The sequence below is a fragment of the Cohnella laeviribosi DSM 21336 genome (genome assembly GCF_000378425.1).
Classification (GTDB): Bacteria; Bacillota; Bacilli; order Paenibacillales; family Paenibacillaceae; genus Cohnella; species Cohnella laeviribosi.
Window position 1 is genome coordinate 1 of the sequence record NZ_KB899839.1, and the last position, 48265, is coordinate 48265.

46 protein-coding genes, 2 pseudogenes and 1 other annotated feature are annotated in these 48265 nt (G+C 59.3%); of the genes and pseudogenes, 10 read left to right on the top strand and 38 right to left on the bottom strand.

All coding sequences use genetic code 11. From position 1 onward, the window contains the following. On the top strand, nt 1-243 hold a 243-nt coding region (locus F560_RS0117045; RefSeq protein WP_019006972.1), incomplete at its 5' end, for an IS3 family transposase. Nucleotides 244-335: 92 nt separating this feature from the next. Here F560_RS0117045 and gpr read toward each other — a convergent pair. Next, on the bottom strand, nt 336-1346 hold the full coding sequence (gpr, locus tag F560_RS0117050; protein ID WP_019006973.1) for a GPR endopeptidase: 1011 nt from the start codon (nt 1344-1346) through the stop codon (nt 336-338). 169 nt (nt 1347-1515) lie between these two features. Between gpr and rpsT the strand changes: the two genes are divergently transcribed. After that, nucleotides 1516-1788 carry a 30S ribosomal protein S20 gene (gene rpsT / locus F560_RS0117055; RefSeq protein ID WP_019006974.1) on the top strand — a complete coding sequence of 91 codons (273 nt, stop codon included), beginning with the start codon at nt 1516-1518 and terminating at the stop codon, nt 1786-1788. Between the two features lie 99 nt (nt 1789-1887). Here the strand turns inward: rpsT and holA are convergent, their stop codons facing one another. The 6 genes from holA to F560_RS25655 form a co-directional block, all read right to left on the bottom strand. Next, nucleotides 1888-2919 (bottom strand): DNA polymerase III subunit delta, encoded by a 1032-nt coding sequence (gene holA / locus F560_RS0117060; protein WP_019006975.1) that lies wholly within the window; start codon nt 2917-2919, stop codon nt 1888-1890. A gap of 243 nt (nt 2920-3162) precedes the next feature. Continuing rightward, nucleotides 3163-4398: an anti-sigma factor family protein gene (locus F560_RS0117065; RefSeq protein ID WP_019006976.1), complete on the bottom strand. Its 1236-nt coding sequence runs from the start codon at nt 4396-4398 to the stop codon at nt 3163-3165. Then, a complete protein-coding gene (locus tag F560_RS0117070) occupies nt 4395-4943 on the bottom strand; it encodes an RNA polymerase sigma factor (protein WP_019006977.1) in 549 nt (182 codons plus the stop codon). Before F560_RS0117070 ends, F560_RS0117065 begins: the two co-directional genes overlap by 4 nt. 769 nt (nt 4944-5712) lie before the next feature. Continuing rightward, nucleotides 5713-8454 (bottom strand): ComEC/Rec2 family competence protein, encoded by a 2742-nt coding sequence (locus F560_RS0117075; RefSeq protein WP_019006978.1) that lies wholly within the window; start codon nt 8452-8454, stop codon nt 5713-5715. Nucleotides 8455-8553: 99 nt separating this feature from the next. Next, nucleotides 8554-9072 carry a deoxycytidylate deaminase gene (locus F560_RS0117080; RefSeq protein WP_019006979.1) on the bottom strand — a complete coding sequence of 173 codons (519 nt, stop codon included), beginning with the start codon at nt 9070-9072 and terminating at the stop codon, nt 8554-8556. A 257-nt stretch (nt 9073-9329) separates the two neighbouring features. After that, nucleotides 9330-10028: a ComEA family DNA-binding protein gene (locus F560_RS25655; RefSeq protein WP_019006980.1), complete on the bottom strand. Its 699-nt coding sequence runs from the start codon at nt 10026-10028 to the stop codon at nt 9330-9332. A 102-nt stretch (nt 10029-10130) separates the two neighbouring features. Here F560_RS25655 and comER point away from each other — a divergent pair, with 102 nt between their 5' ends. Next, nucleotides 10131-10982: a late competence protein ComER gene (comER, locus tag F560_RS0117090; protein WP_019006981.1), complete on the top strand. Its 852-nt coding sequence runs from the start codon at nt 10131-10133 to the stop codon at nt 10980-10982. Nucleotides 10983-11044: 62 nt separating this feature from the next. Here comER and leuS read toward each other — a convergent pair whose 3' ends face one another. Both leuS and F560_RS0117100 read right to left on the bottom strand, forming a co-directional pair. Beyond that, on the bottom strand, nt 11045-13483 hold the full coding sequence (leuS, locus tag F560_RS0117095; RefSeq protein WP_019006982.1) for a leucine--tRNA ligase: 2439 nt from the start codon (nt 13481-13483) through the stop codon (nt 11045-11047). An 86-nt stretch (nt 13484-13569) separates the two neighbouring features. Then, nucleotides 13570-13821: a binding site (T-box leader), on the bottom strand. Nucleotides 13822-13911: 90 nt separating this feature from the next. Beyond that, on the bottom strand, nt 13912-14691 hold the full coding sequence (locus F560_RS0117100) for a DUF1836 domain-containing protein (RefSeq protein WP_019006983.1): 780 nt from the start codon (nt 14689-14691) through the stop codon (nt 13912-13914). A 230-nt stretch (nt 14692-14921) separates the two neighbouring features. Between F560_RS0117100 and F560_RS0117105 the strand changes: the two genes are divergently transcribed. Then, nucleotides 14922-16229: a hemolysin family protein gene (locus tag F560_RS0117105; protein ID WP_019006984.1), complete on the top strand. Its 1308-nt coding sequence runs from the start codon at nt 14922-14924 to the stop codon at nt 16227-16229. Between the two features lie 865 nt (nt 16230-17094). On the opposite strand, the gene F560_RS0117110 is transcribed toward F560_RS0117105, so the two are convergent. The 15 genes from F560_RS0117110 to spoVAC all read right to left on the bottom strand — a co-directional run bounded on the left by F560_RS0117110 (nt 17095) and on the right by spoVAC (nt 30064). Continuing rightward, nucleotides 17095-17901: a class I SAM-dependent DNA methyltransferase gene (locus F560_RS0117110; protein WP_019006985.1), complete on the bottom strand. Its 807-nt coding sequence runs from the start codon at nt 17899-17901 to the stop codon at nt 17095-17097. A 14-nt stretch (nt 17902-17915) separates the two neighbouring features. Further along, the gene (locus F560_RS0117115; RefSeq protein WP_019006986.1) at nt 17916-18845 is read right to left on the bottom strand and encodes a CvfB family protein; all 930 of its coding nucleotides are present in this window, start codon (nt 18843-18845) and stop codon (nt 17916-17918) included. Continuing rightward, nucleotides 18842-19183, bottom strand: coding sequence for a ribosome silencing factor (gene rsfS / locus F560_RS0117120; RefSeq protein WP_019006987.1), 342 nt, complete (start codon nt 19181-19183; stop codon nt 18842-18844). Before rsfS ends, F560_RS0117115 begins: the two co-directional genes overlap by 4 nt. A 14-nt stretch (nt 19184-19197) precedes the next feature. After that, a complete protein-coding gene (gene yqeK / locus F560_RS0117125) occupies nt 19198-19779 on the bottom strand; it encodes a bis(5'-nucleosyl)-tetraphosphatase (symmetrical) YqeK (protein ID WP_019006988.1) in 582 nt (193 codons plus the stop codon). Then, nucleotides 19769-20356 (bottom strand): nicotinate (nicotinamide) nucleotide adenylyltransferase, encoded by a 588-nt coding sequence (nadD, locus tag F560_RS0117130; RefSeq protein WP_019006989.1) that lies wholly within the window; start codon nt 20354-20356, stop codon nt 19769-19771. Before nadD ends, yqeK begins: the two co-directional genes overlap by 11 nt. A gap of 16 nt (nt 20357-20372) precedes the next feature. Next, the gene (gene yhbY, locus F560_RS0117135) at nt 20373-20666 is read right to left on the bottom strand and encodes a ribosome assembly RNA-binding protein YhbY (RefSeq protein ID WP_019006990.1); all 294 of its coding nucleotides are present in this window, start codon (nt 20664-20666) and stop codon (nt 20373-20375) included. Nucleotides 20667-20755: 89 nt separating this feature from the next. Then, entirely contained in the window at nt 20756-21646 is an 891-nt protein-coding gene (locus F560_RS0117140) for a shikimate dehydrogenase (RefSeq protein WP_019006991.1), read from the bottom strand. An 18-nt stretch (nt 21647-21664) separates the two neighbouring features. Next, nucleotides 21665-22777, bottom strand: a complete 1113-nt coding sequence (gene yqeH, locus F560_RS0117145; protein ID WP_019006992.1) for a ribosome biogenesis GTPase YqeH — start codon at nt 22775-22777, stop codon at nt 21665-21667. A gap of 11 nt (nt 22778-22788) precedes the next feature. Then, the gene (locus tag F560_RS0117150) at nt 22789-23313 is read right to left on the bottom strand and encodes a YqeG family HAD IIIA-type phosphatase (RefSeq protein ID WP_019006993.1); all 525 of its coding nucleotides are present in this window, start codon (nt 23311-23313) and stop codon (nt 22789-22791) included. A gap of 108 nt (nt 23314-23421) precedes the next feature. Further along, nucleotides 23422-25671, bottom strand: a complete 2250-nt coding sequence (locus F560_RS23545) for a DUF4129 domain-containing transglutaminase family protein (protein WP_019006994.1) — start codon at nt 25669-25671, stop codon at nt 23422-23424. After that, the gene (locus tag F560_RS0117160; RefSeq protein ID WP_019006995.1) at nt 25668-26909 is read right to left on the bottom strand and encodes a DUF58 domain-containing protein; all 1242 of its coding nucleotides are present in this window, start codon (nt 26907-26909) and stop codon (nt 25668-25670) included. The genes F560_RS23545 and F560_RS0117160 overlap by 4 nt, the downstream gene beginning before the upstream one ends. Nucleotides 26910-26911: 2 nt before the next feature. Then, the gene (locus F560_RS0117165) at nt 26912-27865 is read right to left on the bottom strand and encodes an AAA family ATPase (protein ID WP_019006996.1); all 954 of its coding nucleotides are present in this window, start codon (nt 27863-27865) and stop codon (nt 26912-26914) included. 265 nt (nt 27866-28130) lie between these two features. Further along, nucleotides 28131-28481 (bottom strand): stage V sporulation protein AE, encoded by a 351-nt coding sequence (gene spoVAE, locus F560_RS0117170; protein ID WP_019006997.1) that lies wholly within the window; start codon nt 28479-28481, stop codon nt 28131-28133. A 78-nt stretch (nt 28482-28559) separates the two neighbouring features. Next, on the bottom strand, nt 28560-29564 hold the full coding sequence (spoVAD, locus tag F560_RS0117175) for a stage V sporulation protein AD (RefSeq protein WP_019006998.1): 1005 nt from the start codon (nt 29562-29564) through the stop codon (nt 28560-28562). A 5-nt stretch (nt 29565-29569) separates the two neighbouring features. Then, nucleotides 29570-30064: a stage V sporulation protein AC gene (gene spoVAC, locus F560_RS0117180; RefSeq protein WP_019006999.1), complete on the bottom strand. Its 495-nt coding sequence runs from the start codon at nt 30062-30064 to the stop codon at nt 29570-29572. Between the two features lie 458 nt (nt 30065-30522). Between spoVAC and F560_RS0117190 the strand changes: the two genes are divergently transcribed. Both F560_RS0117190 and sigK read left to right on the top strand, forming a co-directional pair. Then, nucleotides 30523-31251: an NAD-dependent protein deacylase gene (locus F560_RS0117190; protein ID WP_019007002.1), complete on the top strand. Its 729-nt coding sequence runs from the start codon at nt 30523-30525 to the stop codon at nt 31249-31251. A gap of 159 nt (nt 31252-31410) precedes the next feature. Beyond that, nucleotides 31411-32112 carry an RNA polymerase sporulation sigma factor SigK gene (gene sigK / locus F560_RS0117195; protein ID WP_019007003.1) on the top strand — a complete coding sequence of 234 codons (702 nt, stop codon included), beginning with the start codon at nt 31411-31413 and terminating at the stop codon, nt 32110-32112. 162 nt (nt 32113-32274) lie between these two features. Here sigK and F560_RS25150 read toward each other — a convergent pair. Together F560_RS25150 and F560_RS25985 are read right to left on the bottom strand one after the other, a co-directional pair. Then, a pseudogene (locus F560_RS25150) lies at nt 32275-32768 on the bottom strand (ATPase). Then, on the bottom strand, nt 32761-32937 hold the full coding sequence (locus F560_RS25985; RefSeq protein WP_019007004.1) for a hypothetical protein: 177 nt from the start codon (nt 32935-32937) through the stop codon (nt 32761-32763). Before F560_RS25985 ends, F560_RS25150 begins: the two are co-directional and overlap by 8 nt. A gap of 188 nt (nt 32938-33125) precedes the next feature. On the opposite strand from F560_RS25985, the pseudogene F560_RS26630 reads away from it, so the two are divergent. After that, nucleotides 33126-33194, top strand: a pseudogene (locus F560_RS26630) (flagellar biosynthesis protein FliA); the annotation flags it as partial. 4 nt (nt 33195-33198) lie between these two features. Here the strand turns inward: F560_RS26630 and F560_RS0117210 are convergent. The 5 genes from F560_RS0117210 to F560_RS0117230 all read right to left on the bottom strand — a co-directional run bounded on the left by F560_RS0117210 (nt 33199) and on the right by F560_RS0117230 (nt 37714). After that, the gene (locus F560_RS0117210) at nt 33199-33942 is read right to left on the bottom strand and encodes an ABC transporter permease (RefSeq protein ID WP_019007006.1); all 744 of its coding nucleotides are present in this window, start codon (nt 33940-33942) and stop codon (nt 33199-33201) included. A gap of 2 nt (nt 33943-33944) precedes the next feature. Next, nucleotides 33945-34661, bottom strand: a complete 717-nt coding sequence (locus F560_RS0117215; protein ID WP_026298355.1) for an ABC transporter permease — start codon at nt 34659-34661, stop codon at nt 33945-33947. Next, nucleotides 34658-35572, bottom strand: a complete 915-nt coding sequence (locus F560_RS0117220; protein WP_019007008.1) for an ABC transporter ATP-binding protein — start codon at nt 35570-35572, stop codon at nt 34658-34660. The genes F560_RS0117215 and F560_RS0117220 overlap by 4 nt, the downstream gene beginning before the upstream one ends. An 85-nt stretch (nt 35573-35657) precedes the next feature. Beyond that, nucleotides 35658-37040: a sensor histidine kinase gene (locus F560_RS0117225; protein ID WP_019007009.1), complete on the bottom strand. Its 1383-nt coding sequence runs from the start codon at nt 37038-37040 to the stop codon at nt 35658-35660. After that, nucleotides 37037-37714 carry a response regulator transcription factor gene (locus tag F560_RS0117230; RefSeq protein ID WP_019007010.1) on the bottom strand — a complete coding sequence of 226 codons (678 nt, stop codon included), beginning with the start codon at nt 37712-37714 and terminating at the stop codon, nt 37037-37039. The genes F560_RS0117225 and F560_RS0117230 overlap by 4 nt, the downstream gene beginning before the upstream one ends. A gap of 95 nt (nt 37715-37809) precedes the next feature. On the opposite strand from F560_RS0117230, the gene F560_RS0117235 reads away from it, so the two are divergent. After that, nucleotides 37810-38487: a 3'-5' exonuclease gene (locus F560_RS0117235; protein WP_425393288.1), complete on the top strand. Its 678-nt coding sequence runs from the start codon at nt 37810-37812 to the stop codon at nt 38485-38487. Between the two features lie 127 nt (nt 38488-38614). On the opposite strand, the gene F560_RS0117240 is transcribed toward F560_RS0117235, so the two are convergent. Genes F560_RS0117240 through F560_RS0117255 form a run of 4 tightly spaced genes read right to left on the bottom strand, consistent with a single transcriptional unit; the run spans nt 38615 to nt 40238 of the window. Next, nucleotides 38615-38959, bottom strand: a complete 345-nt coding sequence (locus F560_RS0117240; protein WP_019007012.1) for a LytTR family transcriptional regulator DNA-binding domain-containing protein — start codon at nt 38957-38959, stop codon at nt 38615-38617. 19 nt (nt 38960-38978) lie between these two features. Beyond that, a complete protein-coding gene (locus F560_RS25155) occupies nt 38979-39104 on the bottom strand; it encodes an AgrD family cyclic lactone autoinducer peptide (protein ID WP_083932116.1) in 126 nt (41 codons plus the stop codon). A 2-nt stretch (nt 39105-39106) separates the two neighbouring features. Next, nucleotides 39107-39622 (bottom strand): accessory gene regulator B family protein, encoded by a 516-nt coding sequence (locus F560_RS0117250; RefSeq protein WP_019007014.1) that lies wholly within the window; start codon nt 39620-39622, stop codon nt 39107-39109. Beyond that, on the bottom strand, nt 39615-40238 hold the full coding sequence (locus F560_RS0117255; protein ID WP_019007015.1) for a hypothetical protein: 624 nt from the start codon (nt 40236-40238) through the stop codon (nt 39615-39617). The genes F560_RS0117250 and F560_RS0117255 overlap by 8 nt, the downstream gene beginning before the upstream one ends. A gap of 253 nt (nt 40239-40491) precedes the next feature. Between F560_RS0117255 and ilvD the strand changes: the two genes are divergently transcribed. Next, entirely contained in the window at nt 40492-42177 is a 1686-nt protein-coding gene (ilvD, locus tag F560_RS0117260; RefSeq protein ID WP_026298356.1) for a dihydroxy-acid dehydratase, read from the top strand. A 122-nt stretch (nt 42178-42299) separates the two neighbouring features. Here the strand turns inward: ilvD and F560_RS0117265 are convergent, their stop codons facing one another. Then, complete coding sequence (locus F560_RS0117265; RefSeq protein ID WP_019007017.1) at nt 42300-43763, bottom strand: polysaccharide deacetylase family protein; 1464 nt, start codon at nt 43761-43763, stop codon at nt 42300-42302. A gap of 169 nt (nt 43764-43932) precedes the next feature. On the opposite strand from F560_RS0117265, the gene F560_RS0117270 reads away from it, so the two are divergent. Beyond that, nucleotides 43933-45051: an AI-2E family transporter gene (locus F560_RS0117270; RefSeq protein ID WP_019007018.1), complete on the top strand. Its 1119-nt coding sequence runs from the start codon at nt 43933-43935 to the stop codon at nt 45049-45051. Between the two features lie 46 nt (nt 45052-45097). On the opposite strand, the gene F560_RS0117275 is transcribed toward F560_RS0117270, so the two are convergent. Together F560_RS0117275 and F560_RS25990 are read right to left on the bottom strand one after the other, a co-directional pair. Continuing rightward, nucleotides 45098-46921, bottom strand: a complete 1824-nt coding sequence (locus F560_RS0117275) for a peptidoglycan D,D-transpeptidase FtsI family protein (RefSeq protein WP_083932117.1) — start codon at nt 46919-46921, stop codon at nt 45098-45100. A 1188-nt stretch (nt 46922-48109) separates the two neighbouring features. Beyond that, nucleotides 48110-48256, bottom strand: coding sequence for a DUF5348 domain-containing protein (locus F560_RS25990; protein WP_245554830.1), 147 nt, complete (start codon nt 48254-48256; stop codon nt 48110-48112). Nucleotides 48257-48265 lie beyond the last annotated feature (9 nt).

A 48265-nucleotide genomic window follows, 5' to 3' on the forward strand; every position in this document is an offset into this window, starting at 1 on the left:
AAGGAGCTCTTTGCCGACAAACTAACCCAGAGCATGTCCCGAGTTGGCAGGTGTATTGATAATGGTCCAATGGAAGCCTTCTGGGGAACCCTGAAATGTGAGAGGTATTATTTGCATACATACAGTACCTTTGAGGAACTCAAAAAAGACATAGATGACTACATCCGTTTTTACAATAACGAGCGATTACAGGCAAAACTAAACGGCCTCAGTCCCATGGAATTCAGGACCAAGGCCGCTTAACCGATTTTTATTTTTTTGTACTGTCTACTTGACGGGGGTCAGTTCAAGGTTTGGTCAGGCTTCTTTGTCGTCTTTTTCTCCGGACTTCCCGCTTAATGGGTGTAAGCCGAAACATTGCCGGTATCGACGGCCTCGTGCAGCGCCGCGTTTAATCCGCTGGCGATAATATTGGCGATGTCTTCCATGAACTGGTCGATTTCCTTGGGCGTAACGAGCAGGTTATGGCCGAGCGGATCGAGCACTTCCTTGACAAGCTGCAGACGGTCCTGTTCCGACATCGATCCGAACACGCCGAACAGCGGCTCGGTGTTGTCCGTATGCTTTTTCATATGGTCGAACACCATATCCATCGTATTGTTGACGATGGTGGAAGCGTACACGACCGTCGGCACCCCGATCGCGATGCACGGCACGCCGAGAATGTCCTTGGTCAGCCCTTTGCGCTTGTTGCCGATGCCCGACCCGGGATGAATGCCCGTATCCGCAATCTGAATCGTCGTATTGACACGATCCAGCGAGCGGGCGGCGAGCGCATCGACGGCGATCACCAATTCCGGTTTGGATTGGTTCACGATGCCCCGCACAATATCGCTCGACTCGATCCCGGTCGTGCCCAGCACCCCCGGCGCCACCGCGCTTACCGAACGGTAGCCCGGGTTCACCTGATCGGCCATCAGTTCGAAAAACTGCCGGGTCACCATCGTGTTCTCCACGACAAGCGGGCCGAGCGCGTCGGGCGTCACGTTCCAGTTGCCCAGCCCGACAATCAGCACGCTCGCGTCCTTGCCGATTCCGACCCGCTGCAGAAACGCCTCGAATTCGCGCGCAAACGTCGTCGCCACCTTATCCTGCAGGCTGGAATCGCCGCGCCTTAGCTCCGGAACCTCCAGCGTGACGTAGTGGCCGATCATTTTGCCGATCCGCCGCGCGCCTTCCTCGTTCTGAATGTGCATCCGCGTTACGGTAATGCCGGATTCCTTGTTCGTCTCGCTCAGCACACCGGGGATGTCGCCGTTTCCGTCGGCCTGCGCCGCTTCTCTGGCCTCGAGCGCCAGATCCGTTCTCACACCGTATTGGCTTAAATCCAGACGTTCATCCGCCACTTTGGGCCTTCCCCCTTCGACAACAGGATGGACGGCAAAAGCTTGCCGCCGCGGGAAAAATCGCCGCAATCCCTTAACCGGTTCTGCTTGCGTTTTGCCCCCCTGCATGATAGAATGTTACAAGTTGTGTGGAGAAATACTTCTTGTTTTGCAGTGGGAGGTGAAATCAATGCCGAATATCAAATCCGCCATCAAACGGACGAAGACGAGCGAAAAGCGCCGTCTGCGTAACGCTTCCCAAAAATCCGCGCTCCGCACGGCCGTCAAGCAAGCCGATCTGGCTATTGCCAGCGCCGACGTGAACGCTGCCAAAGAAGCACTTCAACTGGCTCAGAAGAAGCTGGACAAAGCGGTAACCAAAGGCCTCATCCATAAGAATGCGGCTGCCCGCAAAAAATCCCGCCTGGCCAAAAAATTGAACGCTCTGTCCCAGCAAGCGTAAGCTTGCTCCTGACATAAGCAGCGCAAGAGCCGTACCGTGCGGTCGATCCCGCACGGTACGGCTCTTTTTCCGTCCGGCTGTGCCGAAAAGCCAGGGGCGTCAGCCTCCCCGCGCTCCCGTCTCCATCAGAAACAGCTCCAGCCCGAGCGTCTTTTCCACCCGTCCCGTCTTCATCGCGTAATCGAGCTCGGCAAGCCGCTCCAGAATTCGCGCAAGCCGGTCCGTGCTGAAGCTGCGGATATGCTCGCCCATCATCTTTACCGCATACGGGTGCAAGCCGGTCTGGCCGGCGATCTGCTGGGGCGTGTAGCCTTGCCTGGACAACTCCTTAATAAACAGCATATTGCGAAATTGCCGGACAAGCAGCGCGGTCAGCTTGATCGGCTCTTCCCGCTGTTTGAGCAGATCGTAGTAAATCGCGAGCGCCCGGTCCGTGCGCAGCGCCGCGATTTCTTCCGTAAGCTTGAACACGCTTTGCTCCGTGCTCGCGGGCACGAGGTCGGCCACCGATTGGGCGGTCACCGTTCCGTTCTCTCCCGCGTGCAGGCACAGCTTGTCCGTTTCGGCCGCGAGCGCCGCCATATCCGTGCCGACGCGGCGAAGCAGCTCCGTAAGGGCCGCCGGTTCGATGGTCCGCCGCTGCTTCTCGGCGCGCCTTGCCACCCACTGCATCAGCTCTTCCGCCGACAGGGGCGAGAAGTTTACCACCGCGTCGCTTTGCTTGGCGGCTTTGGACACTTTCTTGCGCTCGTCCAGTTTTTCGTGGGGAACGATAAAGACGAGAACGGTCGTTTCCATCGGAGACCGCATATATTCCAGCAGCCTTTCGGGACGGTGCTCGATCTTGGCCGCTTCCTTCCCGGAAGAAGCGAACACGACGCTGTCGCGTACGATCACCAGCTTATGCGGCACAAGAAACGGAAGCGTCTCCGCCTCGTCGATAATTTCGTCGATCGAATGCTCGGACGTATTGTACCGCATGATCGCCATCTCCCGGTGTTCCGGCTCGACAAGCCGCGAGACCAATTGCTCCGTAAATTCGTTCATCCGATAAGCTTCCATGCCGCAGCAAACGTATACCGGCCTTATTTTGCCTTCCCGCAGCTCGCGAAATGCTTGTCCGGACTCCATCACATGCCCTCCGTCCCGTTGTCGCTCTCTCGCTCATTCAGAAAATTATACGTTCAGATCGGCAAAAAAACAACAAAGAGACCGCGCCTGGCTTGGGACGCGATCCCTTTGTCGTAGGACATCTATGTCAACGTTCGCCGGCCGGCCCATGGTACCGAGCGCGAACGACCGCGACCTTCGTCCTTCTGGCGGTTTCCGCCGTTCCGTACACTATACGCAGGAAGGAGCCGAATGGTGCAGCCTTCAGCCGCCCTTCCGTTCTCCCGATTCCAGGCTCCAGGAATAAACCGATTCCGTGCCGTCTTCCGCCGTCCATGCGTAGTAAACCGTCTTGCCGTCTTCGCTCCACTGAAGGCGGGAAAGCGTCCCCGGCCGCTCCTCGCTCTCAAACAGAAGCTTGCCGTCCGCATCGCAAACCTTCAGGCGTCCGCCTTCGGCGAACGCGTAGCGCGTCCCGTCGGGGGAGCTCACCGACCCGAAAGCAAGAGATGCCGGCCCGTCCGCCGACGGCGAAGCCGAAGGGAGGGCAAGCGCTTCATGCGGCGGCTCCGCACCCGGCGAGGGAGGCGTTAGGCTGGGAGGCGAGGTGGCGTCGAGCGCCTTCGCGCCGTCTTCTTCGGGCGTTTCGCCGGCGGCTGCCGCAGGTGCTTGGGCGGCGTCTTCCGCAGGCGCTTGGCCGCCTTTTTCGAACGTTTTGTTGCCGCTTCCCGCAGGCGCTTGGCCTGTTCCGGCAGCTTTGTCTTCCAACCGGCTTGCGCCGGTTTTCGCCTCCCCATCGCCGCTTTTGCCGATCGACCGCGTCTCCTCATACGTCTCGTCCTTCCCGGAGCCGCGATCTTCCGCCATTGCCGGTCCGGGAGAGGGAGCCGGATTTTCCGAGGGATTCTTCGGGAGAGCCTCATCCGCATTTGCTCCCGCGGAGGACGGACTTGCCGCAGGGGCGGAGTCCGCCGATGCCGCGCTCAAATTCATGACGGCATTCCCGCCGGCCTCCGACGCTTGGTCTTTCTTGGCCGTATTCGACAGCCACGGCGACGGGTGGATGGCCATGACCGCAGCGATGACGGCGGCCGCAGCCGCCGTCGCGGCTGCCCCGAACCGCCGCATCCACGACCGGGCCGGCCGTTTTGCCGGACCGTCCGCTTCGGTCCGGGAGAGCTCCGCCGCCGGGAACGAAGCGGCGTCTGCCGCGCCCGAGCTGCCGGAATCGCCGTCCGTTCCGGTTGGGCCGGCGGCCAAGACGCCCGCCGATTCGGCGTCGATTTGCTCCAACTGCGGCAATATGGCGTCCACAAGGCTGTACCGGGGCTCCACCCGCGGCAGCTCCGCAAGGTTTTGCGACAGGCGGGTGAGGCGGTCGAACATCGCAGCGCATTCCGGGCACTGCCGAATGTGCTCCATCATGCTGGCATGTTCCTGAGAGCTCAAATCTTCATCAAGCGAACGCTGCACGAGTTCCATCACCTCTTCGCACTTCATCCCCGGACACCACCTTTCCGATAATCATGCAGCAGCACCTGTAGCTGTTGCCGGGCTCGAAACAAATAAGACTTGACCGTGTTGAGCGGCAAATTCAAAGAATCCGCGATTTCGTTATACGAAAAATCCTGCAAATACCGGAGCACGACCACCGTCCGGTGGTGCTCCGGCAATTTGCCGATCGCTTGGCGTATGTCTTCGGCCGCATACTGCGACATCACTTCCCCTTCCACATCGTCCGCCGCATGAAAAACAAGCTCATGCTCGTCGATGGAAACCGAAGGGCGGTTGCGGCGGAATTTGTCGATGCAAATGTTCGTGACAATCCGTTGCACCCATGTCCGAAATTGCGCTTTTTCTTCATAGGAATCGATTTTCGTATAAATCCGGATCAGCGCTTCTTGCGAAGCGTCCAACGCATCCTGCTCGTTATTCAATAAATAATAAGCCGTTCGGTACACCTGGCTTTCGATCTCGCGGAGCAGCGCGACAAGGGCGTCTCGATCGCCGGCTTGCGCAGCTTTGATCAGGCTGAGCTCCACCACAGAAGATCCTCCTCCCCTGCACTTCCATTGACGCAATCTTTCGTCCAAAGGTTGCATCCCGTCGGTCCGGAAGTTCCCGGGACTTTCATATCCAATTGCTAGAAACGCGAAACGAACAACACCACTCACAGTCTAGCAAAAAAAGGGACGTTTGTCTGTCCGGTCAAAAGGCGGTATTTTCGGCGGCCGACCCATGAACGAACAAGCATTTCCAAATACTCTGTCGAACTTGGAATTTTGCCCCCCTGCCCAAGAATCGCGCGGTACCCGAAAAGAGAATAACGAACGGCAAATCGGCAGAGGCCGAAGTTGTCCAAGATTGCGCGGCGCAGCCTGCACAAAATCTAATATAACCGCTCGAGGCCATATGAGGTACTAGGCGGACTACTTGGTGGTTGTGCACCACGGCTGGGGGCAATGTAGGGTACTGGAAGGACTTCTTGGCGGATGAGCACCGCGGACGGCGGCGATGTAGCGTACTGGACGGACTATTTAACGGGTAAGCGCAGCGACTGCAAGCAATGTAGCGTACTGGACGGACTACTTGGCGTGCTGCACACTACCGCACGTAACCCAATCGCGCTCGGGGCGGCCCCCTCCGAGCGAAGCTCACGTTGCGACCGACTTCAACGCGTGGTATTCCCGTCTATCCCTGTCTTCGAACCGAACGGCAGTGTGGGTTCGCTCGCGGCTCGTTCGCCGGAAAGGGCCAAACGGAGACGGTTCAGTCGCCGTTTTTTCCGCGCTTCCGGCCCGGGCCGACTCCGGTTTACGGAACGGCCGCTTGCGCCAGCTTCGTCCTTCGGTCGAGCCGACCGTCCGGCCGCACCCGGTACTGGATTTCTCCGTTCAAATCGGTGCGGAAACAGAGCGTGCCCGCCCGGCGCAGCCGTTCGAGAACGTCGGGATGCGGATGGCCGTACACATTGTTCCGCCCGACCGAAATAACGGCCTCGCGCGGCCTCCACCACATGAGCCATACGGCGGATGTGGACGTGTTGCTGCCGTGATGGCCCGCTTTCAGCACGTCGATCCCTCCCATATCCGCCGCATTCGCCTTTGCCTGCGACGCCGCCCGTTCCGACTGGCGGGTTACGATCGCCGTTTCTCCCGCCTTTTCCAAATCTCCCGGCAGCAGGAAGCGCCTGCCGTACAACGTAAGCAGCAGCACGACGCTGCGCTCGTTCTGCTCGTCCACGACTGCGATCGTTTCACCGGCTCCGCCCGCCCCCGCCGGATAAAGCGCTTCGAGCTGCGCCGTACCGTCGATCGCCCACCGCATCCCTTCGTGAACCGCATAAAGGGATACGCCGGATCGGAGCGCAAGCTCGAACAGCCGCTTGGCCTCCGCGGTCGGCTTGAGCGTGCCGTTGAACAGCAGGGCGCGCACCCGGAAATGCTGCAGGACGGCGAACGCGCCTCCGATATGGTCCTGATCGAGGTGCGTCAGGACGAGCGCATCGAGCTGCCGCACGCCCCGCTGCTTGAGCAGCGGCACCAGCGTCTTCCGTCCGACCTCGTACGGGTCGCGGCGTTCCCTCCACGCTTCGTCCGCCCGGCGAAACGAAACGGTCCCTCCGGCGTCGATCAGAACAAACCGGCCCTGGCCGGTCCGCACCAGGATGCTGTCCCCCTGTCCGACGTCCAAAAACATCACCTTCCCCGTCCGGTCCAACCAGGCCGGCTGCAGACCCCAAATCAGCCACAAGGACCACAGGACGGTCAGGATAGCCGCAACAAGACGGCCGATGCGCCTGCCTTGCGGCGCAGGAGCCGTTGGCTTCACGGCCTCGTCTTCAGGGGTAAGCGGCTGCGTTCCACCCTGCGTCAGGCCCTCCCCGTGTCCGGCGGCAAACGGCCGCGTCGCCTCGTGTGCCGCAAACGCCGTTTCGGCGTACGCCCGAACCCGTTTCGCCCGGATTCCGGGATCGAAGCGGAACGCCTCGAGACGCCGGAGACGGTCCGCATGGCGCTCCGCCATGACCCGAGCCGCTTCGCTGCGGTTCTGGCGCGATTTCAGCCAAACGGCGGTTAAGCCGAGCAGAAGATAGGCCGACGCCACCCAAGCGAGCGGCGGTTGCGGCCAGTAGGTCTGCAGAAAGCCGGCGGACTGGAGCCGATCCGTCAAGTCGAAGGTCAACCGGTTGCACCACGTCGCGGCTTGGGCCGCATAGGCGCCGAGGGGGCCCCAAAGCGCGCCGAGCACGACCGACGCCATTCCGAGCGGGAGGACGACAAAGCTGATGAACGGGACCAGCAGCAGATTCGCGGGAAGGGAAAGGAAATGGAACTGATGAAAATAAAAAATCGACACGGGCAGCGAGCAGATTTGGGCGGTAATCGCCACCGCAAGGGCGCTTTTTAGCGATTTGAAGCGAACGGGCAAATAAGCCGATGCAATCGGCACAAGCAGGATCAAACCCGCGGTTACGAGAAAAGAAAGCTGGAAGCTGACGTCCTCGATCAACCGCGGATTCCACGCCAGCATGATCAGAGCGGATGCGGACAGCAGATGAAGGCCGTCTTTCAGCCTGTTGCGGCGGGCCAAATACAGCGCGATCATGGCCATCAGACAGGCTCTTGCCGCCGAAGGGGAAGCGCCGGTCAGCAGCATGTAAACCGGCATCGCCGCCATCGTCAGATCCAGCGACCGCTCGCGGGTCAAGCGGAAGACCGCCCCCAGCCGAAGCAGCAAAAAGACGACGACGCCGATGTGGAGCCCGGAAATCGCCAAAATATGCGTCAACCCGAGGCTGGCGAACGCATCGAATTGCTGCGGATCGAGATCTTCCCGGATTCCCGCGACCAGCCCCTTCATATAGCCGGCGTCTTCCTCGCCGTACAGCCTGTCCATGAGGCCGCCGATGCGCGAACGCATCTCGTCAATCCAGCGAAGCGGCTTTGCGCTCCATGGAACCGGTTCGCCCAAGGGCGCGACGGATGCGGCGCCCCGGGCGGAAAGCGTCCAATGAATGCCCTGCCGCTTTAAGTACGAACGATAGTCGAACCCCCCGAAATTACTGGCTTCGTTCGGCAGCCGCAGCTCTCCGGCGACCGTAACGGCATCCCCCCGCTTCCAGGAAGCAGCCGCCCGCTTCTCTTCCTCCGCCGCCAAGCGGACGCGTACGAGCAGCTTCTCCTTCGGAACGACCGGATGTTCCGACAGGCGCGAAAGGCGCAGCCGAAACGTCGCCAAATCCCCGTCTACGTCCACGGGCGAAACCAGCCGGCCCGACGCTTCGACCTGCCGGCCGTCGGGATCGCCGAGCAGCGACGGCAGGACGGACACATTGCGCGCCTCGACCCATGCCCTCTCCCCCGCCGCCAGCGCGATCGAAAGACCGAGCAGAATGGCAAGCTTCGGCGGCATTCGCCCCAAATACGCGCAAGCGGACAAAAGCAGCAGCATGCCCGCCAAAACCGCAAGCACGGTCCATCCTTCCCAAACGGACAGCACGGCGCCGCCCGCAGCCCAGCATCCGGCAACCGCAACCAACGGCCTTCTGGCCATATCGCCGCCTCCTTGTCGAAACTCTCTGCCGATCGCCAAACACAAAAGAACCTCCCGCGCTCAAAGCGCAAGAGGTTCTTCCCCTTTGCCATCGCCGTTTCATTCCGCCGCGTCCTGGACTTCGGTATCCGGCGGCGGGGTGTAGCCGTCGAGCCTGCGAAACAGCAAGCCTTTCTGCTCCATCAGAGCGGAAACCTTCTCATGGTCTTTCGCGTACGCCCGATGGTATACGATCTCCTTGATGCCGCTGTTCGCCAGCATGTTCGCGCACGTCCAGCAGGGCTCGTCGGTCACGTAAACCGTCGAGCCTTCGCGGTCGATGCGGTCGGTGAACAGCAGCAGGTTTTGTTCGGCGTGAATCGTCCGGATGCACCGCTGCTTTTTGACCATGGGGGCCCCGTCTCCGGGGGAAGGCTCATATTCCTCCACGATCATGCAGCCGGCCTCGGAGCAGTCGGGCACGCCCATAGGCGCGCCGTTGTACGCGGTCCCGAGCAGCTTTTTGCCTTGTACGAGCACGGCGCCGACATGACGCCTAGGACACCGCGAGCGGGTTGAAACCATGAACGCGATATCCATAAAATAAGTGTCCCAATCCTTGCGCACGGATTGCGCCATGGGGTTGCCTCCTTCCCATCCGGCGCCTCTGCGCGGCGAACCGGATGTTCATAAACGCGAATTCCGCTTGGCTGGCCGCCAACGCCCGATCCAAGCCGTACAGGATGTCGTCATTCGCCGACAAATTCCTTTCTATTGTCTCATATTTCCTGTTAAGAGAAAAGGCATTCCAAAGGCCGAGCCGACCGGCCCTCCGGCGCGTCTTTCCTTCTCCCGTGAGCCCTCAAAAAGCAGCGGATTTTCGATCGCATGCGTCGTCAGGAAGAAGCCACGGTAACCAGATTCCGGATTTTGGCGAACAGCTTTTCGCCGATTCCTTTGACGTTTTTCAACTCTTCGACCGAGCGAAAGGCTCCGCGGGTCTTCCGGTATTCGACGATAGCCCGCGCTTTGGCGGGTCCGATTCCCGGCAGCTCGTCGAGCTGATCCTCGGTCGCCGCGTTCAGGTCCAACAATCCGGAAGCGGCGGAATCCGGTTTGGCAGCCGGGGCGGCCGGCGATGTCGTTGCCCCGGCAAGCGCCGATGCTTGCCCCGGTACCGTTGCCGGCCCTGTATTCGACGCTGGCCCCGATGCCGCCGCTTGCCCCGTTTTCGCCGCCGCCGATGCTTCCGGCGCTTCGGACGCCGCCTGCGCCGCTTCGTCCGGCGCCTCAGGCGTTCCGGGCCTCTCCGTACCGGGAGGAGCGGCCGATGGCGCCGAAGCGGCGGCCGGCCCGGCAGGCGATACGGCCGCGGCCTGAGCCGCCCCCTTGGACGCCCCGCCCGGAGAGCCGGACTCCCGCCCTTCTGCGGCCAACACCTCGGCCATCGCCTCGTTGACCGGCTCCCATCCGGGGATGTCCGCTCCTTTCGTCGGCTGCATCAGCGCATAGCCCAACAAAGCGGCTCCCACAACGGCCGCAGCCGCCGCAATACGCCGCCCTGCAGACGGGCTTCGGCTTAAAAAATCGCGCATTCGGGTCATCTCCTTCCGTTTTTTTGAATCGAAAGCGCATGTCGGCCAACCCCCGGTTCATAAAATGGAATGAAGCAAGCGTCAGTGAGGAGGGGAGAAGCCTTGAAGGTCTGCTTCATCGGTACGGGCAGCATGGGCAGCCTGTTGACGGAAGCGTTTCTGAAAGCGGGAGCGCTGTCGCCGAAACAAGTGACGCTTGCATCCCGTACGCGCTCCAAAGCGGAAGCTCTGGCCGCCCGCTATCCCGGACTCGCTGTCGCCGACGACAACCTTTCGGCCGCAAGCGATGCGAATCTGATCTTTCTCTGCGTCAAACCGTCCGATTTTCGCGCCGTGCTCGACGATATTTTGCCGGTTTTGACGAAAGACCGGATCATCGTGTCGATCACAAGCCCGATCCGGATTGAAACGCTTGAGAAGATCGTTCCGTCCAAAGTCGCCAAAATCATTCCGAGCGTCGTCAATTCCGTCGGATGCGGGGCGACTCTCTTCATGTTCAGCGCCAGATTAAACGACGACGACCGCGCGCTTCTTCGGCAGTTGTTCTCATCGATCAGCCGGCCGGTGGAAATTGACGAGGAGAAGGTCCGGGTCGCTTCCGACCTTTCCAGCGTCGGACCGGCGTTTTTCGCGTTTTTGCTCGAACAGTTTATCGAAGCGGCGGTCGCCGAGACCGGCATCAACCGCGAGACCGCCACTACGCTCGCCTGCGAGATGCTGTTGGGCTCGGCCCGGATGCTGCAGGAGCCGGACTGTTCGCCGTCCGATCTGCAGCGAAGGGTGTCCGTGCCGGGCGGCATTACCGCCGCGGCGCTCGCGGAACTGGACCGGGCGACGAAAAACGCGTTTTCCCGGGTGTTGCAAACAACCCACGCCAAATTCAAAGAAGACCTGGAAAAGGCGGAGCTTTCCTTACGGCCCCAAAAGCGGAGGGGACCCCGGGGCAACCCTTGACCAGCCGCAAATGCAAAGGGGCGGACCTCCTATGTTCATAGAGAGGTGCCGCCCCATCTTTGTCAGTTCGCCACGATATTGACGAGCTTGCCTTTGACTGCAATGACTTTGCGAACCGTTTTGCCGTTGGTCAGTTCCTTCACTTTATCCAATCCCATCGCCAGCTCCCGCATGCCCTCTTCGTCCAGATCGGACGGAATCGAAACGCGTTCGGCGATCTTCCCGTTCACCTGCACGACGATCTCAACCTCGGCATCGACGGTCAGCGCCGGATCGTATTCCGGCCAAGCCACGTACGTGATCGTCTCGTTGTAGCCGAGCCGCTGCCACAGTTCCTCCGCAATATGCGGCGCGATCGGCGACAGCATCTGCACGAAGTTCTCCATCGCTTTCTTCGGCAGCACCTCCGCCTTGTACGCCTCGTTGACGAAAATCATCAATTGGCTGATCGCCGTGTTGAAGCGCAGGGCTTCATAATCTTCGGTCACTTTCTTGATCGTCTTGTGCCACGTGCGGCGGAAACCTTCAGCGCCCGGTACGTCCTGAATCTTGGGATTCAACTGGCCGTTGTCGTCCACGTACAAGCGCCATACGCGCCCGAGGAAGCGGTAAATGCCTTCCACCCCGTTCGTATTCCAGGGCTTCGTCGCCTCCAGCGGCCCCATGAACATTTCGTACATCCGAAGCGTATCCGCGCCGTATTGGTTGACGATATCGTCCGGATTAATGACGTTGCCGCGGGACTTGGACATTTTCTCGTTGTTGGTGCCGAGAATCATCCCTTGGTTCACCAGCTTGTGGAACGGCTCCTTCGTCGTGACGACGCCAAGGTCGTACAGCACTTTGTGCCAGAAGCGCGCGTACAGCAGGTGAAGCACGGCATGCTCGGCGCCGCCGATGTACAGGTCGACCGGCAGCCATTCGTTTTGCTTCTCCGGAGAACAAATCTCCTTGTCGTTGTGCGGATCGATGAACCGCAGGTAGTACCAGCAGCTTCCCGCCCACTGCGGCATCGTGTTCGTCTCGCGGCGCGCCTTGCGCCCCTTGGAATCGGTCACCTCGACCCATTCCTTCACATTCGCCAGCGGCGATTCGCCCGTTCCCGAAGGCGTGATCGACTCCACGTCCGGCAGCAGCAGCGGAAGCTCCTCCTCCGGCACGGGTTCCATCGTTCCGTCTTCGTAATGCAGAATCGGAATCGGCTCGCCCCAGTAGCGCTGGCGGCTGAACAGCCAGTCGCGCAGCCGGTAGGTGACTTTGCCGCGGCCGCAGCCCTTCTCCTCCAGCCACTCGATCATCTTGGCGATCGCGTCCTGCGTATGCAGCCCGTTCAGGAAGCCGGAGTTGACATGCTCGCCGTCGCCGGTGTAAGCCGCTTCCTTCACGTTGCCGCCGCGGACGACTTCAATGATGTCCAGACCGAATTTGGTCGCGAACTCCCAGTCGCGTTCGTCGTGGCCCGGTACGGCCATGATCGCGCCGGTGCCGTAGCCGCCCAAAACGTAATCCGCGACCCAGATCGGCAGTTTCGCGCCGTTGACGGGGTTGACGGCATAAGCGCCCGTAAACACGCCCGTCTTGTCCTTGGCCAGATCGGTGCGTTCCAGATCGCTCTTGCGCGCGGCCTGCTCGATGTAAGCCTCGACCTCCGCCCGCCGCTCTTCGGTCGTAATTTTCTTGACGAATTCGTGCTCGGGAGCGATGACGCAATAGGTCGCCCCGAACAGCGTATCCGGACGCGTCGTGAACACGGTAAGCGACAGCCCTTCGTGCCCGTCGACGGCAAAGGTCACTTCCGCGCCGGTCGACTTGCCGATCCAGTTCCGCTGCATTTCCTTGATGCTTTCGGGCCAATCCAGCTCCTCGAGGTCTTCCAGCAGGCGCTCGGCATATTCGGTAATTTTCAGCATCCATTGGCGCATCGGCTTGCGGATGACCGGATGATTGCCGCGTTCGCTCAAGCCGTTGATGACTTCCTCGTTCGCGAGCACCGTTCCGAGCGCGGGACACCAGTTGACCGGCACCTCGGCGACATACGCCAGTCCTTTCTTATACAACTGGATAAAAATCCATTGCGTCCATTTGTAATAATTCGGATCGGTCGTGCTGATCTCGCGGTCCCAGTCGTACGAGAAACCGAGCGATTTGATCTGGCGGCGGAAGTTGTTGATATTCTCTTCCGTAATGTCTTTCGGGTGCCGTCCCGTCTGCAAGGCGTACTGCTCCGCCGGCAACCCGAACGCGTCCCAACCCATCGGGTGGAGCACGTTGTAGCCGCGCATCCGCTTGTAGCGGCTGACGATATCCGTCGCGGTGTATCCTTCGGGGTGGCCGACATGAAGGCCTGCGCCGGACGGATAAGGGAACATGTCAAGCGCGTAAAACTTCGGCTTATCTTTGTCTTCGGTTGTGCGGAACGTCTTGTGCTCTTCCCAGTAGCGCTGCCATTTGGGTTCGATCTGCTGCGGCTGATAGCCGGATTGCTGCTGGTCTTGCGTCATGGCGTTTATGCCCCTCTCTTTGTTCTGTCAAAATGTGTGCTTGCGCAGTTCGCGCCAAACGAAAAAACTCCCGCCCCAGCGTAAACGCTAGGGGCGAGAGTCTGGCTCCCGTGGTACCACCCTAGTTGACGTTCGCCCTGCCTGGGCATCCGTCCACTTCAGTCTCCGTAACGGGGAGAAACCGCCGCGCTTGCCGACAAGCCGCTTTCCGTGCGGACGGGCCGGATTACGCGCAGAGGCTCCAAGGCGAGTTCGCCGTTCGCGACAACCGGCTTGCACCCGCCGCCGGCTCTCTGGATGACGCGAAGATGGCTACTATTCCTTTTCACAGCCATAAAAGTATGCCATGATTATAGCCAAATGAGGCGAATACTGTCAAGCGGCGAAAGATTCGCCTTTATCCGCTGCCATAAGGAAGCAAATGATCTTCACAGACTCCGCAAATGCCGCAAAAACAGCGTGGCGTTCCAGTAACGGCGCGACAGCGAGTGGAAAAAGGCGGTCTGCACGGAAATGAGCGCGATGATGAGCACGTTCCGCACGGTCTCGCGTTCCTCCGGCTTAAGGTGCTCGAGCGACTTCACGAAGTGCTCCGTCTTCTGCACGATCCGCTGCTCGATAAACGCGTCGTGGTTGCGCAGGCTCCCGTCGTGAATCGGCACGTCCAGCAATTGGTCGTTGTTCTCGTCCAGCTCTTCGAACAGCGCGGAATACGATTCGTACAGCTGAAGCGGATGAATGACCGGTTCGGAGCCGCCGTCCAAAGGGTGGAACAGCATCTCGAACAGCTGGCGGATCGATTCGAAATCGAGCGACGACTTGAGGTCCTCGATCATGAACAGCAGCACCATCTGGTCGAGGGAATATTTTTTGCCGGCTTTGGGCGTGCCCAGATAGGCTTTGAAATCGCGCTTAACCCAATTTTGCATCGACGTGACGGAAAAATTCGTGTATTCGATCAAGTTGCCCAGAGACACAATATCGCGAAGGGAAAAACCCGTCGGCTTCTGGCCTTTGACGAGCTTTTCGAACACTTGCGGCAACAGAGTGGACAGAAGAGCGTCAAACGATTTTCCCTGCTCCAGATCCTCGCGGTGAGCCCGAATCCATGCTTCCTGCAGCACGACAAGCGGCGACTTCTGGCAGGTGCCCGACAACGCCCGGAGGAACAAGGCCATCTCGCGGCGAGTCAGCGTAAAGGTTTCCATGTTCGGTCACCTTCTTGTCATAAGTTCTTTTGAACTCATCATAAAATGAAGATAACGGATTGTCAAAGCCATAAAAGTCCTCCCCGTTTCCCGCAATGATGGATATTGGACCCTAACCGGCCAATTCAGGCGAATCCCGCCCAAAACCGCATTTGAGATTCAAATCTCCAGGTCTTATTATAAGTTCATAAGAACTTTTCAAATAAATTGGATTGGAGTTGGAAACGGATTTGGTCGTCAATTTGATTTTGGTTGCCGTACTGGTTTTTCTAACCGCCTTTTTCGTCGCCACGGAGTTTGCCATCATCAAGCTTCGCCCCAGCCGGGTCGATCAGCTGGTTCAAGAAGGACGCAAAGGCGCGCTTGCGGTGCAAAAGGTCACGAGCAATCTGGACGGCTATTTGTCCGCGTGCCAGCTGGGCATCACCATTACCGCGCTCGGCATCGGCGCCCTCGGCGAACCGACCGTAGAGAAGATTCTTCATCCCGTATTTGACGATCTCGGCCTTAGCGGCGAAATGAGCAGCTTTCTCTCCTATCTGATCGCCTTCGTCGCCATGACGTATTTGCACGTCGTGCTCGGGGAGCTTGCGCCGAAGTCGGTGGCGATCAACCTGGCCGAACGCATCGCGTTCCTGACGGCCAAGCCGATCATCTGGTTTCACAAAGTAGCCTATCCGTTCATTTGGCTGCTTAACGGTTCGGCCAACAAGCTGATCCGGTTGTTCGGGATGAAGCCGGCCAGCGAGCACGAAGAAGCGCATACGGAAGAAGAAATCCGCATCATTCTCTCCGACAGCCTCGAAAGCGGCAACATCAACAAGAGCGAATACGGCTACGTCAACAATATTTTCGCTTTCGACGATTTGCTTGCCCGGGAAATTATGGTTCCCCGAACCGACATGGTCTGTTTGTATACGAACAAAAGCTTTGAGGAAAACCTGAATACGATCCGTACCGAGCAGTATACCCGTTACCCGGTCGTAACCGACAGCAAGGACAACGTCATCGGGTTCATCAATACGAAAAAGCTTTTTATCGAATATGTGACCGCCCCGTCCGCAATCGATCTTCGTTCGCTGATCCGGCCGATCCTGACCGTTCCCGAGGTGATGCCGGTAAGCGAGCTGCTGCGCAAAATGCAGCAGGAACAGGTGCATATGGCCATTCTGCTCGACGAATACGGCGGCACGTCCGGCCTGATTACGATCGAAGACATCCTGGAGGAAATCGTCGGCGAAATCCGCGACGAATTCGACTCGGACGAACCCAAGCCCATCGAGAAAATCGCGGACGATCATTATATCGTGGACGGAAAGGTGCTGCTGTCGGACATCAACGACCTGCTCGGCACCGACATCCGGAACGAAGAGGTGGATTCCATCGGCGGGTGGCTGTACAATCAGCTTTCCGAATTCGATCCCAAATCGGAAATTACGGTGGATGCGTACACGTTCATCGTGCTTGAAAAAGAAAACCACCGCATTCGCACCGTCGAAATCCGCAAAAACAGTCTGGTCGGCCAGGGCCGGTCATAAGCCGAACCGACAAACAAAGCCGCACGGCGTTCCATCGCGGGGACTCCGCTCCCCTTCCGTTGAACGCCTGCGGCGTTTTTGCGCGCGCATCTCTTTTGCCGATATTGGCCGATATCCCGTTCGCTCATGTTCGTTGCCTCTTGCCCCGATCTGCGGCGGTCCCCATGAACGGGTAACAAAAAACCGAGCGGCAGTCCGGTGAGATTGCGCAGCTCGGTTCACTCTTTTAACACGACCGTTTCCGCAGTTGCTTCAAAAGCAATTATTTTGCCCCGCACACGCTTTTTCGCGCATGCAGTTTCTTTTTTGGCAATTGGAAAGCTCGATAACCCCCACTTCAGACGAAATTTAAATTTTAGTTGCGGTTTTTACACTTCATTCGCATCCCTGCACGAGGAAAAATCCAACCCAATTAGCCGTTTAGGTGCCGAAAGCCGGTCTATGTTGGATTTATCTCGTTTTTAGGCCCGCTAAAACCGGAAATGCCGTTCTCCCCCGGCAATTTCAACGGATTTATCCAGCATACGGTCCGGAAATGGGCGAAAGGAGCCGGCTTCCTGCACAAAATCCAATATAGCTGCCCGTACATACTCGTCTTTTCTAGCCGAACGGCAACGTTGGTTCGCTCGTTTGTCGGAAGGGACCAAAAGAAGACGGTTCAGAAGTAATCCCGAAAATGATCTTCAAATAACGGAAATCAAATACTGGATGTCAACTGGCCGATCGCAGAAAAAAAAGAACGGCTTCCCGGCCGGCATCCGCAGCGATGCCATTCGGGGCCGTCCCGTTCCGGATATGTCCGGTCAAAGGCGGGGGCGGGGATTCGGAGCACGGTTCAATTCCTTGACGAGCCGGTCTTCAGCGTTCAGCGCGGACGCCGCGCGACGAAAAACAGCCGCTCCGCGTTCTCGTCCGGCTCCTGCCACTTAAAATCGGCGAACAGATGCAGCAGCTCGAAACCCGCGGCTGCCAGCTCCGCGCTCAGCCAGTCCGGGTCGTAGGCGCGCTGGACGTGCGATTCCTCGAACCGCCGGTACAGCGCTTGCGGTTTGCCGCCCTCTCCTCCCTCGCGTTCGTCCTCCCGCACGAAAAAGGTCAGGTCATGCTCGATTTCCATCCGCTCGGCGTCGTATTCGCATGTCCATATGTAAGCGATATCCCGCTCGTCCAGAACAAACGGCTGTTCTTCCGCGTAACGCGCAAGCTGCCGCGGCGCGTGCACGTCGAACAAAAACAGTCCGCCGGGCGCAAGTCCCGCGAACGTCCGCCGGAAGACGGCGGAAATATCCGGCTTCTCCGTCAGATAGTTCAGGCTGTCGCAGAACGAGATCGCGGCGTCCACCGGGTGCGGGAGCTCCCAATCGCGCATGTCCTGCTGCAGCCAGCGGATCGAGCCCGGCTCCCGGGAACGGATCAGGCCCGCTCCCGAGGACGACTCCCACTTGCTGCGGGCGACGGAGAGCATGTCCGCCGAAAGGTCGATGCCGAACACGGTGAAACCGGCCTTGGCGAGCGGAATCGCGATGTTGCCGGTGCCGCAGCCGAGATCGGCGACGGTGGCCGGCATTCCGTACTGCTCCCAGCAGCGGCGGGCGAAGCTCATCCATTCGGCGTAAGGCATCTCTTCCATCAATCGGTCGTATACAGAGGCAAATTGCCGGTATGAACGCATCGTTTCTCCCCGTTTCAGTCTTTTTCCGGCTCCGGTTTCTCCTTGCCGCCGCCCTCGCCGGCGATCAGCTTCGTCCAGTTGCCCTCCTGCGCGATCAGTCCGTCTTTCATCAGCTTGCCGAGCGCCCGCTTGAACGCGCTTTTGCTCAGACCGAACCGGCGCTGGATAATGTCCGCTTCCGTGGCGTCGGAATACGGCATCGCCCCGCCGGGCCGCTCTTTGAGAAAAGCGAGAATGCGGCTTGCGTCCTCCAGTCTTCCGATCTCCTTGGAGGGTCTCAAGGACAGCGTCACCCTGCCGTCTTCGCGAACGTGCGTGACCCGCGCTTCGACTTTTTCCCCGATACGCAGCTTTCGCGAAGCGGAGCCGTTCGGGATATAGCCCAGCGCGCCGAAGCCGAGCACGCCGCCTTCCACCAGAACGAAGACGCCGTCCCGGAACACGTCCGTGACCCAGGCGGTCTTCAGCTCGTTGCGCCACGAGCCCGGAGCGCGGAAGACCTTCGCTTGAAAGTCGTCGAGCTTGGCCAAACGGGCCAGCATGCGGCCCTGCTTGTCGTGCTTCATGACGACATGAAGCTCGTCTCCTTTCTGCGGCCAGCATTCTTTTCCGGGCGGAAGCTCCTTAAGCGGCAGCAGAAGCTGCCGGCCGATGCCGATTTCGAGAAACCAGCCGAACCGCGGGTGAAAATCGGCGACGGCAAGTCTTCCCAGCTCTCCCGCGGTCAGCAGGGGCTTCCGTTGCGTCGCGGTCAGCCGGTTTTGATCGTCGTGGAACAGAAACGCATCCACGTCGTCCCCGATCTCGGGACGGCCGTCCACCGCTTCCGCATAGGGCAGAAGCACCTCGGGGCCTTCCGCGTCGAGGGGGCCGAGAAACCAGCCGTACGGAGCCCGCTCCCGCCTCACCCGGAGCTTGTGGAACGCGCCAGCCGTCAGCGTCATGCGAAGGTCACGGCTTTCGCATCGGACCACAGCCGCTCAAGCTGGTAATATTCCCGCTCGTCCCGGTGGAACACGTGCGCGACGACATCCCCCATATCGACCAGCACCCAGCGCGCCGTCTCGAGTCCTTCCACCCGCACGCTCACGCCGAGCTCCTCGGCGCGCTTGCGGATTTCCGCCGCGATCGCCTGCACCTGAGGCTCGGAATTGCCGTGGCAAATGACAAAATAATCCGCCACCAGCGATATCCCCTGCAGGTTCAGCGCCAGCAACTCGTGCGCCTTCTTTTCTTCCGCCGCCGCGACAACCGTTTCAAGCAATTTATCCGCTGTTGCCATACTCAGCCTCCCGTTTAGGATTTTTGCGTCCGCTTTTCGATCGTTCGGATCAAATCGTTTCGCGCAAGTACCGTTAAAGGAAAGATCGTCTTGCCCTTTTCAAGCAAAAAAGAAATCGTGGAATCGAATCCCGCCACAAGCGCCTCTTCCAGGCTATGGTTGGCGAGTTCGCGAATCTTATGCACGCCGGGAAAATCCCGTCCCGGCTCCATATAATCCGCAAGACAAACGATTTTGTCAAGCAGCGTCATGTTCTCCCGGCCCGAGGTGTGGTAACGGATCGCGTCCAGCACCGCCTCGTCGCGGATGCCGAGCTCCTCGCGCACGGCCCAGGCGCCTACATGCGCATGCCAGAGTTCTTTGTCATACTCGAGCAGCTCCGCCGGAAGCCCTTGCTCCCGGATAATGGTTTCCATCCGGTCGACCGGCCAGGCTTTGCAATAATCGTGCAGCAGCGCGGCCAGCCATACCTGCTCCCGATCCCCGCCGAACCTTGCGGCGAGCTCCTCGGCCGTGGCGACGACGCCGAGCACATGCCGCCATCTTCGCTCCGGCATCTGGCGGCGGGTCGCTTCCATCAGCGCTTCACGATTCATATAAGCCCTTCCTCCCGATGTATTCTCTCACCGCTTCCGGCACCTGGTAGCGAATCGACTGTCCGCGCCTTACCCGGCTTCGGATGTCCGTCGACGAAATGCCGACGGGCGGCATATAGGCCGGAATCAGCCGGCTGCGCAAATATTCCGGGAGCGTATGCTCCATGCTTTCCTCGCCTTGCCTCGCCAGGCAGATAAACGAGATTTGCGCCGCCAGCTCCTCGATCCGGTGCCAGTTGGGCAGATCGTTCATCATGTCGGTGCCGACAATCCAATAGAAGCTGCGGTCCGGATAATCGGCCTTAAGCGTATTTACCGTATCGATGGTGTACGAGACGCCGCCCCTTTTCAGTTCGGTCTCCTCGACCCGGAAACCGGGATGCCCGGCAATCGCAAGCTCCACCATCGCTCTGCGATCTTCGCCGCTTGCCCCCGGCTGCGGCTTATGGGGAGGCACGAAAGACGGCACGAACCAGACCTCGTCCAGCCCGGCGGCTTCGCGCGCGGCTTCGGCCGCCAGCAGATGGCCGATATGGATCGGATCGAAGGTGCCGCCCATTAAACCCGTTCGTTTCATCGCATTCGTTCCTTTTTTACTCGGGAAGCTCGATCTGCTTGTTCTCGCGCGATTCCTTGTACAGCACGATCGTTTTCCCGATCACCTGCACCAGTTCGGCGCCCGAGCGTTCCGCCAGTTCCGCGGCCACCTCGTAGCGGTCGTCGTCGTTATTGTTGAGGATGTTGACCTTGATCAGTTCCCTTGCCTCCAGCGCCTCCTCGATATGGCGGATCAGATGGTCGTTGACCCCGCCTTTGCCCACCTGAAAAATCGGCTGGAGATGGTGCGCTTCGGAGCGCAGAAAACGTTTTTGCTTGCCTGTCAGCATACATTCAAACCTGCTTTCGTTCGATTGGTCGATGGATCATACCGGATTGCAAAATATACCGGGCATGCCGGGCGCTTGGGCGCAATCGGCTAATCGGCGTTTGTCCCCGCGGCTGCCGCGGAGCTTGCCGCCGTGCCGCCCTCCGCGAACGAGGCCAGCACCGCTTCGCGCATCGCCGACACCGGAGCCGGGCGGCCCGTCCAGTATTCGAAGGCATAGGCGCCTTGGTAGACAAACATGCCCAGCCCGCCGTGAATGCGGCAGCCGCGCGCTTGCGCCTGCCGCAAAAAAGCGGTGGTGAGCGGGTTGTAGATCAGATCGCTGGCGACGGCGCCGGGCGCAAGCCAAGCGGGATCGATCGGCGTCGCGTCTACATTCGGCGCCATGCCGACCGACGTCGTGTTGATGACGACGTCCGCATCCGCGCAAGCTTCGCGAAGCTGCTCCCAGCGGACGGCCGTCACGCCCGCATCCGGCGCGAACGAGGCCGCCAGCTCCCGCGCCCGCTCCTCCGTGCGGTTCGCGAGCACGATGCTTGCGGGCTTCTCCCGCGTCAGCGCCCAGACGATGCCGCGCGCCGCGCCGCCGCAGCCGACGACGAGGATCCGCTTGCCGCCAAGCTCCGGCTCGGCTTCTTCCTTCAAGGACCGGACATAGCCGATGCCGTCCGTATTGTAGCCCGTCAACCGGCCGTCTTCGTTGACGATCGTGTTGACCGCCCCTATGGCCCGGGCGCTCTCGTCGATGGCGTCCAAATACGCCATCACTTCGATTTTGTGGGGAATCGTCACGTTTAATCCCCTGAAGCCGAGCGCGCGAATGCCGGCTATCGCTTCCCCGAGCCGGTCCGGCCGCACATGGAAGGCGCCGTACGCGCCGTTGATCCCCGCCTCCCGAAAAGCCCTGTTCATCATGACGGGAGACTTCGAATGGCGGATCGGGTCCCCGATCACCCCGAATAGCAGCGTATGACTGTCCATAAGGTTTGTTTCCCCTTTTTACAGCATCGAATCGCGCAGCAGCACCTTGACGCCCTTGGGGGCGTAAATGTCCACCAGCGCGCCAGTTTTTCCGTTGGCCTGAATCCATCCCATCCCCGAAACGAAGATATCCAGCTCGGCATGCATCGGCAGTCGCAGCGAATGGCGCGTCCAGGGCGGCATGTCGTCCAGCGCTTCCCGCGACGGCGGGGACAGCAATTCTCCCCGGTGCGCCGCATACAGCTCGTCCGCTCTCTCCCGCTTCGTCCGGTGGACCGGCAAGGCGGAGGAGACATAGATCGTAAACGATTGCCGCTCCCCTTCCACGAAGTCGAACCGGACAAGCCCTCCAAGGAAAATCGTCTGTCCGGCGTTCAGCTGGTACGTCAGCGGCTTGAGCGGTTTTTCCGGCAAGACGGCGTTCAGGCTTTCCCGGGGTACGATCTCCGACAGGCGCGAGCGGTACACGATGCCGGGCGTGTCGATAATCGACTTCCCGTCGTCGAGCGGGATGCGGATCGCGTCCAGCGTCGTTCCGGGGTAACGGGAGACGGTGAGCTCCCGGTTCAAATCGCTGTAATCCGCGATCAGCCGGTTAATGAGCGTGCTTTTGCCCACGTTCGTCGCGCCCACGACATAAACGTCGCGATGGCCCCTAAGCTCCGCCACCCGCTCGACCACCTTGTCGAAGCCGATGTTGCGGCGGGCGCTGCAGAGGACGACGTCCGCCACCTTCAGCCCGTTCAGGCGAGCCTGTTTCTGCACCCAGTTGCGCAGCCGGTTCCAATTCGTGACCTTCGGAAGCAAATCGATCTTATTGACGACGAGCAGCACCGGATTGTTGCCCACGAACCGCTGCAGGCCCGAGATGATGCTGCCCTCGAAGTCGAACAGATCGACGATGTGGACGACCAGGCTGTCGGTGGAAGCGATGCCGCCGAGCATCCGCAAAAAGTCGTCCTGGTCGATCGCGACCGTCGAGGCGTCGTTGTAATTTTTGATGCGAAAGCAGCGCTGGCAAATAACCGAATCGCGGCTCCGCGCCGATTCCGGCACATAGCCCGGCAGATCGGGGCGTTCGAACTGCAGCGCGATTCCGCAGCCTGCGCAACGCTGCCGTGTCTCTTGCATGTCTGGCAAAATTAACGTTCCTCCTTCGTCGGCCAAAGTCCGCGCCGCTTCAAACGGGACAGGGCGACTTTTTCGATCATGCGGTTGATCCGCGTCCCCCAGCCTTCTTCCCCCGGGGCGATCGGCGTGACGAGAATGGTGTGCATCCCCATCCTGCGGCCGCCGAGGATATCCGTCAGCATCTGGTCGCCGACGACGACCGCTTCTTCGGGCGAAAGCCCAAGCAGCTCCAGCGCCCTGCGGAAAGCGGCCGAAAACGGCTTGCGGGCGGCCGGGATGAACGGAATGCCGAGCGGCTCCGCGAATTTGGACACCCGCGTCAGGTTATTGTTCGAAAGCACGACCACGCGGAAGCCTTCCGACTTGACCTTCTCCAGCCATGCGGCCAGTTCCGGCGTAGCCAAAGGCGTCTTGGCGCTGACGAGCGTGTTGTCCAGATCGGTAATGATGCCCCGGATGTCCCGGGCGCGCAAAGCGGACAGATCGATATCGTAAACGGCGCTTACGATCTGATCCGGCAGCAATCGTTGAAACATTCGCTTTGAGTCCCCTGTCAACAGAACAATGATGAACAAAATATACCACACGCCGCCCTGCCTTGCAAAAACGAAAGAGCCCGGCGCCGGGCCGGGACTTTCCGTTGTTTATAGCGTTTTGCGGATTTTGTCCGCGGCTTCCATAAAGCGGCGGTACGCCTCTTCGTCTCCGCTGCCGCCGGCGTATCGCGCGCGCTCGAACTGATGCAGCACGCATTCGAATTCCGGTCCGAGCGACGCAACCCGGCCGCTCCAGCCCGCCAGCGTCTCCCGCAGCGTCTCGTGGGGTTGGCGCTTGAGCCCCTTCCTTTGCAGATAACGGATCAGGCGCTCCGTCTCCCGGACGATGCGCTGATTCGGCGTCGTTCCCCGGTTGCGAAACCGGCGCCAGGAGGCCAGCAGCTTGCCGCGCCGGAACCATCCCCAGAGCGCGGCGAGCGCAAGCGCGATCGCGCCGGCGGCAATCGCCGCCGCAGCGGGCAGGCGGCTTTCGGCGGACGGCGCCGCCGGCTCATCGGCGGCCGCGTCGGGAACGTCCTCGGAGACGGATTCGGGAAGGACCGGCGCGATTTCAGGCTGAGGAAGCGGAAGGCTGAAGCCGGCCGTCGGCTCGAACGGAACCCATCCGTAGCCTTCGAAGTACGCCTCGGCCCAGGAGTGCGCGTCCGCGTTGCGGACCGTATAGGTTCCGGCTCCGTTCGGGTCCGGCCGGTAGCCGCCGCCCGCCGCGCGAAGCCGCTCCTCCTCCGAAGGATCGTATCCGGACGTATAGCCTTTGACCCACCGCGCCGGCAGGCCGAGCGTCCGCGCCATGACCACGAACGCGGTGGAATAGTAATCGCAGTAGCCTTCCCGAATCTCAAACAGAAACGCGTCGACGACGTCGGCGCTTTTCTTCTTGCTCACATCCGGCTCGTTCGTGTACGGGTAAGTCGAGCTTAAATACTGCTCCAGCTTTTTCAGCCGGTCGAAATCGCCGGTCGCATCCCGCGTGACCTCGCGCGCAAGCTCGCGCACCCGATCCGGCAGCGATTCCGGCAGCTGCAAATAAGGCGCAAGATCGATGGAGGTTTTGCCGTCTGCGGGAATGGCCGACATCGCGCTCAGCTTCGCCTCGTCGAACACCGGAACCTCGGATACGACGGTGTAGCTGTTCACCTGCGCCGCGCGCGGAAATTTCAGTTCCCATTCCTCCGGGTTCCAGGACAATCGGGCGTTGCCGGAAGCGTCGATGTCCTCCAGCCCTCGGGCCGGTCCGGCCGTGAACAGCACCGGAATCCGGTCCTCCCGCAGCAGCTTGACCGTCTGGGTGACCCGGCGCAGCTCGACGCCTTCGGGGTACTCCGGTTCGAGCGGCAGATCGCTCATGCCGGGGGCGGCCGAAACGGTCTGCATCCCCTTGCGGTCGGTCCAGCCTTTGCCGGTATAAAACGATTTGGTCTCGCCCCGCCAGTACGATTTCTGATTGGTGGTGACCTGCATCACCGGCGAATAGTCGAACCGGAAGCCGCCTCCGATTTCGGTATCGTTGCGGCCGTAACCGGATTTGGAGGAAAGCGCGCTCTTCGAAGCGGACGATCCGTTTAGCAAACCTCCTTCTCCGGAAAAACTCGGCACCTCTTTGTTCTGGGCCTGCAACCACAGCGTGTACGGGTCTTCCAGCAGCGCCGGGGCCCGCGGCATCGACATCCCGACCGCGACGAGCAGGCCGACGACGGCAACCGCCGGCAAAAGCAGCGGAAGCGGCCTCTCCGCCAGCGCGTTCCAGCTTTCGTAATGGCGCTCGCGCAGCGCGCGCAAATGCAGCACGAACAGCCAGCCCAGCCCCGCAAGCACCGTCCAGGCGATATTCCGCCACAGTTCGAGCGGCAGAAAGGAGTCCACGACCGACAAGGCGCCGATGGAAGTCAGGATAAAAACGATCGCCCGCGACTTGGTCGTGCCCAAGCGCGCCATAAAATGCGTGACCAAAAGCGAGCCTACGGCAAGCTCGAGAAACGGATGGAACTGCTTGCCGTGCGAAACCGTAAACGTCCGCACCGCATCCCAGCTTACCCGCGAATCGGGCCACCCGTGCCAGGTAAAATCGGTCAGCAGCACGACGGCGGCGCACGACGCGGCGATCTGGAGCGACAGCCGAAGCGCGAACGCGCGGGACCACGCAAGTTCGGTCACGGCGTAAGCCGCAAACGCGGCGTAAATAACGTCGTACGTTTCGCTCCACCAGTAATCGCCGAAGCACCGGATCAACTGCAGCGCGATCGTCAGGGCGAATATCCGGTGCAGGCGCTCGAGCACCAACCGCCGCCAGAACACGGTTTCGGCGCGCCGGCCCGCGGCCGAAAGGCCTAAGCTCATGCCGTCCCCACCTCCAATGCGCCCGGCAAATCCTCCAGGCGCGACAGGCTGATCAGTTCCCAGCCGTTCGCCTGGAACAGGCGCTGCCACTGCTGCGCCTTTTTGGCCTCGTCCGGCCCCGGGTTCCGCTCGGCGACCAGTACTTGGCTGGGCGCCTGCCGGCTGGCGCCGAGCGCTTCCAACGCCCGCGCGAGCGGCTCGTCCTTCCGGGGACTGACGACGACGATATGCGTTCCCGTCCCGAAGCGGTTCAGCGTTTCGAAGACGGTATCGCCGAGCGAGCCTCCGTCTTCCGCTTCCAGGTCGATCAGCTGCTCGAGAATGTCCTGGCGGTTGACGGGATGGCGCTCGACGCCGTACCAGCGGCTGGTCGCGCCGGCGATGACGAAGCCGACCGGCATCCCTTTGCGCAAGGCGAAGTCCAGCAGCGAGGCCGCGGCGGATATCGCCAGTTCGAACCCTTCGGCGGTCCGGTAGGAAGAAGCCTGGGCATCGAGCACGATCACGAATCTCGGCAGCGCCTCGCGCTCGTACTCCTTCGATTTCCACTGCCCCGTTCTGGCCGTCGCGTTCCAGTGAATGCGCGACATCCGGTCGCCGTGGATATACTCCCGGACGCCGTCGATTTGCGTCGTCTCCCTCGCCCACAGGGAAGCGACCCGCTGCTGCGAAACGCCCGTCCTCGACCGCCGCATCGTCCGCCATTCCCGAATCGCGATCGTGCGCGGCGCCACTTTGATGTCCAGCCCGTTGTCGAACGAACCTTTGTGCTCGAACAAGCCGAAGATGTCCCGGGTCGAGCAGAGCGTGGGCTGATAGCGGTAGCGTCCGCGCCTGAGCGGCGCCGTTTCGTAGCGAATCGTGCCCCTCCGCTTGTAGTCCGGAACGAACGAAAGCTCGTATTCCTGGCATTCGCCGCCGCTTGCCCGCGCCAGCCGCTCTCTTACAATTACGTACGGCAGCGGCCAGAAACCGGGAATTTCAATCTGGAGCTTGACGCGCAAGCGATTGCCGGCGGTAAACGACAAAGCGCCCGCATGGCTTTCCTCCAGCTTCCGCGTTCCCCGCACGCTGCCGATTCCGCTCCAGCGGCCCAGCAGCAGGTAGAGCGCAAGAACGTTCAGCATGACGAACAGCATGAGCGACGTTTTCCCGCCTTGGAACAGCAAAAACAGCAAGGAAGAAGTATAAAGGACGGCGCATAGCCAGCCGAACCGGGTAATCGGCAGCCGCTTCATCGTCACCGCTCCAATCCGACCGGCACGGGAAGCAGCCGCAGCACTTCCTGAAGCACGCCGGTCTCCGTCGCGCCCTGCATCCGGGCTTCCGAACGAAGATGCAGCCGGTGGGCCAGCACCAGCGGCGCCATCGCCTTGACGTCGTCCGGCAGCACGAAGGACCGGCGCTGCAGCAGCGCGTACGCCTTCGAGGCGGCGGCAAGCGCCACGCCGGCCCGGGGGCTGGCCCCCAGCAGCACGGCCGGATGGCTGCGGGTCGTGCGGATCAGCGAAAGCAAATAGTCCGCAACGCTCTGGTCGAGATGGACCTGCTCCGCGAGGCGCTGGATTTCGACGATCTCCTCAACGGTGGCGACCGCCGTCAACCGGTCGGCGGAGCGGCCGGCTCCAGGCTCCATAATAAGCCGCCGTTCGGAAGCCTCGTCGGGGTAGCCGAGCGAAAATTTCATCAAAAACCGGTCGAGCTGGGCTTCCGGCAAGCTGTACGTTCCTTCGAATTCGATCGGGTTCTGGGTGGCGAACAGCACGAACGGTTTCGGAAGCGCATACGTGACGCCGTCGACCGACACGCATCTTTCCTCCATCGCTTCCAGCAGCGCGGACTGCGTTTTCGTGGTCGCGCGGTTAATTTCATCGGCGAGCAGCATATTCGCCATAATCGGGCCAGGACGGAAGACGAACTGTTCCTCCTTGGGGTGATAGATCGATACGCCCGTGATGTCCGTCGGAAGCAGATCGGGATTGCATTGAATCCGGTGAAACACGCCGCCGATCGATTGCGAGATCGCCTTGACGAGCTGCGTCTTGCCGGTGCCCGGAACGTCTTCGATGAGCACGTGGCCGCCCGCCACGATCGCGGTCAGCATCCACGCGATTTCGTCCGTTTTGCCGTATATGCAAGATTCCACATTTCGCCGAATCCGATCCAAAATTTGCATCGCGGTCTGTTGCTCCATGCCCCGTCTCCTCCTATGGAATCCCATAAATAAAGTCTACCAATTTATTATACCGGAATATGGTGACAATCGTAAATTTTGATAAGTAACGAACCCTAAACCTTTCGGCGGGGACCGGATTCGTCGGCCTGATCCGTCCCCGACGGGCGCAAGCCCCTTCCCGCGGCCGGAGGTTCGACAGGTTAGGGCTTCGACGCAAAAAAACCGAACCGCTTGTACGGTTCGGCCAGAACATAAGGATTTCCGCCCCGGTTCGGTTCTCCGGCTACCCTTTGGGCTTGACGATCAGGGCGGCCAGGAATGAGAAAATGATCGCCGCCGATATGCCCGCGCTCGTCACCTCGAAAATGCCGGTGATGACCCCGATCCACCCGTCGCGCTTAAGTTCCGTAAGCGCGCCGTGCACGAGCGAGTTGCCGAAGCTGGTAATCGGCACGGTCGCTCCCGCTCCCGCAAACTCGATCAGCGGTTCGTACCAGCCGATCCCGTCGACGATCGCTCCGGCCACAACAAGAATCGCCATCGTGTGGGCGGGCGTCAGTTTGGCGATATCAAACAAAAGCTGGCCGATCACGCATATGCCCCCGCCGACCAGAAAAGCCCACAAATACTGCATGCTGGCATCGTCTCCTCCTTTATGCGCATCGCTGGCGCAACGCGAATGGATTGAGCAGTTTTGGAATCGCTTGGTTGATCAGGCTTCGATCGAAACGGCATGCGCGATGCACGGAATCGATTCGCCCTGCTGGAAAGACAGCGGACTGAGAAGCGCTCCGGTCGCCACGACGAGGATGCGCTTGATCTCGCCTTTGCCGAGCCTTTTGAGCAAATGCCCGTACGTGACCACCGCCGAACAAGCGGCCCCGCTGCCTCCGGCCTGAACCTTTTGCTTCGCGACGTCGTAAACCATAAGCCCGCAATCGGCGAACAGGGTTTGCTCCATCGGCACCCCGTTCTCTTTGAGCATCTCCGCCGCCAGCGGATGGCCGACACCCGCCAGATCGCCCGTCACGATCAGATCGTAATAGCCCGGCTCCCTTCCGGTATCCTGCAGATGCCCCTGAATCGTATCGACGGCGGCAGGCGCCATGGCGGCTCCCATGTTGAACGGATCCTTGATGCCCAAATCGACGATTCGGCCAACGGTAGCCGAGGTGACCTTCGGACCCGCGCCGGACTTCGCCACGACGGCGGCTCCTGCGCCCGTAATCGTGTATTGCGCGGTCGGCGGCTTCTGGGAGCCGTATTCCGTCGGATAGCGGAATTGCTTTTCCGCGGTGGAATTGTGGCTGCTCGTCCCGGCCAAAACCCGGTCCCCCGCCCCCGAGGAGGCGATCAGCGAAGCGAGCGCCAGCGCCTCCATCGAGGTCGAGCAAGCGCCGAACACGCCAATGTAGGGCGTTCCGAGCGAACGCGCCGCAAACGAGCTGCTGATGATTTGATTCAGCAAATCGCCGCCGACAAAAAACTGGATGTCTTCTTTTTTGAGCTTGGCCTTGTGAATCGCGATATCGGCCGCCTGCTCCATCAGCAGCCGTTCCGCCTTTTCCCAGCTCGGCTGCTGCATCTGAAGGTCGGGATGAACGAGATCGAAATCGGCGGCAAGCGGGCCTTCCCCTTCATCCGGTCCGACGACCGTGCCTGTTGCGACAATGACGGGCGGATTCGGGAACACCCACGTTCGTTGACCGTGCAGCATCGGCCTTATCCCCCCGTTCCGATCAGCCAATGAACAATCCCTACGATAAAGGCGGCCACGACGCCGAACACGATGACCGATCCGGCGAGCTTGAACATGTTTGCGCCGACGCCAAGCACAAGCCCCTCGCTTCGGTGCTCGATCGCGGCCGAACACATCGAGTTGGCAAAGCCCGTAACCGGCACCGCCGTTCCCGCTCCCGCCCATTGCGCAATCTTGTCATACACCCCAAGGCAGGTAAGCACGACGGAAATGAGGATAAGCACGGCGACCGTCGGATTGGCCGCCTGACGGGAATCCATGCCGAAAGCGGCCATAAAAAAATACTGGATCGCCTGTCCGAACGCGCTTATCGTTCCCCCGACCAGAAACGCCTTGAGGCAGTTCGCCCATACGGGACGGGCGGGCTCGCGCTTTTTGGCAAACGCCTGATATTCCTTCGCCGTCATGGACAGCGGCTTGTACTTTGCGCCGCCTTGGGCAGCTTGCTTAACGGCCATCTTCAGTCTCCTTTCTGACCAGCGGAATGATCAGATTTAGGTTTTACCTATGCAGCAACATTTATGTTTGCGGGCATGATGTTTCCTTTCCGCAGCGGCGAACGCGGAACAAGCAAAAGGCTGCCGCGGCGAAATTCGCCGCAGCAGCCTTTTGCTCATCGCCTGATCGGTCAGGCTTCTTGATATATTGTCATTCTCCCGTTTCCTTGATCGATTTATAGCCGTACAAAATGACCAAGAGCGATGCGATTGCCGCACCCGTTACGACGATCATGCCCGCCGCTGCCATCGCTGTCACCTCCCGCCGGATCGTCCATGACGATTGCTTTCGGTTATAATTAACCGTAACGGAAACCCGGCGCCGGGGCAATCGAACATTTTTTGAACGCCTATGACAATTTGATGAACCACTTGCCCCGGCCGGGCTATACGCCTGATTATTCCCGGAAGGTGAAGCCATGAATTGGACCGAACTGAAAAACATCGTCCGCCACAGCGGCAATATCGTCTTTTTCGGAGGGGCGGGCACGTCGACGGAAAGCGGAATTCCCGACTTTCGCTCCGCGGGCGGCCTGTACCGTACCGGCAATGCAGAAGGGCCTTCCCCGGAAGAAATCTTGAGCCGGCGCTATTTCGAAACGCACACGAAAGAATTTTACGACTTTTACCGAACGCACATGATTTATCCGGACGCCAAGCCCAATTCCGCCCATTACGCGCTTGCCCGGCTGGAAGCACGAGGGCAGCTTAAAGCGGTGATCACCCAGAACATCGACGGCCTGCACCAGCTTGCCGGAAGCCGGAACGTACTCGAGCTGCACGGTTCCGTCCACCGCAATTTCTGTATGAAATGCCGCGCGTTTTACCCGCTGGAATATATCCTCCGCACGGCCGGACAGGTGCCGCTGTGCGAATGCGGCGGAATCGTCAAGCCGGATGTCGTGCTTTACCAGGAAAATCTGGATTCGGACCTGCTGGATGAAGCGGTGGCGTACATCCGCCAAGCGGACGTTCTCATCGTCGCCGGAACCTCTTTGACGGTGCAGCCGGCCGCGGGCTTGATCCGTTTTTACCAGGGAGAAAAGCTGATCCTGATCAACAAAAGCCCGACTCCGCTGGACAGGCTGGCGCGTTATACGATCTCGGACAGCGTCGGCAGCGTGCTCCGGCAATTGGCGGAGGAATGACCGCGCGGCATCCTTCGCCTTGGCATATTGCCGCGGCCAGAACCGCGAACGGGAGAGAGGGCCTCATTTCGGCCGTACAGGCACGCATGGGCGACTACCCACATACAATGGTAATGCTTCTTTGCGTGATATCGACTGACAGCCGGAGGTGGCCTATCCGTGCCCGGATTGTTTACGGCAATCGCCCTGTTTCTGAAGCAACTGTCCCTGCTCGTCTCTTACGTCAAGAACAACGCATTCCCCCAGCCTCTCACCGACGAAGAAGAAGCGCTGCACTTGCGCCGGATGGCGGAAGGCAATCCCCATTCCCGGAATTTGCTTATCGAGCACAATCTTCGGCTCGTGGCGCACATCGTCAAAAAGTTCGACAACACCGGCGAGGATCTGGAGGACCTCATCTCGATCGGCACCATCGGTTTGATCAAGGCGATCGAGTCCTATTCGCCGAACAAAGGCACCAAACTGGCTACGTTCGCAGCCCGCTGTATCGAAAACGAAATCCTTATGCATTTGAGGTCGCTGAAAAAAACCCGCAAGGACGTGTCGCTGCACGATCCGATCGGGACCGACAAGGAAGGAAACGAAATTACGCTGCAGGATATTCTGGGAACCGAGCCCGACGAAGTGGTTGAAAAAGTACAGCTTAAAATAGAAAAAAGCAAAATCTATCGCAATCTCGATATTTTGGACGAGCGCGAGCAGGAAGTGATCCGCGGCCGGTTCGGCCTGGACGGCGGCGGCGACGAGCGGACCCAGCGGGAAATCGCCCGCGAGCTCGGCATCAGCCGCTCGTACGTCTCCCGCATCGAGAAGCGGGCGCTGATGAAGCTTTACCACGAGTTTTACAAGACGAAGCGGTGAAAAAACTACGACTGACCAATTAACGTACAATAATTCCTAAAGTTTCACTTGGCCGGCTTACGAAGCTGGAAAGAACATTACCTCCGAAAAAACGGAAACCCTATATTGTATGTTAATTGGTCAGTTATCAAAAAAGACGGCCTTACAGGATGTTGACTGTCCCTAAGATGTCGATAATTTCCGTTCAATTCCTTCAACCCATTGCGGAATCCGTTCCGCTCGATAGGTTATCGTATTGTGGTTAACCTCCAAAACAATTTCGCCTTCCGAACGACTGTTATCAATAACAATCAGATGGTCGATCAAGTGTAGATAAGAAAGTAAATTTTGAATGGATGTTGCATGTCGCCTGACGATATCTTCGGAGGGAATGTGATGCCCGCCATTCTTTACGCGAGCTGCAACCCTCTCGATATTTAGGCGGTAATCTCCGAGACCAACATAAAACATCGTAACTTTAAATCCGTTTGTTTTGGCATTGCCGCCAGCTAATGTTGTTTCCACAGAAAAATCGCGTCTTATGCGAATGCAATCCCTGGCGAGCCTAACGGCTTCTTTTCCTGCTGATATTTTTCGGCGATCAGATTACGGATGGTGCTTTTTCCACTGCCGTTGTTCCCGGCAAATACATACATAGTCGCAGACGGTTCATGCATGAGAGAGATCCTGTTCGGATACGGGGATTACTTCACCGTTACTGTACTTTTTTACGATTTGATCTTTGTTCGTTTTATATACGATGTAGGTTCCGTTTGCTTTCGCATCCAGCATCGCACGATCGCCTGTGAGTTTAATGAGCTTCTGAAGATCTTTTAGTTGATTCATGGATCTCACCGTCCCAACCAACGGGCATCGGCCCTTGGAATTTCCCTACCGTTGATTAAAACACAAAAATGCCTTTGGATTTCACTACCGGTCACCCCGCTTTTCCCACTCTATTTAAATCTCACCGCACAAACTTCCCCGACAACACCAGCGAAAATCTGAAGAACTTCATCTTGATCATCAACATCGGCCTGGACGGAGGCGAAGACGAGCGGACCCAGCGGGAAATCGCCCGCGAGCTCGGCATCAGCCGCTCGGCACTCATATGTCTTTCCGCTGGAAATAGAGCAGTCCCCCCGCCAGAAAGACGATAAAGCTGCCCAGCACCGTCACCGTCAGGCTCTCCAACGGCAGGCCCAAAGCGCCGAACGTTTCGCCGTCGCGGGGCACCATCGCCAGCAGCGGCTGCGCCCAGGGATAATAGGGGCCGACATCGGCGGAATTGACGATCAGGATGTTCGGGAGCGTAAAGACGACGTTGACGGCGAGCGGCGCGGCGAAGGAGGACCAAGCCAGCGAGACGCCAAGCTGCAAGGCGGCAAGCGGCAAGCTGGCGATCCAGCCGCCCGCGGCGCTTTGGAGCAGCATGTCCCACGGCAGCGGGCCTTCGAATCCCCTGACGTAGAAAACCGCTGCGGCCAAAGCCCCGAACAACGCCTGCACAGCCGCCAGGTGCAGCGCAATCAGCGCATATTTCGCCGCATACAGCTGCGGACGGGTCACCGGCATCGAGAGCAGCAGCTTCCATCCGCCCCCGGCATGCTCGTACCGGCATACGACCGAAGCCAGAATGCCCGTTAAGATGGGCAGCAGCAGCATCGCATGCAGAAAGGACATGCCGGACAAGACGACCGCGAACTCTACGCGTGGCGGCGCGCCGGCCGGAGGATTGGACAGAAGTCCGACAACGGCGGCAAGCAGAGGGCTTGCGGGCAGCAGCCAGCGGAAACGGGATTTGGCCAGCTTCAGACGTTCCGCCGACAACAGACGCAGAAAGCTTCTCATCGTCAGTCCACATCCCTTCGCTCAAAATGAACCGCGCCGACGAGGAGAATGAGCGCCCCCAGCAGCACGCCTCCGCCTACGGCCAGCCGAAGTCCGGAAGGCGGGCCTGCGGCGAGCAACGGCCAGGCAAGCGGCACGAATTCCGGCAATTGGCCGGCAAACAGCGAACAGACGGCGGCGAGAAGGCCGATCGCGACCGGAGCCGCCTGATTGCGAACGGTCAACGACATCCAGAGCAACAAGGCCAGAAACGGCAAGGAGGCCAAAAACGGCAGAAAGCTGATTTTCAAAATCTTTACTGCAGGAAAGTCCCAGCCGAACCCCAGCGCAACGCCGAGCGCCGCCGTCCCCCATGCGAGCAGCGCGCAGGATACGCCGAGCAGGATGACCGACAGCAAAAATTTGGCCGCAAAAACCGCCGTCCGCGGCACGGGCAGCGCCAGCAGCTGCTTCCACGAGTTCGTCTGATGCTCCACGTTGGCAATCAGGGAGCTGATCAGCGTAACGCCGGCGAGAACGGTAACCGGAACAAGCAAGGCGATGTTTTCAATCAGCCCGCCCCACAAGTCGTCCGCATACTTCTTGGTCAAATAATCGTAGCGGATGCCGAAGTTCAGCGCCTGCAGCGCCACAATCCCGAAAGGTCCGGATACGGCGAGCAGCCACAATCCCTTTCTGCGGATTTTCAGCAGATCTGAGGACAGCACCCGGCCCATCATGCGCCGCCTCCTTCCCCGACGATCTGCAGAAACAGCTCCTCCAGCGACTTGCGCTTTTCCTCTACGCGGTAGACCGCATGGTTTTGTTCCACCAGCGCCTTGACGATACGGGCTACGCTTTGGTCGTCCGTACGTTCCAGCGCGATCCGCCCGTTTTCAAGCTTCCCCCGGAACCCCATGCGAAGCAAGGCGAGCAGCGCCTCCTCCGGCTCGGATACGGCCACGGAGATCGAGCCTTCCGACTGGCGGCGCAGGCTTTCGATCGTATCCTGAAACACCATCCGCCCTTGGCGGATAATGCCGACCGTGCTCGCCATTTGCTCCACCTCGCTGAGCAGATGGCTCGAGACCAGCACCGTTATGCCGTGCTGCTTCGGCATGGCCTTGATCAGCTCGCGGATTTCGAGGATGCCCGAAGGATCGAGCCCGTTGGTCGGCTCGTCCAGAATCAGCATCTCCGGCTCCCCGAGCAGGGCGGCGGCGATGCCGAGGCGCTGCTTCATGCCCAGCGAAAAGCCTTTGACCGGGCGCTTCGCGTCCTTCGTCAGGCCGACCGTTTCCAGCACCTGCGCGATCCGGGTTTTGGGCACGTCCAAGATTCTCCGGATCGCCTCCAGGTTTTCCACGGCGGTCAGGTGCCCGTAGTAGGACGGATACTCGACGAGCGAGCCGATCTTGCGCAAAATGTGCAGCTTTTCCCGCTTGAGCGATTTGCCGAAAATTTCGACGCTTCCCCGGGTCGGCTTGATCAGACCGAGCAGCATGCGGATCGTCGTCGTCTTGCCCGCGCCGTTCGGACCGAGAAAGCCGTAAATTTCGCCCCTGGCGATGTTCAGATTGACATGGTCGACCGCCAGGCGGCCCCGGTACGATTTGCATAAATCTTTCGTTTGGATGATCCATTCGCTCATGTTTCTCTCACCCCGGAAGCCATCATAGCCCCCGAAGGTTAAAACGAAGAACGCCCCGAGTTTAAATTTCGTTTAAAAATGCTCCCTAAAAATGTTCCCGGTTCGGCCAAATCGCGATCCGGGTTCCGCCTTCGTCCGAATCGGTCCGACGCTCCAGCTTCATCTCGCGCAGCAAATGGTCGACGATCGCCAGGCCGATGCCGCCGCCCTTGGCGTCCGATTTCGCCTGCATGCCGGGGCCGCGGTCCGAAATGACGAGCGCCTGGATTCCCGTGTCCAGCACCTGCGCGCGAATGCCGACATAGCCGCCGGAGCGGGCGTGGCGGACCACGTTCTGGAACAGGTTGTCCAGCACGCGGAGAAAGGCGTTCCGGTCCGCCTTCCAAACCAGCGAAACCCCATCCAGTTCGATCTCCGCCTCGATGCCTTCTTTTTCCCACAAGGGGTACCAGGTTGCGGCGCTTTGCCGGACGAGGCGCACGATATCGCACGTTTCGATCCGCAGCGGGTATTTGCCGCTTGTCATCAGCGTGTAGGCAAACAGGTTGTCGATTAAAGCGCCCAGCGTCTCCGTTTTCGCTTCGAGCTGCTTGACGGACTCGGCGCCCTGCGCGCTGAGCCGCTCCCGGCCCAGCAAATGCACATGGCTGCGGATCACGGTCAGCGGGGTCCGCAAATCGTGCGACAGGCTGGAGATGAGCTGTTTGCGAAGCTTCTCCTCTTCCCGCTCCCGTTCTCGCCCTTTGCGAAGCCGGTCCGCCATCACGCCGAACGCATGCTCCAGTCGGCCGATTTCGTCCGGTCTTGAAATGGCGACCGGAGCCGGAAGTCCGTCTTCGTCCGTTCGGGCCATCGCGGCCTCAAGCCGGACAAGCCGCCGGCGGATGTTCCGGAAAAACAGCCACGACATGACGACGAACGCGACAAACATGAACAGCATAAGGCCGATATAAAGCGGAGCATACGATTGAACGGGCCATTCGATGTTCAGGAAGGCTCTCGGCATTTGCAGCACCATAAAGCCCGGCCCCTTCTCTTCCGGTCCGAAAAAGGCGACCACCGTGAAAGGGTCCGCGTCCACGCTCCGTTTCATGAAGCGGATCGCTTCGTCCGCCGTCCATGTTTCCGGAAGTCCTCCCCGCTCCGGCAATTGCAGCCGCGTCCGCCCTTCCCCGTCGACCCAGAACAGCGTCGCGTCGGCATAGCGCTGTTTCAGCGCGCGAAGCCGCGCGTTCACCGCCGCCGCATCCGCCCCGTCAAGCCGCCGGGCTTCCGCATGCCATTCGGTCTGTAATTCGTCGGCCGACCCGTATTTCAATTCGGCCGGACTATGAAACAGCGTGAACAAGATCGACAACGCCGAAACCACGACCGGAAGGAACAGCAGCGCCAGCAAAACGATCATCATGTAGCGGAACAGCAGCGAATCGCGAAACTTCGTGCCGTTCCCGGCTCCGCTTTTCTTCATGCTCTCACCCTGTAGCCGATGCCCCGAACCGTTTCGATCACTTCCGGGGCGTTGGGGTCGCGCTCCACTTTTTCGCGCAAATGCCGGATATGCACCATCAGGGTTTTATCCCCTTCCAAATACGGCTCTCCCCATACGGCTTCGAAAATTTGCTCTTTCGTCAAAATCTGGCCGAGATGCCGCACCATGTACGTGAAAATCTGAAACTGCTTGCCGGTCAGCACAATCTCTTCCCCGGTATCGCGGTTGACCAGCCGGTTCTCGTTTTCGTAAAAAAGGAGATGCTTGATCGCCACCGGCTCGGACGCGAACGTGCCGAAGCGGCGCAGCAGCACCCTGATTCTCGCTTCCAGCTCTTCCGGGTGGAACGGCTTGGTTAAATAGTCGTCGGCAAATTCGAGCCCTTGCAGCTTGTCGTCGATCGAGGTCCGCGCGGACAGCAGCAGAATCGGCATTTGGGGGGCGAGCTTCTTGAGGCGCCGGCCGACCGTGAAGCCGTCGAGACCGGGCAGCATAATGTCCAGAACGGCCAGGTCGCAGCCTTCGGCGAAAGCCCCCGCATCCTCTCCGCTGCGCAGCCATTTGACTTCGAAGCCCCGCTCCCGCAAATAGCGGGAAACAAGCGTACCGATCTCCGGATCGTCTTCCACATACAATAACGTCGTTGTTTTCATGCGATCATTATAACAAATAAACGGTTTCCCATGACAAAAACGGCGGCTGGAACTATAATAACGAAGGACACGTTTCTACGCATGCGGATTTTGAGGTGTTACCATTGACTTATATCGTATACGATCTGGAAATGACCGTCCGCCGCAAAAAAGGACAAGTCGCGGAAATCATCGAAATCGGCGCGGCTAAGGTCGGGCTGGTGGACGGAGCGCCGGCCATTATCGATACCTTTCAATCGTTCGTAAGGCCTGTCGTCGTGCCTCAGCTCAGCGAGGATACGACGTCGTTCACCGGCATTACCCAGGAAGATGTGGACGGGGCGGACACGCTGTCCGGCGTGATCGCAAAGTTCGTCGAATGGATCGGCAGCGAAGAATACTTTCTGTGCGCATGGGGGCCGGACGATCAGCGGCAGCTCGTGAACGAATGCCGGATGCATCGCATCCAAACCGACTGGATCGTCAACCATAACAATTTGCAGAAAATGCTGTCCAAAACGTTCAAGCTGGAGAAACACCAGCAAATGGGGCTGAAAAATGCGCTGGAAATGCTGGAAATCCCCTTCGTAGGCTCCCATCACCGGGCGATCGACGACGCGGTGAACACCGCGCGCATTCTCGTCAAGCTGTTCGACCGCCTGCAGTTCCGCCGCAACAAGCTTTCGGACGAGGCCAAGCTGGAGACGGAAATTGTCTACAAAACCGACCACTTCGAGAACCTTCCGTTCGCGAACTTGGCCAAGCTCTTTCCCGATAAACGCATAACGCCATAAGGCCACCGTCCTTGGCGTACGGCTTGCCGCCGCAGCTTGTGCAAAACGAAGCGGCAAGCCGCTTCCTTTTTATCCGCCGGTTCCCTGCGCCCCCAAAAAAACAGGCTGCCCTTCGGCAGCCGACAATTTATACGCTCAGATATTGGAGCACCTTGTTCACGTTGCTGATCGAAATGGTACAGAATTTGGACCTTCTCTCGTCGAAGTAGGCAATCCGGAAGCGCCGGTCGACATGCTTGACTTTGCTCAGATGGATGGCATTGGTGCGGTCGACCAGCGCAAAATCCAAACCTGAAGCCTTCAACCCCTCCGCCCAATATCTGAGCGTACCGGGAGCGTAATATTTCTCGGTCAGCGTATGAAAGCTGACCATGTCTTTATACTTGGGCGCTTCGATAAACAGCACATCGTCCGCAGGCAGCTCGTAGAACCCCGACTTGGCTTCCGGGTCCTTGGATACAGAGAGAACCATCATCATCCCCCGAGACCGCTTACTTCAGCAATTCTTGCGGTACTTTCGGTTGATGGAAGTACCATAGGCAGGCCGTGGAAACGACTGCAACTGCGACAAGACCAAGCGCGGACGCGATTGCATGAAAAAACCGTTTTTGCATCATCTTCACCTCCTTCCCCTGATCAGCGTCAGGCACTGCACCAGAAACGCGGCGGCAAGCACCGGAGACATAATCAGAAAGTTGGACGAAACCGTCAATACCGACAGCACCTTCAGCAGCGGGTAATAACGGCGGGGAATGCGCGTCTGTCCGTCGATTCGCGAAGGCGCGAACGCAAGCGCAAGCAAAGCTGCCGCACCGGTCATCGCCGCTACGGCCGTCCCGTTAAAATCGGCGAAAGACATCGCCGTAAGGCCCAGCACCGATACGACGACGCACAGATCGCCGGATTTCAGATGAATGCCCCCGGACATTTGGCGGAGCAGCGCGTAGCCGGCCAGCGCCGTCGCCGCTTCCCCCGGCCTCCCGGTAAACAGCGAGACGGCCATGGTGATCAGCACGATGGACAGGCCGTTCAGAATCGCGATCAGGGAGAAGGTCAGCACGTCCACGCTCGCGGGATGATCGACGGCCGAACGTTTGATCGCCACCGCCATTCTGGAGGCAAGGAAATCAATCATTCCATTTCGACTCCTTTTTCAAGAGGTAGTAGGCGAATACGAACAGCGCCGGCAGCAGGAACATGAGATCCATATACACGGCCCGGTACTTTAACAGGATGCAGAACGCGACCGCCATGCCGACGATCAGCGAAACGACGAACGCTTTCTCCGGCTTGAAGCTCAGCTGCTTGAATTGAAAGGACAACCCGATGCCGCGCTGGTAGAGAAAATAGGACGAAACGATCAGAAGCATGCTTGTGGCCGTCTGGATCGCGTAGATTTTGGAAGAATCGGTCTGCAGTTCGGACAGAGGATAACCGGAAAGAGCGACCAGTCCGGCTTGAACGACAATCGACACCATGTAGCCGGATACGCTGACCACAAACGACCACAGCAGCGGAACCCGGACGATCTTGCAAATAAAGGCGCTCAGCAGGACCATGTTGATCAATGGCGAATAATCCGTCAGTTCCTTTATGTCGTTCAGGGCAAAGCTTTGCAGCGCCATCGCGAGATTGACGGCGAAGGCCGGGAGCAGGTAGCTTGTGAACTTATAACGAAAAAGCGTCAAAATAATCGCGGTGGCGCCCATCGTCTCCACGATCGAAAACAGAATTTCCTTAAACGGTGCCATGATGACTGCCCCCTACGCATTTCCAAAATAATCCTCTATAAACCTATTATACTACTTCCTCAAAAATAGGATAGATTTTATCTAAAAAAATCTTTCGAAGTCATAAATTTCCGACGGGACAAACGGCCAATGCGGGCGGATCTCCCCCTGCGGAGGCAGCCCGAACATTTATGGCGAAAAAGATCGGGTTTATGATAGAATTATTCTTATCTGGAAGGAAGCCAGCGTCTCAACAAGAATGGGGGATTTGGAAATGGCCACGAAAAAAATGCGGTCGGACATGATCAAAAGAGGCTTTGACCGCGCTCCGCACCGCAGCCTGCTGCGCGCCGCGGGGGTTAAGGAAGAGGACTTCGACAAGCCGTTTATCGCGGTGTGCAATTCCTACATCGACATCATACCCGGTCACGTCCACTTGCAGGAATTCGGCAAAATCGTCAAGGAAGCGATCCGCGAGGCGGGCGGCGTGCCGTTCGAATTCAACACCATCGGGGTTGACGACGGCATCGCGATGGGACACATCGGCATGCGCTATTCCCTCGCCAGCCGCGAAATCATCGCCGACTCCATCGAAACGGTCGTCAACGCGCACTGGTTCGACGGCATGGTTTGCATTCCGAACTGCGACAAGATTACGCCCGGCATGATGATGGCCGCCCTGCGCATCAACATCCCGACGATCTTCGTCAGCGGCGGCCCGATGAAAGCCGGCCGCACGAAGGACGGACGCGCCATTTCGCTTACGTCCGTATTTGAAGGGGTCGGCGCCTACATGACCGGCAAGATCAGCGAGCAGAGCCTGACCGAGCTGGAACAGTACGGCTGCCCGACCTGCGGTTCCTGTTCCGGCATGTTCACCGCCAACTCGATGAACTGCCTGGCCGAGGCGCTTGGCCTTGCGCTGCCGGGCAACGGCACCATTCTCGCCGTCTCCCCGGAGCGCCGCGAATTCGTCCGGAAGTCCGCCAAGCAGCTGATGGAACTGATCAAGAACGATATCAAGCCGCTTGATATCGTGACGAAGGACTCCATCGACAACGCATTCGCGCTGGACATGGCCATGGGCGGCTCCACCAACACGGTGCTGCACACGCTGGCTTTGGCCCACGAAGCGGGCATCGATTATCCGATCGAGCGGATCAACGAAGTGGCGAAGCGCGTTCCTTATCTGGCTAAGCTTGCGCCCGCTTCCGACCATCATATCGAAGACCTGCACGAAGCCGGCGGCGTAAGCGCCATCCTCAACGAGCTGTTCAAGAAAGAAGGCGCCCTGAAAGGCGACGTGCTGACCGTAACCGGCAAAACGCTGCGCGAAAACGTCGAAGGCTGCGAAATCAAGAACCACGAGGTTATCCGTCCGATCGACAACCCGCACAGCCCGGAAGGCGGCTTGTCCGTCCTGTTCGGCAACCTGGCTCCGGGCGGTTCGATCATCAAGGTCGGCGCCGTGGACAAATCGGTCGGCGGTTACCACCGCGGTCCGGCGATCTGCTTCGACTCGCAGGACGAAGTGCTGAAAGGACTTGCCGAAGGCAAGGTGAAGGAAGGCCACGTCGTCGTCATCCGTTATGAAGGGCCGAAAGGCGGGCCCGGCATGCCGGAAATGCTCGCTCCGACCTCGCAGATCGTCGGCATGGGCCTCGGCACGAAAGTCGGACTCGTCACGGACGGCCGGTTCTCGGGCGCTACGCGCGGCATCGCGATCGGCCACGTTTCCCCGGAAGCGGCCGAAGGCGGACCGATCGCACTCGTCCGGGACGGCGACATCATCGAGCTGGACATGAACAACCGCACCATTACGCTCGAGGTCAGCGACGAGGAGCTCGAACGCCGGCGCAAGGAATGGAAAGGCTTCGAGCCGAAAATCAAACGCGGCTATCTCGCCCGCTATTCCGCCATGGTCACCAATGCCAGCAGCGGCGGCGTCATGAAATTCTGATGCCGCGCAGCGGACCGGCAACATATCCGCACCGAAGCAAAACAAGCAACCTCCCGAACGCCGGGGGTTGCTTGTTTTTTTGTTGAATTCGCTTTTTAAATTAGGCCGTTCGGCTTGCCCGGTCAACCTACCGGACTGTGCACGGTCTCTTCGTCGAATGCCTCCTGTTCCGCCTGCTTGGATCGTTTTTCCGGCGGCTTCGGACGGACCGTGCGGGCGGCGGGGACGCGGCCGCGCCAGGCGGCCAGCCGCTCCCGCGTCATGACGACGGTTCGGGCCGCGATTGCGCCCGTGCCTTTCTTCGCCCCGCCCGGCCGGATAACGCGCATCAGCAGCCGCAAATACCAGTTGGTAAGCGAGGCGAACCATCCGCGGGGCAATTCGAACGTCTCAAATCCGATCGTTTCGGCGCCTTTTGCAATCATCGTCACGCCGTAGATCGCCTTGACCTCGTCCCGCTGCGGCAGCCGCTCCATCTCCAGCGCGATGTCGGGAAGAATGCCCTCGACCTCGCGGATAAGCCGGATCGCGATTTGCAGCGCGGAACGGGACGTCATGCCGATTTCGTACATTTTGGCGTTGTCGAAGTGCAATTCCATGATCAGATCGCCGCGCCTAAGCTCCGATCCGTCTTGAAGCTTCAGCGCCGGACCGCTGTATTTGCGCACCCTGTAGTGCATAAAATCGTGATTGCCCAAAGGCTTAAGCCGGAACACCAAGTGAAAGAGCTTCTCCCACAGCAGCCATACCGCCACGACCGCCCGCTTGAACGGCCCGACGCGCGGATGGGCCGAAGCCGCGGCGGTCTCGCCGATGGATGCGAGCTTTTTTTTCTTCACGGCCAGCTTCGCCTCCGCTTTCTTTCGCTTTTCCGCTTTGGCCCGTTCGGTCAGCTCGATCATCTCTCCGATCCCGACAAACCTCAATCCCAGGCTGGCGCCGTCTTCCAGAATCCGCCGGACCGCCTGGATCGTATTGGCCGGAGCGGCGGGATCGGCTCCGAACGTTTCCCCGCAGTCGTGCAGCAAAAACACCTGGCCGGGACCGAGCTTCTCCCGCATCTTCCTGTACAGCTTGTCGGCGCCGACTTTTTCTTTCCAATCGCCGAACATGGACGTCCACAGCACGATCTGCAGCGAGGACCGCCGGGCAAAGTCGAAAATATTGATGATGCCCCAGGGCGGACGGTAAAACCGCGGCCTTTCGCCCGTGATGCCGTAAATGATGTCCGAAGTCCGCTCTACTTGGCGCTTGACCGTCTTCGGACGCATAATCCAGTTGCTGCGGTGAACATAATTATGAATGCCCAAATCGTGTCCTTCGTCATGAATCCGTTTGACGATGTCCGGGTATTTTTCGGCGTTGGCCCCGACAACAAAGAATGTCGCTTTCGCTCCGTGCTCCTTGAGCAAATCCAGCAATTGCGGCGTATACCTTGGATCGGGACCGTCGTCGAACGTCAATGAAATTTCGCGGTCCGTCAGGCCGCGCCGAAAAGCGCGCAATCCGAACACCCGGCTGAAGAATCCCGGCAAAAACGCGTATATCGAAAAGTAATAAAACACCCACCACAGGATTCTGTCCATGTTTCCCCACCAACTTGCCTGCTTGATATAGAGTGCGCGCAAATCTTGCCACCCTATCATTTTATCATACGTATTTAGGATTGAGCATGGCTGGGGGCATCTTTTTTGGTATCATGTAAAAGAAGCCGTCTTTTTCGGCGGTTCCATTCCAAGCAAGGGTGGGGAATTCATGCTTCATTTGTACAAGAAATATTGGCGAACCGCTTTCGACATCGGCGTGATCGCGCTGACCGTTTGGCTTACGATGTACATATTCAGCTTTTTGTACAGCATTGCCGCTCCCGTCTTTTTGTCGATTCTCGTCTTCCTTTGCATCGAGCCGCTCGCCAAACGGCTTCACCGCATCGGCATCCGCAAATCGATCGCTTCGGGCATCAGCATCCTTCTCTTTACGCTGATCGTGCTGGCGCTGCTGACGGGTCTCGGCTTTATCTTTTATTCGCAGATCAATCAACTGAGCGCCAATTTGCCCCATTACCAAAAAATATTGACCGGGCAGGTTACCGCGATCGCGGACAATCTCAAGGGGCACATCGACAGGCTCCCGCCCGACATCACGGACCGAGCGGAGGAAGCGGTCAACAAGCTGACCGAATTCGGCACGAATGTGGCAACGACGTTTCTCAATAAGCTGGTTTCGTTTTTGACCTCCTTTTCCACGTTCGTGTTCAACTTTGTCATGGCGATCATCCTCGCCTATTTCCTGAGCGTCGAAATCGATTGGTGGCGCAAGCTGGCAACGGATCGTTCTCCCAGAACTTTGAAGATCGCCTTCGCTTTTTTGCGCGAAAATGTATTCAGAGGCATCGGGGCCTACTTTTCGGCGCAGGCCAAGCTGGTCAGCATCACGTTTGTCGTCATTTTCGCCGCGCTGCTGCTGCTCGGAGTCAAAAACGCGTTCGCGATCGCCCTGCTCGCCGGCGTCTTCGACGTGCTTCCTTTGCTTGGGGTCAGCACGCTGTTTATTCCCTGGATCCTGTATCTGTTTATTACGGGGGATACCGTTCTTGCCGTCTGGCTGACGATTTTGCTCGTCGTCGTCACGTTGACCCGCCAAGTGCTGGAGCCGCGCATTACGGGCAATACGGTGGGCGTATCCGCATTCACGATGCTGGCCGCCATGCTCGTCTCGCTGTCGCTGTTCGGCGTGGCGGGGTTGATTTTGGCCCCGATTCTGCTGATTCTGCTTAAGGCGCTGTACGATCAGGGCTATCTGCAAAAGTGGATCCGCCTGCCGAAAGAGGAATTTACCGTCTCGCCGCTGGCTCCGCATCAAAAGGAGGAGTAAGGAGAACGGATCGGCGTCAATGCTTCTGGAGATCGGGCCTTCGCCCTCAGGATTTCGGGCTCCGTTCCGAGTCGATCCGGCGAAGCGCCTCCATGATATCGCCGAATACCGCCGCAGCCCGATTGCGCAATCCGACCCGCTCGTTTTCGAGCAGGACGGCTACCGCGTAGCGGGCTTTTCCTTTGGCCGGACCATAGCCGACAAACCAATGGTCGTTATAGGCCGAACGGGTGCCGGCAAGCTCGGCGGTGCCGGATTTGCCGGCGAGCGGCCAGACGGCATCCTTCAAGGCGTCGGCGGCGGTTCCTTTCGTTACGACGGCCTCCATCGCCCGGCGGACGAACGCGGCGGTTCGCGGCGATATCGCCCCCTGCCCGGACGCCGCCTTCTGGGGAGGCAAGCTGGCCAGCAGCCCTCCGTCCGCATAGCGGATTTCGCTGACGAGGCGGGGCGCCAGCACGGTGCCTCCGTGCAGCAGGGTGACTGCCATGTTGGCCGCCTGCAGCGGCGTGATCCGCACGTCTCTTTGCCCGATTCCCGAACCGGTTCTTACGCCCCCGTCCTTCGCTTTCTCCAGGTCGGCAAAAATAACGCCCGGCTGCTCCTCCGGCAGCAGCCGCAGCGGCTCTCCGTCGATGAACCGGCTTACGCTCCAGCCGACTTGCCTGCCGAGTCCCATCCGTTCGGCCGTCTTTTGCAGCAGCGCCGGATCAAGCCGCTCCGCCAGCGCGGCGAACACGACGTTGCAGGACTCCGCATACGCCTGCTCCAGCGTCAGCACGCCGTGTCCGTGCTCGCGCCAGCACCGCAGCCCGTAGCGGCCGTACGTTCCGCTGCAAAAAAACTTCTCTTTTACGTTCGTCACGCCCGCTTCCAGCGCCGCCGCCAGCGTCACCGTCTTGAACACCGAGCCCGGCGGAACCGCCAAAAGCGCATGGTTGCGCTCATCCGTGCCGGCAACGCCGATATGCTCCGGGTCGAACGCGGGCAGCGAGACCATCGCCAGAATATCGGCATTGTCCGCGTCCAGCACGACGACCGCGCCCTCCTTGATGCCGTGGTCGTTCAGAACGTTCGCCGCCGCCCGCTGCATCCGAAGGTCGAGCGTCGTTTTGACCTGCACCGGGTAATGGGGATTGTCCGGAGCCATCACCCGGATGCCCAGCCCCTCCAACGGCCTTCTGGATGCGTCCGTCAGCTGGATCGCTTTCGTCGGCCCGATGCCCTTCAGCAGCCGGTCGAGCGAACGCTCGAGCCCCGCTCCGCCGATCAGGTCGTTTTTATTCATAAGCCCGGTCCTAAGCTGCTCGCCGTAAATTTGCCCGATCCGTTCCGGATGCTGCGACACGTAGCCGATTGCCTGCAGCGTGGACAGCGCTTCCCTATCGGCGTACCGGTTGCGGTAGGGCAAAATGGCGATGCCCGACAGTTCGAGCTGCCGGATTTGCGCCGCCTGACGCTCGGTCAGGGCATAGGCGCGCTTTCCGTCGCCCTCCCGCCACACGTCGGCCGCCTTCAGATTGTCGAGCCATGCCTGAAACCGGCCGCGGTCGGTCTCCAGAATGTCGGCCAGCTTGCCGATCGCCTCGTCCGTACCGTGCGGTCCTCCTTGCGCCGGAAACGCGGCCAGCGCCCGCACCGTTTCGCCGGTCAGCAAGGCGCCGTTTCGGTCGACGAAGTGGCCGCGGCCGCTGTCGAGCACAAGGCTGTCCGACCGCTGCAGAACGGCCTTTCGCTCCAGCGAAGCGTGCGTCGTCTCCGACCGGCCGAAGCCGAGCTGCACCCAGGCCAGCCTGGCCTCGGCGACGCCGAACAGAATGGCGAGCAGAAGCAGCGCCTGAAACAACCTTAGTTGTATGGCCCTCTTCACCGCGCTATCCTCCCGTCCCTCTCTCTGGGTTTCTTTTCCTTTTTTTCAGTATTGCCGGTTTGCCGCCCTTCAACACGCTGAAATCCCGTATTAGCGCCTGGCGCAGCGCATCGCATGCACGTGCCGGGTCATGTACCACGTTCATGTATCGTGTACATGTATCGTGTACATGTATCGTGTACATGCACCGCGTATATGCGTCTCACGTACGCAACACATGCACACACCCGCATACATGCACCGTACGTACACCCTGCATGCACGCACCGCATGCACTTTCTTTGCGCCCCGGTCGGGCTTCATTTGCGCTAGCCGTGCGCGAACAAACGGCGATGCCGAAAGCTATTCCAAGGAAAGACTGAGTGAACCCGTTTTTATGAATTTGCATTTGCGGGATGGCGGGCGAAAAAGATCGTCGCGGAGTTGACGAAGGCTTTGAATCAGGCGAGGGCCTGGTGCGAATTTGGCGAGGAGTTGAAGAGGTGAAGAGCATTTGGAGAGCATTTGGAGAGCATTTGGAGAGCATTTGGAGAGCATTTGGAGAGCATTTGGAGAGCATTTGGCGTGAATACAGCGAGGGCTAGGTAAGGGTTCGAGCTTGGCGAGAATTTGGCAAAGGTTTGGGAGAGATAATGAACAAGCGTGCAAGATGGCGGCTAGAGGAAACGGACAGGAAATCCGCTATATACCAGCTGAAGCGCAAAATCGTCTTACTTTTTGACACAGGATCCGTTATTTGCGTCATATAACCCCTAACGGCTCCTTCAGGGGCTGATTAACGGAACGTGTGTCCGGGATCGCCCGGATATTTGCGAATTGGACAGGATTAGCGGAACTACGGTCCGCTTAAAATTGCCTAATCGCTGCGCCGAAGGACAGGAGGTACAAATTCTGCGCAATCGTTACGTCGAAAGTCAAGCGATACAGATTTTGCGCAATTGTTGCATCGAAGGAGGGGTGATGCAGTCTCAGCGCAATCGTTGCGCCGAAAGTCAAGCGGTGCAGATTCTGCACAATCGTTACATCGAAGGTAGGTTGGTACAGTCTCAGCGCAATCGTTACTGTTACTGCCAACCCATATTGGCCGGAATATGACAGTGTTAGGTGTCCAAGGTTTGCCAGAAATCGTGTCCTTAGTGAAGAGATAAGAGGAAAAGTCAGCACGGATGACTTTCCCTCTGCTTGTCGTTAGACGAACCGGACTTGGTAAATATCTTTACTCCTCAAGTTGAATCGCGCTTCTCTCATGATGACATACCAATTCCGGTCAAGCTCAAGCCGGCACCGAATACCGCGATCACCAACGCGTATCTCAAAGCATTCGCCACAATGCACCGCGTAGGT

Bases quoted from the DNA above. Each gene is read 5' to 3' on its own strand.
- nadD (WP_019006989.1), bottom strand. From the start codon at position 20,356: ATGAAACGAACGGGTTTAATGGGCGGCACCTTCGATCCGATCCATATC.
- holA (WP_019006975.1), bottom strand. From the start codon at position 2,919: ATGGAGTCCGGACAAGCATTTCGCGAGCTGCGGGAAGGCAAAATAAGG.
- F560_RS0117210 (WP_019007006.1), bottom strand. From the start codon at position 33,942: ATGAGAAGCTTTCTGCGTCTGTTGTCGGCGGAACGTCTGAAGCTGGCC.
- spoVAC (WP_019006999.1), bottom strand. From the start codon at position 30,064: ATGGCCGTTAAGCAAGCTGCCCAAGGCGGCGCAAAGTACAAGCCGCTG.
- F560_RS0117075 (WP_019006978.1), bottom strand. From the start codon at position 8,454: ATGGCCAGAAGGCCGTTGGTTGCGGTTGCCGGATGCTGGGCTGCGGGC.
- F560_RS25155 (WP_083932116.1), bottom strand. From the start codon at position 39,104: ATGATGCAAAAACGGTTTTTTCATGCAATCGCGTCCGCGCTTGGTCTT.
- F560_RS0117190 (WP_019007002.1), top strand. From the start codon at position 30,523: ATGAATTGGACCGAACTGAAAAACATCGTCCGCCACAGCGGCAATATC.
- F560_RS0117115 (WP_019006986.1), bottom strand. From the start codon at position 18,845: ATGACGCTGACGGCTGGCGCGTTCCACAAGCTCCGGGTGAGGCGGGAG.
- leuS (WP_019006982.1), bottom strand. From the start codon at position 13,483: ATGACGCAAGACCAGCAGCAATCCGGCTATCAGCCGCAGCAGATCGAA.
- rsfS (WP_019006987.1), bottom strand. From the start codon at position 19,183: ATGGCAACAGCGGATAAATTGCTTGAAACGGTTGTCGCGGCGGCGGAA.
- F560_RS0117160 (WP_019006995.1), bottom strand. From the start codon at position 26,909: ATGAAGCGGCTGCCGATTACCCGGTTCGGCTGGCTATGCGCCGTCCTT.
- F560_RS0117065 (WP_019006976.1), bottom strand. From the start codon at position 4,398: ATGAAGTGCGAAGAGGTGATGGAACTCGTGCAGCGTTCGCTTGATGAA.
- rpsT (WP_019006974.1), top strand. From the start codon at position 1,516: ATGCCGAATATCAAATCCGCCATCAAACGGACGAAGACGAGCGAAAAG.
- F560_RS0117220 (WP_019007008.1), bottom strand. From the start codon at position 35,572: ATGAGCGAATGGATCATCCAAACGAAAGATTTATGCAAATCGTACCGG.
- spoVAD (WP_019006998.1), bottom strand. From the start codon at position 29,564: ATGCTGCACGGTCAACGAACGTGGGTGTTCCCGAATCCGCCCGTCATT.
- F560_RS25655 (WP_019006980.1), bottom strand. From the start codon at position 10,028: ATGCGCGATTTTTTAAGCCGAAGCCCGTCTGCAGGGCGGCGTATTGCG.
- F560_RS0117225 (WP_019007009.1), bottom strand. From the start codon at position 37,040: ATGAAGAAAAGCGGAGCCGGGAACGGCACGAAGTTTCGCGATTCGCTG.
- F560_RS0117265 (WP_019007017.1), bottom strand. From the start codon at position 43,763: ATGGACAGAATCCTGTGGTGGGTGTTTTATTACTTTTCGATATACGCG.
- yqeH (WP_019006992.1), bottom strand. From the start codon at position 22,777: ATGCAAGAGACACGGCAGCGTTGCGCAGGCTGCGGAATCGCGCTGCAG.
- ilvD (WP_026298356.1), top strand. From the start codon at position 40,492: ATGGCCACGAAAAAAATGCGGTCGGACATGATCAAAAGAGGCTTTGAC.
- F560_RS0117215 (WP_026298355.1), bottom strand. From the start codon at position 34,661: ATGATGGGCCGGGTGCTGTCCTCAGATCTGCTGAAAATCCGCAGAAAG.
- F560_RS0117080 (WP_019006979.1), bottom strand. From the start codon at position 9,072: ATGGCGCAATCCGTGCGCAAGGATTGGGACACTTATTTTATGGATATC.
- F560_RS0117240 (WP_019007012.1), bottom strand. From the start codon at position 38,959: ATGGTTCTCTCTGTATCCAAGGACCCGGAAGCCAAGTCGGGGTTCTAC.
- F560_RS0117100 (WP_019006983.1), bottom strand. From the start codon at position 14,691: ATGGAAACCTTTACGCTGACTCGCCGCGAGATGGCCTTGTTCCTCCGG.
- F560_RS0117165 (WP_019006996.1), bottom strand. From the start codon at position 27,865: ATGGAGCAACAGACCGCGATGCAAATTTTGGATCGGATTCGGCGAAAT.
- spoVAE (WP_019006997.1), bottom strand. From the start codon at position 28,481: ATGCAGTATTTGTGGGCTTTTCTGGTCGGCGGGGGCATATGCGTGATC.
- F560_RS0117270 (WP_019007018.1), top strand. From the start codon at position 43,933: ATGCTTCATTTGTACAAGAAATATTGGCGAACCGCTTTCGACATCGGC.
- F560_RS0117150 (WP_019006993.1), bottom strand. From the start codon at position 23,313: ATGTTTCAACGATTGCTGCCGGATCAGATCGTAAGCGCCGTTTACGAT.
- yqeK (WP_019006988.1), bottom strand. From the start codon at position 19,779: ATGAATCGTGAAGCGCTGATGGAAGCGACCCGCCGCCAGATGCCGGAG.
- F560_RS0117230 (WP_019007010.1), bottom strand. From the start codon at position 37,714: ATGAAAACAACGACGTTATTGTATGTGGAAGACGATCCGGAGATCGGT.
- F560_RS0117140 (WP_019006991.1), bottom strand. From the start codon at position 21,646: ATGGACAGTCATACGCTGCTATTCGGGGTGATCGGGGACCCGATCCGC.
- F560_RS25985 (WP_019007004.1), bottom strand. From the start codon at position 32,937: ATGAATCAACTAAAAGATCTTCAGAAGCTCATTAAACTCACAGGCGAT.
- F560_RS0117255 (WP_019007015.1), bottom strand. From the start codon at position 40,238: ATGGCACCGTTTAAGGAAATTCTGTTTTCGATCGTGGAGACGATGGGC.
- F560_RS0117250 (WP_019007014.1), bottom strand. From the start codon at position 39,622: ATGATTGATTTCCTTGCCTCCAGAATGGCGGTGGCGATCAAACGTTCG.
- F560_RS23545 (WP_019006994.1), bottom strand. From the start codon at position 25,671: ATGAGCTTAGGCCTTTCGGCCGCGGGCCGGCGCGCCGAAACCGTGTTC.
- yhbY (WP_019006990.1), bottom strand. From the start codon at position 20,666: ATGCTGACAGGCAAGCAAAAACGTTTTCTGCGCTCCGAAGCGCACCAT.
- F560_RS0117110 (WP_019006985.1), bottom strand. From the start codon at position 17,901: ATGCGTTCATACCGGCAATTTGCCTCTGTATACGACCGATTGATGGAA.